53 protein-coding genes (1 of these 53 cut by a window edge) are annotated in these 57295 nt (G+C 65.2%); 16 read left to right on the top strand and 37 right to left on the bottom strand.

Translation table 11 applies throughout. From position 1 onward, the window contains the following. A protein-coding gene (locus QRN25_RS13085; protein ID WP_285019813.1) for a coiled-coil domain-containing protein crosses the window boundary here: on the top strand, positions 1–1245 show its 3' end. It extends 1398 nt beyond the left edge of the window; the window shows 1245 of its 2643 coding nt (coding positions 1399–2643); its start codon lies off the left edge, out of view; the stop codon is at positions 1243–1245. 57 nt (positions 1246–1302) lie between these two features. Here QRN25_RS13085 and trhO read toward each other — a convergent pair whose 3' ends face one another. The 21 genes from trhO to QRN25_RS12980 are packed head-to-tail and all read right to left on the bottom strand — an operon-like array spanning position 1303 to position 20828. Further along, positions 1303–2262, bottom strand: coding sequence for an oxygen-dependent tRNA uridine(34) hydroxylase TrhO (trhO, locus tag QRN25_RS13080; protein ID WP_285019812.1), 960 nt, complete (start codon positions 2260–2262; stop codon positions 1303–1305). A 38-nt stretch (positions 2263–2300) separates the two neighbouring features. Further along, positions 2301–2591, bottom strand: coding sequence for a DUF1467 family protein (locus QRN25_RS13075; protein ID WP_285019811.1), 291 nt, complete (start codon positions 2589–2591; stop codon positions 2301–2303). 10 nt (positions 2592–2601) lie between these two features. Continuing rightward, complete coding sequence (locus QRN25_RS13070) at positions 2602–4227, bottom strand: ribonuclease J (protein WP_285019810.1); 1626 nt, start codon at positions 4225–4227, stop codon at positions 2602–2604. Further along, positions 4224–5003 carry a type III pantothenate kinase gene (locus tag QRN25_RS13065; protein ID WP_008833047.1) on the bottom strand — a complete coding sequence of 260 codons (780 nt, stop codon included), beginning with the start codon at positions 5001–5003 and terminating at the stop codon, positions 4224–4226. The genes QRN25_RS13070 and QRN25_RS13065 overlap by 4 nt, the downstream gene beginning before the upstream one ends. 14 nt (positions 5004–5017) lie before the next feature. Next, positions 5018–5716: a biotin--[acetyl-CoA-carboxylase] ligase gene (locus tag QRN25_RS13060; protein WP_285019809.1), complete on the bottom strand. Its 699-nt coding sequence runs from the start codon at positions 5714–5716 to the stop codon at positions 5018–5020. Further along, entirely contained in the window at positions 5713–7176 is a 1464-nt protein-coding gene (nuoN, locus tag QRN25_RS13055) for an NADH-quinone oxidoreductase subunit NuoN (RefSeq protein ID WP_271183218.1), read from the bottom strand. The genes QRN25_RS13060 and nuoN overlap by 4 nt, the downstream gene beginning before the upstream one ends. Continuing rightward, a complete protein-coding gene (locus QRN25_RS13050; RefSeq protein WP_037521769.1) occupies positions 7176–8708 on the bottom strand; it encodes an NADH-quinone oxidoreductase subunit M in 1533 nt (510 codons plus the stop codon). The genes nuoN and QRN25_RS13050 overlap by 1 nt, the downstream gene beginning before the upstream one ends. A gap of 4 nt (positions 8709–8712) precedes the next feature. Beyond that, on the bottom strand, positions 8713–10824 hold the full coding sequence (nuoL, locus tag QRN25_RS13045) for an NADH-quinone oxidoreductase subunit L (protein WP_285019808.1): 2112 nt from the start codon (positions 10822–10824) through the stop codon (positions 8713–8715). Positions 10825–10828: 4 nt separating this feature from the next. Continuing rightward, positions 10829–11134, bottom strand: coding sequence for an NADH-quinone oxidoreductase subunit NuoK (nuoK, locus tag QRN25_RS13040; RefSeq protein WP_008833052.1), 306 nt, complete (start codon positions 11132–11134; stop codon positions 10829–10831). Next, positions 11131–11748 (bottom strand): NADH-quinone oxidoreductase subunit J, encoded by a 618-nt coding sequence (locus tag QRN25_RS13035; protein WP_036522922.1) that lies wholly within the window; start codon positions 11746–11748, stop codon positions 11131–11133. The genes nuoK and QRN25_RS13035 overlap by 4 nt, the downstream gene beginning before the upstream one ends. A 28-nt stretch (positions 11749–11776) precedes the next feature. Then, a complete protein-coding gene (nuoI, locus tag QRN25_RS13030; RefSeq protein ID WP_008833054.1) occupies positions 11777–12262 on the bottom strand; it encodes an NADH-quinone oxidoreductase subunit NuoI in 486 nt (161 codons plus the stop codon). Further along, positions 12259–13305 (bottom strand): NADH-quinone oxidoreductase subunit NuoH, encoded by a 1047-nt coding sequence (nuoH, locus tag QRN25_RS13025; RefSeq protein WP_285019807.1) that lies wholly within the window; start codon positions 13303–13305, stop codon positions 12259–12261. Before nuoH ends, nuoI begins: the two co-directional genes overlap by 4 nt. Beyond that, positions 13302–15320 carry an NADH-quinone oxidoreductase subunit NuoG gene (gene nuoG, locus QRN25_RS13020; RefSeq protein WP_285019806.1) on the bottom strand — a complete coding sequence of 673 codons (2019 nt, stop codon included), beginning with the start codon at positions 15318–15320 and terminating at the stop codon, positions 13302–13304. The genes nuoH and nuoG overlap by 4 nt, the downstream gene beginning before the upstream one ends. After that, complete coding sequence (gene nuoF, locus QRN25_RS13015) at positions 15320–16630, bottom strand: NADH-quinone oxidoreductase subunit NuoF (protein ID WP_036522913.1); 1311 nt, start codon at positions 16628–16630, stop codon at positions 15320–15322. Before nuoF ends, nuoG begins: the two co-directional genes overlap by 1 nt. Beyond that, positions 16630–17298 (bottom strand): complex I 24 kDa subunit family protein, encoded by a 669-nt coding sequence (locus QRN25_RS13010; protein ID WP_285019805.1) that lies wholly within the window; start codon positions 17296–17298, stop codon positions 16630–16632. Before QRN25_RS13010 ends, nuoF begins: the two co-directional genes overlap by 1 nt. Further along, a complete protein-coding gene (locus tag QRN25_RS13005) occupies positions 17291–17494 on the bottom strand; it encodes a hypothetical protein (RefSeq protein WP_008833059.1) in 204 nt (67 codons plus the stop codon). The genes QRN25_RS13010 and QRN25_RS13005 overlap by 8 nt, the downstream gene beginning before the upstream one ends. Before the next feature lie 22 nt (positions 17495–17516). Then, on the bottom strand, positions 17517–17867 hold the full coding sequence (locus QRN25_RS13000; RefSeq protein WP_285019804.1) for a nuclear transport factor 2 family protein: 351 nt from the start codon (positions 17865–17867) through the stop codon (positions 17517–17519). After that, complete coding sequence (locus QRN25_RS12995; protein WP_036522905.1) at positions 17864–19069, bottom strand: NADH-quinone oxidoreductase subunit D; 1206 nt, start codon at positions 19067–19069, stop codon at positions 17864–17866. Before QRN25_RS12995 ends, QRN25_RS13000 begins: the two co-directional genes overlap by 4 nt. Positions 19070–19071: 2 nt before the next feature. Then, positions 19072–19881 (bottom strand): NADH-quinone oxidoreductase subunit C, encoded by an 810-nt coding sequence (locus QRN25_RS12990; protein ID WP_285019803.1) that lies wholly within the window; start codon positions 19879–19881, stop codon positions 19072–19074. A 6-nt stretch (positions 19882–19887) separates the two neighbouring features. Continuing rightward, positions 19888–20415 carry a NuoB/complex I 20 kDa subunit family protein gene (locus QRN25_RS12985; RefSeq protein WP_197524448.1) on the bottom strand — a complete coding sequence of 176 codons (528 nt, stop codon included), beginning with the start codon at positions 20413–20415 and terminating at the stop codon, positions 19888–19890. Between the two features lie 38 nt (positions 20416–20453). Then, positions 20454–20828, bottom strand: a complete 375-nt coding sequence (locus QRN25_RS12980; RefSeq protein WP_008833064.1) for an NADH-quinone oxidoreductase subunit A — start codon at positions 20826–20828, stop codon at positions 20454–20456. A gap of 419 nt (positions 20829–21247) precedes the next feature. Between QRN25_RS12980 and QRN25_RS12975 the strand changes: the two genes are divergently transcribed. Both QRN25_RS12975 and QRN25_RS12970 read left to right on the top strand, forming a co-directional pair. Further along, a complete protein-coding gene (locus QRN25_RS12975; protein WP_271183212.1) occupies positions 21248–22441 on the top strand; it encodes an acetyl-CoA C-acyltransferase in 1194 nt (397 codons plus the stop codon). 255 nt (positions 22442–22696) lie between these two features. Continuing rightward, positions 22697–25492: a bifunctional diguanylate cyclase/phosphodiesterase gene (locus QRN25_RS12970; RefSeq protein ID WP_285019802.1), complete on the top strand. Its 2796-nt coding sequence runs from the start codon at positions 22697–22699 to the stop codon at positions 25490–25492. A 4-nt stretch (positions 25493–25496) separates the two neighbouring features. Here QRN25_RS12970 and QRN25_RS12965 read toward each other — a convergent pair whose 3' ends face one another. Further along, a complete protein-coding gene (locus tag QRN25_RS12965) occupies positions 25497–25988 on the bottom strand; it encodes an SH3 domain-containing protein (RefSeq protein WP_285019801.1) in 492 nt (163 codons plus the stop codon). Between the two features lie 83 nt (positions 25989–26071). Here QRN25_RS12965 and QRN25_RS12960 point away from each other — a divergent pair, with 83 nt between their 5' ends. From QRN25_RS12960 to QRN25_RS12950, 3 genes are all read left to right on the top strand, one after another. Further along, positions 26072–27070 (top strand): 2-hydroxyacid dehydrogenase, encoded by a 999-nt coding sequence (locus QRN25_RS12960; protein WP_285019800.1) that lies wholly within the window; start codon positions 26072–26074, stop codon positions 27068–27070. A gap of 172 nt (positions 27071–27242) precedes the next feature. Further along, complete coding sequence (locus tag QRN25_RS12955) at positions 27243–28553, top strand: ammonium transporter (RefSeq protein WP_285019799.1); 1311 nt, start codon at positions 27243–27245, stop codon at positions 28551–28553. Positions 28554–28584: 31 nt separating this feature from the next. Continuing rightward, complete coding sequence (locus QRN25_RS12950; RefSeq protein ID WP_285019798.1) at positions 28585–29061, top strand: DUF805 domain-containing protein; 477 nt, start codon at positions 28585–28587, stop codon at positions 29059–29061. 21 nt (positions 29062–29082) lie between these two features. On the opposite strand, the gene QRN25_RS12945 is transcribed toward QRN25_RS12950, so the two are convergent. From QRN25_RS12945 to QRN25_RS12915, 7 genes are all read right to left on the bottom strand, one after another. Continuing rightward, on the bottom strand, positions 29083–30489 hold the full coding sequence (locus QRN25_RS12945) for an NAD(P)H-dependent flavin oxidoreductase (protein WP_008830975.1): 1407 nt from the start codon (positions 30487–30489) through the stop codon (positions 29083–29085). 31 nt (positions 30490–30520) lie between these two features. Continuing rightward, positions 30521–31285: a class I SAM-dependent methyltransferase gene (locus tag QRN25_RS12940; RefSeq protein WP_285019797.1), complete on the bottom strand. Its 765-nt coding sequence runs from the start codon at positions 31283–31285 to the stop codon at positions 30521–30523. A gap of 110 nt (positions 31286–31395) precedes the next feature. Beyond that, positions 31396–32523, bottom strand: coding sequence for a peptide chain release factor 2 (prfB, locus tag QRN25_RS12935; RefSeq protein ID WP_036522883.1), 1128 nt, complete (start codon positions 32521–32523; stop codon positions 31396–31398). 119 nt (positions 32524–32642) lie between these two features. Continuing rightward, positions 32643–33194 carry a peroxiredoxin gene (locus QRN25_RS12930; RefSeq protein WP_008830978.1) on the bottom strand — a complete coding sequence of 184 codons (552 nt, stop codon included), beginning with the start codon at positions 33192–33194 and terminating at the stop codon, positions 32643–32645. Between the two features lie 41 nt (positions 33195–33235). Then, positions 33236–33466 (bottom strand): biotin/lipoyl-containing protein, encoded by a 231-nt coding sequence (locus QRN25_RS12925; RefSeq protein WP_008830979.1) that lies wholly within the window; start codon positions 33464–33466, stop codon positions 33236–33238. A 250-nt stretch (positions 33467–33716) separates the two neighbouring features. Next, positions 33717–35132 (bottom strand): acyl-CoA reductase, encoded by a 1416-nt coding sequence (locus QRN25_RS12920; protein WP_285019796.1) that lies wholly within the window; start codon positions 35130–35132, stop codon positions 33717–33719. Beyond that, positions 35129–36478 (bottom strand): hypothetical protein, encoded by a 1350-nt coding sequence (locus QRN25_RS12915; RefSeq protein ID WP_285019795.1) that lies wholly within the window; start codon positions 36476–36478, stop codon positions 35129–35131. The genes QRN25_RS12920 and QRN25_RS12915 overlap by 4 nt, the downstream gene beginning before the upstream one ends. Positions 36479–36609: 131 nt before the next feature. On the opposite strand from QRN25_RS12915, the gene QRN25_RS12910 reads away from it, so the two are divergent. From QRN25_RS12910 to QRN25_RS12900, 3 genes are all read left to right on the top strand, one after another. Next, positions 36610–37257, top strand: a complete 648-nt coding sequence (locus tag QRN25_RS12910; RefSeq protein ID WP_285019794.1) for a TetR/AcrR family transcriptional regulator — start codon at positions 36610–36612, stop codon at positions 37255–37257. Between the two features lie 50 nt (positions 37258–37307). Beyond that, on the top strand, positions 37308–38171 hold the full coding sequence (locus tag QRN25_RS12905) for an SDR family NAD(P)-dependent oxidoreductase (RefSeq protein WP_285019793.1): 864 nt from the start codon (positions 37308–37310) through the stop codon (positions 38169–38171). A 306-nt stretch (positions 38172–38477) separates the two neighbouring features. Next, positions 38478–39350 carry an HpcH/HpaI aldolase/citrate lyase family protein gene (locus QRN25_RS12900; RefSeq protein ID WP_285019792.1) on the top strand — a complete coding sequence of 291 codons (873 nt, stop codon included), beginning with the start codon at positions 38478–38480 and terminating at the stop codon, positions 39348–39350. A gap of 160 nt (positions 39351–39510) precedes the next feature. On the opposite strand, the gene QRN25_RS12895 is transcribed toward QRN25_RS12900, so the two are convergent. Next, a complete protein-coding gene (locus QRN25_RS12895; RefSeq protein WP_285019791.1) occupies positions 39511–40890 on the bottom strand; it encodes a M28 family peptidase in 1380 nt (459 codons plus the stop codon). Positions 40891–41090: 200 nt separating this feature from the next. On the opposite strand from QRN25_RS12895, the gene QRN25_RS12890 reads away from it, so the two are divergent. The 4 genes from QRN25_RS12890 to QRN25_RS12875 all read left to right on the top strand — a co-directional run bounded on the left by QRN25_RS12890 (position 41091) and on the right by QRN25_RS12875 (position 46095). Further along, on the top strand, positions 41091–42185 hold the full coding sequence (locus QRN25_RS12890; RefSeq protein WP_285019790.1) for a hypothetical protein: 1095 nt from the start codon (positions 41091–41093) through the stop codon (positions 42183–42185). Positions 42186–42383: 198 nt separating this feature from the next. Then, positions 42384–44063 carry an energy-dependent translational throttle protein EttA gene (ettA, locus tag QRN25_RS12885; RefSeq protein ID WP_008830987.1) on the top strand — a complete coding sequence of 560 codons (1680 nt, stop codon included), beginning with the start codon at positions 42384–42386 and terminating at the stop codon, positions 44061–44063. Between the two features lie 227 nt (positions 44064–44290). Continuing rightward, positions 44291–45295, top strand: a complete 1005-nt coding sequence (locus tag QRN25_RS12880) for an RcnB family protein (RefSeq protein WP_285019789.1) — start codon at positions 44291–44293, stop codon at positions 45293–45295. A 134-nt stretch (positions 45296–45429) separates the two neighbouring features. Then, a complete protein-coding gene (locus QRN25_RS12875; RefSeq protein WP_285019788.1) occupies positions 45430–46095 on the top strand; it encodes a 2OG-Fe(II) oxygenase in 666 nt (221 codons plus the stop codon). A gap of 593 nt (positions 46096–46688) precedes the next feature. On the opposite strand, the gene QRN25_RS12870 is transcribed toward QRN25_RS12875, so the two are convergent. From QRN25_RS12870 to QRN25_RS12855, 4 genes are all read right to left on the bottom strand, one after another. Further along, the gene (locus QRN25_RS12870; RefSeq protein ID WP_271183194.1) at positions 46689–47207 is read right to left on the bottom strand and encodes a DUF1003 domain-containing protein; all 519 of its coding nucleotides are present in this window, start codon (positions 47205–47207) and stop codon (positions 46689–46691) included. A 15-nt stretch (positions 47208–47222) separates the two neighbouring features. Continuing rightward, positions 47223–48818 carry a lysine--tRNA ligase gene (locus tag QRN25_RS12865; RefSeq protein WP_285019787.1) on the bottom strand — a complete coding sequence of 532 codons (1596 nt, stop codon included), beginning with the start codon at positions 48816–48818 and terminating at the stop codon, positions 47223–47225. Between the two features lie 251 nt (positions 48819–49069). Next, positions 49070–49360 carry a DUF2218 domain-containing protein gene (locus QRN25_RS12860; protein ID WP_285019786.1) on the bottom strand — a complete coding sequence of 97 codons (291 nt, stop codon included), beginning with the start codon at positions 49358–49360 and terminating at the stop codon, positions 49070–49072. After that, positions 49357–50022 carry a PadR family transcriptional regulator gene (locus QRN25_RS12855; protein WP_502910465.1) on the bottom strand — a complete coding sequence of 222 codons (666 nt, stop codon included), beginning with the start codon at positions 50020–50022 and terminating at the stop codon, positions 49357–49359. Before QRN25_RS12855 ends, QRN25_RS12860 begins: the two co-directional genes overlap by 4 nt. A 222-nt stretch (positions 50023–50244) precedes the next feature. On the opposite strand from QRN25_RS12855, the gene QRN25_RS12850 reads away from it, so the two are divergent. Both QRN25_RS12850 and QRN25_RS12845 read left to right on the top strand, forming a co-directional pair. Beyond that, positions 50245–52974, top strand: a complete 2730-nt coding sequence (locus QRN25_RS12850; RefSeq protein WP_285019784.1) for an ATP-dependent DNA helicase — start codon at positions 50245–50247, stop codon at positions 52972–52974. 23 nt (positions 52975–52997) lie between these two features. Then, a complete protein-coding gene (locus QRN25_RS12845) occupies positions 52998–53543 on the top strand; it encodes a SixA phosphatase family protein (RefSeq protein WP_285019783.1) in 546 nt (181 codons plus the stop codon). 129 nt (positions 53544–53672) lie between these two features. On the opposite strand, the gene trxB is transcribed toward QRN25_RS12845, so the two are convergent. Then, entirely contained in the window at positions 53673–54647 is a 975-nt protein-coding gene (gene trxB, locus QRN25_RS12840) for a thioredoxin-disulfide reductase (RefSeq protein WP_036522857.1), read from the bottom strand. A 146-nt stretch (positions 54648–54793) separates the two neighbouring features. Between trxB and QRN25_RS12835 the strand changes: the two genes are divergently transcribed. Further along, positions 54794–55669 (top strand): alpha/beta fold hydrolase, encoded by an 876-nt coding sequence (locus QRN25_RS12835; RefSeq protein WP_285019782.1) that lies wholly within the window; start codon positions 54794–54796, stop codon positions 55667–55669. Between the two features lie 16 nt (positions 55670–55685). Here QRN25_RS12835 and QRN25_RS12830 read toward each other — a convergent pair whose 3' ends face one another. Together QRN25_RS12830 and QRN25_RS12825 are read right to left on the bottom strand one after the other, a co-directional pair. Beyond that, entirely contained in the window at positions 55686–56474 is a 789-nt protein-coding gene (locus tag QRN25_RS12830; protein ID WP_285019781.1) for a tyrosine-protein phosphatase, read from the bottom strand. Positions 56475–56616: 142 nt separating this feature from the next. After that, entirely contained in the window at positions 56617–56820 is a 204-nt protein-coding gene (locus QRN25_RS12825) for a hypothetical protein (RefSeq protein WP_285019780.1), read from the bottom strand. Positions 56821–57295 lie beyond the last annotated feature (475 nt).

The following is a 57295-nucleotide window of genomic DNA, read 5'->3' as shown; positions in this document are numbered from 1 at the left end:
CGTCACCGCATTCAGGCCGCCGCCCTTGCCGAACGTGCGGCCGCAGTGACCGGGGAACTTGGCCGCTTTGAGGCTCGCATCGAAACCATCACCGCGCAGACCGGGGAAGTCGAAGATCGCCTTTCGACCAGCCTCTCGGTGCTGACCGACCGTCTGACGGCCGCGCGCGCGACACTGGCGGCGACCGACACCGAAGTGGAAAAACTTACCGAGGATAGCGTTCGCCTGCTGGAACTGATCCAGGCGAGCGCCCGCCAGACCGGCAGCACGCTCCCCGAGGCGCTCGCCGTATCGGAAGATCGCCTCCGCCGAATTCAGGACGGGCTCGGCGCGGTTCTGGCGCAACTGCGTGAAGCCGCGCAGGGTGGCGAGGACGTTGCCGCCGAAATCGGGGTATCGGGGCGCGATCTCGATGCGCTCATAGGCGGCCTCACTCAGGCGCAGGCTCAGATCTCGGCGCGTGGAGCGGATCATGCCGCGCTGCTCGGACGGCTTCAGGACACGCTCGGCGAGATCGACACGGCCACCCAGACCGCTGCGGACAAGGCAGGCGGCGCGCTGATCGGTGCACTCGCCGCCTTGGGTACGACCCTCGACGAGACGGTTTCCGCGATCGAGGAAGACAGCGCCGAACGCATCACGCGGATCGCCGAGACCTTGGCCGACGAGAGCGCCGCAGCCATTGAAAAGGCCATGCGTGGCAAGGTCGCGGAAATCTCGGGCCAGCTCGAACAAGCGGTAGCCCATGCCTCGGGCGTCACCCGTGAAGCGACGACCCAGCTGCGCGAGCAGATCACCAAGGTCGACGATCTCGTCGGCAATCTCGAGGGCCGCGTCACGCAGGCCCGCGAGAAGGCCGAAGAGCAAGTCGACAACGACTTCGCCCGCCGCGCCGCCTTCATCACGGAATCGCTCAATTCGAACGCGATCGACATCGCTACGGTGCTGTCGAGTGACATCGCCGACAGCGCCTGGGGCGCCTACTTGCGCGGTGATCGAGGCATTTTCACCCGTCGAGCCGTGAGCCTCCTCGATGCAGGAGAAATCAAGGCAATCCAGCAGATCTTCGAGCGCGACGATGCCTTCCGCGCCAACGTCAGCCGATACATCCACGACTTCGAGTCGATCCTGCGGCAGGTCCTCTCGACCCGCGACGGCAATGCGCTGGGCGTGACGCTCCTGTCCTCGGACATGGGCAAGCTCTACGTGGCACTTGCGCAAGGCATCGAGCGTCTGCGGGGCTAAGTTTGGCCCCGGAACGCGATTGAATGCAATCGCGTTCCGGCCGCTACGGCTGAATGATCAATTCGCATCCCGGTAGACCGCACCGACATGCGCCGCCCCCCGGGCTGAGGCAAGTTTCTCCTGCCTTTCCCGCTCGCGATAGGCAGCACGCTGTTCGTCAGTGCGCTCGCCATGGCAAGCGGGACAACTCACACCGATCTCGTAGAGTTCGGATTTGCTGTCCTCCGCACTGATCGGGCGGCGACAGGCGTGGCACAGTTCGTAGGTGCCCTGGACCAGTCCGTGCCCGATGGTCACGCGCTGATCGAAGACGAAGCATTCGCCCTCCCACAAGCTCTGCTCCTGCGGCACGGTTTCCAGATATTTCAGAATCCCGCCCTTGAGGTGATAGACCTCCTCGACGCCTTCTTGCTTGAGGAAAGCCGTCGACTTCTCGCAGCGGATGCCGCCGGTACAGAACATCGCCACCTTCGGCGGCTTCCCCTGCCCCAGCAACCTCTCGCGCTCGGCGCGGAACCATTCGGGAAACTCCCGAAATGTCTCGGTTTGAGGGTCGATCGCTCCGGCGAAAGTACCTACCGCCACTTCGTAGTCGTTGCGGGTGTCGATTACGATCGTGTCCGGATCAGAGATCAGTGCGTTCCAGTCCTGCGGCTCGACGTACGTGCCCACGGTCGCCAGCGGATCGATATCCGGCTGGCCCATCGTCACGATCTCGCGCTTGATCCGCACTTTCATACGATGGAACGGCATGTGCGGCGCGTCGGAGAACTTGACGTCCACCCCGGCGCAGCCCGGCAGTCCGCGCACATGCGCAACGATCGCGGCGATGCCCGCCTCGGTCCCGGCGATAGTCCCGTTGATCCCCTCACCCGCCAGCAGCAGCGTGCCGCGAATGCCGTGCGTGTGACACAGTGCCTCGAGCGGCATCTTCAGCTCGGCGGGGTCGTCGAAACGGGTGAAGCAGTAAAGCGCCGCCACGCACAGACGCCGCGCGTTGATATCCAGTGGTTCCATGGCGTGCCTCTAGCGCGGAACGACGCCAAAGCCAAAGCTCAGTAGCCGAGATCCTTGACCGGCGGCGTCCCGAACAGGTTCACGTCGTCCACGGTGATCCACCCTTTCGCATAATTGGCGTAGTAGAGCCCGAAAAGCACCACCGCCACGATGGTCGCCCGCCGGGCGACCAGCTTCGGGCGGAAGTTCACCGGCGCGCTGGTGGCGTGGCCCTTCTCGATGACATGGCCCTCCACCTCGTCCGGCGTGCGCAGCCCGACAGGGAGGACAACGAACGCACTCAGCACCCAGAACAACGCATAGATCGCGATCATGGAGGTCCAGTTCATCGCCATCGCATCAATCCTCCAGCAGCAGCACCTGCACTTGCGGCTTCTTGCCCGACCAGCGCGTCGCGGCACGGCGAGCCGCCAGGCGCGCGGCCTCGGAGCGCGTATCGCGATCGGCCTTGCCCGCGCGCTTCAGCGCCTCCGCAACATCGCGCTTGGCTTCCTCGACGAACCCGGCGTAGTCCTCGTCGAGCGGCAGGCCGAGCGCCGAGATTTCAACCCTGCCCTTGCGGTCCGCTGCCACCGAAATGACGCCGTTAAAGGCGATGCGGCGGCGCATGATGATCGCCTCGCCGTCAGCGGGCGCGATGATGTCGCCGTCGAGCACCAGACGGCCCGCGCGCACTTCGCCGAACTTGCCCGGGTGGCTGGGCGCGAGGCGCACGAGATCGCCGTTCTTCTGGAAAATCGCCTTGGGAATGCCGCTGGCGACGCCGAGGCGTGCCTGTTCCTTCATGTGGCGGATTTCGCCATGGACCGGCAGCAGGATCTGCGGCCTGATCCACGAATAAAGCGCTTCCAGTTCCGGGCGGCCGGGGTGGCCCGACACATGGATTTCGCTCTGGCGATCGGTGACGACGATGACGCCCTGCTCGGCCAGACGGTTCTGGATGCGGCCGATCTGGATTTCGTTGCCGGGGATCTGGCGGCTGGAGAACAGCACCACGTCGCCCTTGTCGAGCTTGATCGGATGGTTGCCCTCGGCCACGCGGGCGAGTGCCGCGCGCGGTTCCCCCTGCCCCCCGGTGGCAACGATCAGCACGTCGCCGCGCGGCAGGTCCATCGCGGTGTCGGGATCGATGAGGTCGGGCAAGTCCTTGAGGTAGCCGCAGGACTGGCCGGTCTGGATGATGCGGTCGAGCGAGCGGCCCGCGACGCACAGCTGGCGGCCGGTCTTCTTCGCCACATCGCCCAGCGTCTGCAGGCGCGCGACGTTGGAGGCGAAAGTCGTCACCAGCACGCGGCGGCCCTTGTGCTTCTTCACTTCGGCCAGCAGGCCCCGGTAGACGTCACCTTCCGAACCCGAAGCCTCGGGGTTGAACACGTTGGTGGAATCGCAGACGAGCGCCAGCACGCCCTCGTCACCGATGGCGGTCAGTTCAGCCTGCGTTGCCGGGGTGCCGACTTGCGGCTCGTCGTCTAGTTTCCAGTCGCCGGTGTGGAAGATGCGGCCATAAGGCGTCTCGATCAGCAGCGCGTTGCCTTCGGCGATCGAGTGCGCCAGCGGCACGTAGCGGATGCCGAACGGGCCGATCTGGAAGTTCTCCAGGTCATCGACCACGTTGAGTTCGACCCGGTCGAGGATGCCCGCTTCTTCCAGCTTGGCGGCGACCAGCTTGGCGGTAAACGGCGTCGCATAAAGCGGCACGCCCAGTTCCTCGGCGAAGTAGGGGACCGCGCCAATGTGATCTTCATGCGCATGGGTCAGGACGATGCCGAGCAGGTTCTCGCGCTCGTTCTCGATGAATTCGAGGTCGGCGAAGACCAGGTCGACGCCGGGGTATTCGTTACCGGAGAACGTCATCCCCAGATCGACCATCAGCCATTTGCCCTGACAGCCATAGAGATTGACGTTCATGCCGATTTCGCCCGAACCGCCGAGCGCACAAAATAGAAGTTCCTTACCGGGAATCACTTAGAAGCTGCCCTTTCGGCAATGATGGCGAGGCCGTCGATCGTGAGATCAGCATCGACCGCGTCGAAGATATTGGTGGCCTCGTCGAACAGGACGGCGAGGCCGCCCGTGGCGATGACCTTGGCGGGGCGGCCGATCTCGGCGCGGATGCGGGCGATCAGGCCCTCCATCATCGCGACGTAGCCCCAGAAGACGCCGATCAGCATCTGGTCCTCGGTGTTGCGGCCGACGACGCTGGTGCTCTTGGGCGCGGCGATGGCGATGCGCGGCAGCTTGGCCGTATTGCCAACCAGCGCGTCGAGCGAGAGGTTGATGCCCGGCGCGATAATGCCGCCCTTGTAGGCGCCGTTGAAGTCTATCACGTCGAAGGTGGTCGCGGTGCCGAAATCGACGACGATGAGGTCTCCCGCATGCTTGTCGTGCGCGGCAATGGCGTTCACCGCACGGTCGGCGCCGAGCGAACTGGGCTGCTCGACGTCGATGTCGATGCCGTACTCGGCCTTGCCCTGCCCGGCGATCAGCGGTTCGATCTCGAAGTAATGGCGGGCCAGTATCTCAAGATTGTGCAGCGCGCGGGGGACAACGGTAGAAATCACGATCTGCGTGACTTCCTGCGCCTTCACGCCGCGAATGGCGAGCAGTTGCATCAGCCAGACGGCGTATTCGTCGCCCGTGCGGCGCGGGTCGGTGGCGATGCGCCAGCGGCCCTTGATCGTGCGACCTTCCAGCAGCGCAAAGACGACATTGGTATTGCCGGCGTCGATAGCGAGCAGCATGCTCTTTCAGTTCCTCATACGAGCAGGACGTCACCCGCGTGGATCGTCCGGATCGATCCGTCAAGCAGGGCGAGGCGGAGGTTTCCGTCCTCCGCCAGTCCCGCGAACGCACCTTCGACCGCGTCTTCACCGGGTGGAAGCACCCGAAGCGGGGTTCCCTGCGGGTGCGCCGCACTCTGCCAGCGACGCAGCAGCGGGGCAAGGCCGACCGAGCGCCAGCGCTGCAGTTCGGTGTCGAAACTGGCGGCCAGAACCTCGGCGAAGGCATCGCGGTTCGGGGCGAGATCGCCCAGCGCAGCCGTCCGGCGGCCTGGCACTTCGGGGGCGTGCACAAGGTTCACGCCGATGCCGACGATGACCACGCCCTTCACCATTTCCAGCAGGATACCCGCGACCTTGGCATCATGAAGTAGCAGGTCGTTCGGCCACTTGAGCATCAAGCCGGAACTGACGAAGCGGGACAGCGCTTCATGAACCGCGAGGCCGGTCAGCAACGCGAGCGTGGCAGGCGAAGGGTCACCCGGCGCGATATGCACGACGGTCGAGCCCATGAAGTTACCGGCACCGTCACCCCAGACGCGCCCGAGGCGCCCCCTGCCCGCATTCTGCCGGTCCGCAACGAGCCAGCGGCCCTCTGGCAGGTATTCACCGCCGGAGAGCCGCTGCGCGAGGTCCGCGTTGGTGGACCCCGTTTCTGCTACGATTTCGATCAAAGCGTGTGGAACAGCGCGGTCGCGGCGGTGTCCGTCAGGCCCTGCAGCCATCCGCTCAGCAGATAGCCCAGCGGCGAGATGAACAGGCAGGTCACGCCGAGGATCGCCTTGTGCCACACGTCGCTCTTCCACTTGATGGCATCGACCGGCTCATCGAAGTAGATGACCTTGACGACCTTCAGGTAGTAGAACGCGCCGATCACCGAGGCCGCGAAACCGATCGCCGCAAGCGGCATCATGTTAGCATCGACGGCAGCCTTGAAGACCAGGAACTTGCCCCAGAAGCCGAACATCGGCGGGATACCGGCAAGGCTGAACATCACGAATGCCAGCGCGGCGGCAAGGCCCGGACGGGTGCGCGAGAGACCCGCGTACTGGCCGATTTCCTCGACGTTCTCGCCATTTTCGTCCCGCAGCATCAGCACGGTGACGAAGCCCGCGACGGTCATCGCGACGTAGATCACGAGGTAGAACAGCATCGCCGAAGCACCCTGCGGGTTCGCCGCAGCGAGGCCCACGAGGATGAAGCCGACGTTGTTGATCGACGAATAGGCCATCAGGCGCTTGATGTTCTTCTGGCCGATCGCACCCAGCGCACCAACCACGATCGAGGCAAGCGCCACGAAGACGATGATCTGGCGCCATGCGTCCGACTGGTCGCCGAACGCATCCAGCATCACGCGCATGGTCAGGCCGATGGCCGCGACCTTGCCCGAAGTGGCGAAGAACTTCGTCACCGGGGTCGGCGCGCCTTCGTAGACGTCCGGCGTCCACATGTGGAACGGCACGGCGCTGATCTTGAAGGCGAGGCCCGCCAGCATGAAGACGATGCCGAACAGTGCGCCGTTGGACAGACCACCGCTAAGCGCCGCATTGATGCCCGCGAACGAGGTGGTGCCGGTGAAGCCGTAAGTCAGGCTCATGCCGAACAGCAGGATGCCCGAGGCCAGCGCGCCCAGCACGAAGTACTTGAGGCCCGCTTCCGCCGAGCGTCCGTCGGTCCGCACGAAGGCGGCCAGCACGTAAGCGGCCAGCGAGTTCATTTCGAGGCCGATGTAGAGCGCCAGCAGATCGCCCGCCGACACCATCATGCCGCTGCCGACCGCCGCGAAGATCACGAGGATCGGGAACTCGGCCCGCATCGCGCCGAGGCGCTCGAAGAAGGCAGGCGCGACGACGAGCGTGGCGGCCGCCGAAAGGTAGATCAGGATCTTGCCGAAGGCCGAGAAGGCATCGGCGTGAACCTGGCCGAAGAAGGCGGAGTAGTCCGGGCCCATGTGGCCGCCGCACAGCGCGGGGGCGACGAGGAACGCGGCGCCGACCAGCGCCGTGACGGCGAGGATCGAGATCAGGCGGCTTGCCTTGTCACCACCCCAGGCGGCGATCAGAAGCAGGATCAGACCTGCAATGCTCAGCGTTTCTTCCGGCGCGATTAAGCGCAGGGAGTGCGACCAGTCCATCAGTGTGACCCCCCATGCGCAGCGGCTTCTTCGTGCGCAGGCTTAGCTTTTCCAGGTGTAGGCGCGCTGTCACCGGCCGGCTTGGCACGGGCGAGGCGCGCGTCGAGCGCGGCGATGTCGGCACGCATCGGAGCGATGAAGCTCTCGGGGTAGACGCCCATCCACAGCGCGGCGAGCGCAAGCGGGATGACCATCGCCAGTTCGCGGGCGTCGAGGTCGGGCATCGCGGCGGCATCGGCGTTCTTCTGCTCGCCGAACACGACCCGGCGGTAGAGGTACAGCATGTATGCCGCGCCGAGGATGATGCCGGTGGTGCAGATCAGCGCCGTCCAGGTCGAGACCTGATAGATGCCGCCGAGGCTGAGGAATTCACCGACGAACCCGCTGGTGCCCGGCAGGCCGATCGAGGCCATCGTGAACAGCAGGAAGAACACGGCGTAGCGCGGCATGTTGATCGCAAGGCCGCCGTAACGGCTGATCTCGCGGGTGTGCAGGCGGTCATAGATGACGCCGACGCACAGGAACAGCGCGCCTGCCACCAGACCGTGGCTGAGCATCACCAGCATCGAACCCTCGAGGCCCTGCACGTTGAAGGCGAACAGGCCGATGGTGACGATCGCCATATGCGCGACCGACGAATAGGCGATCAGCTTCTTCATGTCGCTCTGCACCAGCGCGATCAGCGAGGTGATGACGACGGCGGCCATCGACAGGCCCCACACCAGCGGTCCGAAATAGACCGAGGCTTCGGGGAACATCGGCAGCGAGAAGCGGATGAAGCCGTAGCCGCCCATCTTCAGCAGCACGCCCGCCAGGATGACCGAGCCGCCCGTCGGCGCCTGAACGTGCGCGGCGGGAAGCCAGGTGTGGACCGGCCACATCGGCATCTTCACCGCGAAGCTGGCGAAGAAGGCGAGCCACAGCCAGGTCTGGACATGCGGGTCGAAGTCGTAGGCCATCAGCGTCGGGATGTCGCTGGTCCCGGCGGTGTGGACCATCCACAGCATCGCGACGAGCATCAGCACCGAGCCGAGCAGCGTGTAGAGGAAGAACTTGTACGAAGCGTAGATGCGGTCCGCACCGCCCCAGATGCCGATGATAAGGTACATCGGGATCAGGCCGGCTTCGAAGAACATGTAGAACAGGTACATGTCCTGGGCCATGAACACGCCGAGCATGAACACTTCGACCAGCAGGAAGGCGGCCATGTATTCGCCCACGCGCTTCTCGATCGAGCGGCTCGCGCCGATGCAGATCGGCATGAGGAAGACCGAGAGCATGATGAGCAGCAGGGCGATGCCGTCGATGCCGAGGGCGTAAGTGAAGCCCGAGAAGATGTTCAGGCGCTCGGTGAACTGCCACTGGGCGCCGCCCACGTCGAAGTTCATCCACAGGGCGATGCCGAGGACGAGATCGACGAGGGTTGCTAGCAGCGCGACAGTGCGCGCCGCTTTCGCTTCGAGGAAGAGGCATGCCAGTGCGCCGAGGAGCGGCACCAGCAGCATCAGGCTGAGGATCGGAAAACCAGTCATCATCTTATCCCGCGATCACCCAGCTGATGGCGCCGACAAGGCCCAGCAGCATGACAAGAGCGTAGCTGTAGAGATAGCCCGATTGGACTTTCTGCGCGTAAGTCGAACCCTTGGCGACGACAGCCGCCGCACCGTCGGGACCGAAGCGATCGATCACGCCGATGTCGAGCACCTTCCAGAACACGCCGCCGAGCCAGAAGGCAGGCTTGACGAAGATCGTGTTGTATAGCTCGTCGAACATCCACTTGCGGTAGACGAAGGTGTGGACCGGGCCGAGCTGGTCGGCGACCGCCTTCGGGAACGCAGTGTTCTTGATGTAGCCGTACCAGGCGGTGACGAAGCCGATGGCCATGACCGTGAACGGCGCCCACTTCACCCACATCGGAACGCCGTGCATGGCGTGGATCAGGTGCTCGTGGAAGACCAGCGCGCCCTTCCAGAACTCGCCCTCGCCTTCGGAAACGAAGGCATGGTTGAAGACAAAACCGGCAGCGATAGCGCCGACCGACAGGATCAGCAGCGGCAGCAGCATCACCAGCGGGCTTTCGTGCGGGTGGTAGCCACCCGTGCCGTCGCCATGGTCGCCATAGTCCGGACCGCGCATGCCGAGATCGGCAGGTGCGTGGGCGTGGTCATCATGCGCCGCATCATGAGCGTGGTCATCGTGACCGTGCGCGTCGTGGGCATGATCGTCATGACCGTGGCCATGGGCGTCATGCACAGCGTGCTGGACGTGCTCCGACTGGTTCCAGCGCGGCTTGCCGAAGAAGGTCAGGAAGACCAGGCGCCACGAATAGAAGCTCGTCATGAGCGCGGCGAAAATGCCCATCCAGAAGGCGAAAGTGCCGACCTGGCTGCCCGAACCGAAGGCCGCTTCGAGGATCGCGTCCTTCGAGTAGAAGCCCGCGAAGCCGATCACGCCGGCAATGCCGACACCGGTGATGGCCAGCGTACCCGCCGTCATCGTCCAGAAGGTGATCGGGATCTTCTTACGCAGACCGCCGTAGAAACGCATGTCCTGCTCGTGGTGCATCGCGTGGATGACCGAACCGGCGCAGAGGAACAGCAGGGCCTTGAAGAAGGCGTGCGTGAACAGGTGGAACATCGCCGCGCCGAACGCGCCCGAACCGGCCGCGAAGAACATGTAACCCAGCTGCGAACAGGTCGAATAGGCGATGACGCGCTTGATGTCCCACTGCGTGCAGCCGATCGTGGCGGCGAAGAAGCAGGTGCAGGCACCGATCACGGCGACGACGTGCATCGCGGTCTCGCTCTGCTCGAACATCGGCGAGAGACGGCAGACCATGAAGACGCCCGCGGTGACCATGGTGGCCGCGTGGATCAGCGCCGACACCGGGGTCGGGCCTTCCATCGCGTCGGGAAGCCAGGTGTGCAGGCCAAGCTGCGCCGACTTGCCCATCGCGCCCACGAACAGCAGCAGGCACAGCACCGTCATGGTGTCGAACCGGTGGCCGAGGAAGCCGATGGTCGAACCGGCCATCGACGGCGCGGCATGCAGGATCTCGGGGATCGAGACAGTGCCGAACACCAGATACGTACCGAAGATGCCGAGCATGAAGCCGAGGTCGCCCACGCGGTTGACCACGAAGGCCTTGATCGCGGCGGCGCCGGCCGAAGGCTTGCGGAACCAGAAGCCGATCAGGAGGTACGAGGCCAGGCCCACGCCTTCCCAACCGAAGAACATCTGCACCAGGTTGTCCGCCGTCACCAGCATGAGCATGGCGAAAGTGAACAGCGAGAGGTACGCGAAGAAGCGCGGCTGATCCGGCTCCTCGCTCATGTAGCCCCACGAATAGAGGTGCACGAGCGCCGAGACCGAGGTGATGACCACGAGCATGACGGCGGTGAGCGTATCGACGCGCAGAGCCCAGTCGAAGGTCATCGTGCCCGATGCGACCCACTTCAGAACCGGGAAGACGCTGGCTTCAGCGCTGCCGGTCAGGAAAGAGATGAAGATCGGCCAGGACAGGCCGCAGGCGATGAACAGCGCGCCGGTCGTCAGCACCTTGGGCACGACGAAGCCGAGCGACTTGTTCGCGAACCCGGCAAGGATCGACGCCAGCAGCGGCAGAAAGACGATGAGGTAGATCGACACGGACTTACCCCTTCATCCGGTTGACGTCGTCGACGGCGATGGTGCCGCGGCCACGGAAGTAGATCACGAGGATAGCAAGCCCCACTGCGGCCTCGCCGGCCGCCACCGTCAGCACGAACATGGCGAAGATCTGGCCAGTCAGGTCGTGCAGGAAGGCGCTGAACGCGACGAGGTTGATGTTCACCGCAAGCAGGATCAGTTCGATCGACATCAGGATGACGATGATGTTCTTGCGGTTGATGAAGATACCGAGGACGCCGAGCACGAAGAGGATCGAGCTCACGACCACGTAATGTTCGACGCCGATCACAGCGAGACCCCCTTGCCCACTTCAGGCTTGACGTTGACCGTCGCGTCCTGCGGACGGCGCTGGTTCTGCTTGCTGATCTTCTGGCCGCGCGTGTCGTTACGCTGGCGGTGGGTCAGCACGATGGCACCGATCATGGCGACGAGCAGGATGACGCCCGCGGCCTCGAACAGGAACAGGTAGCGGCTGTAGAGCAGTCCGCCGATCGCCTCGATGTTCGAGAGACCCGCAGCGGTGGCGGCAGTACCGTCCGGCGTGCCCAGTTCCAGGTTGCCGGCGCGGTAGGCACCGATGCCCAACACGATCTCGGCCAGCAGCACGATCGCCACCAGCGCCCCGAACGGGAAGTAGCGGACGAAACCGGCGCGCAGTTCGGCGAAGTCGATGTCGAGCATCATGACGACGAACAGGAACAGCACCGCAACCGCACCAACGTAGACGATGACGAGCAGCGCCGCGATGAACTCGGCGCCGGTCAGCACCATCAGGCCGGCGGCGTTGAAGAACGCCAGGATCAGCCAGAGCACCGAATGCACCGGGTTGCGCGAGAGGATGGTGATGGCGCCGGAGGCCACCGTCATCACCGCGAAGAGGTAGAAGGCGATAATATGGATCATGGGAAGCCCGTTTCCTTGCGCGCGCCGGTTAACGGTACGGCGCGTCGGCTTCAAGGTTCGCGGCGATAGCACGCTCCCACTTGTCCCCGTTCGCCAGCAGCTTGGCCTTGTCGTAAAGCAGTTCTTCGCGCGTTTCGGTCGCGTATTCGAAGTTCGGCCCTTCGACGATGGCATCGACCGGGCAGGCTTCCTGACAGAAGCCGCAGTAGATGCACTTGGTCATGTCGATGTCGTAGCGCGTGGTGCGGCGCGAACCGTCGACGCGGGGCGCCGCCTCGATGGTGATCGCCTGCGCAGGACAGATCGCTTCGCACAGCTTGCAGGCGATGCAGCGTTCTTCGCCGTTGGGATAACGGCGCAGGGCGTGCTCGCCGCGGAAGCGGGGCGAAAGCGGGTTCTTCTCGAACGGGTAGTTGATCGTCGCCTTGGGCTTGAAGAAATACTTCAAGGTCAGCCAGTGCGCCTTCACGAACTCCCAGAGCGTGAAGCTCTTGATGAGGTATGCGACGGTCATGCGAAGTGTCCGGTAGCCATGAGGTAGCCGCTGACGATCACGACGAAAGCGAGCGAAACGGGGAGGAAGACCTTCCAGCCCAGGCGCATCAGCTGGTCGTAACGGTAACGGGGAACCGTCGCCTTGACCCAGCTGAACACGAAGAAGAAGAAGCCGATCTTGAGCAGGAACCACACGAAGCCCGGGATCAGGTACAGAACCGGGATATCGAGCGGCGGCAGCCAGCCACCCCAGAACAGCGTCGCGTTGAGCGCGCACATCAGGAGCACGTTGGCATATTCACCCAGCCAGTAGGCGGCGAAGGCCATCGACGAATATTCGGTCTGGTAACCGGCGACGAGTTCGGATTCCGCTTCGGTAAGATCGAACGGCGCGCGCTGCGTTTCCGCAAGGCTCGACACCAGGAACATCACCCACATCGGGAACAGCAGCGGGTTCGCGACGAAGCCGTTGATGATGCCGAAAACGTGGCCCTTCTGCGCCAGGACGATGCCGTTCATGTTGAACGTACCGGCCCACAGGACGACGCAGATCAGGATGAAACCGATCGAGACTTCGTAGGAGATCATCTGCGCCGAAGCGCGCATCGCCGAGAAGAACGGGTACTTCGAGTTCGAAGCCCAGCCCGCCATGATCGTGCCGTAGACGCCCAGTGAACTGATCGCGAGAACGTAGAGCAGGCCGATGTTGATGTTGGCCAGGATCGCGTTCGAATTGAACGGGATCACCGCCCAGGCCATCAGCGCCACGGTGAAGGTGACCACCGGCGCGATCAGGAAGATGCCCTTGTTCGCGGCCGAAGGAATGATGGTTTCCTGCAGGAAGACCTTGAGGCCGTCCGCGAAGGACTGCAGCAGACCGAACGGGCCGACGACGTTGGGACCACGGCGCAGAGCCATGGCGGCCCAGATCTTGCGGTCAACGTAGATGATCATCGCGACGGCGAGCATCAGCGGCAGCGCGATCAGCAGAATTCCGCAGATCGTCGAGAGCAGCCATGCCCCTTCGAAGGGCATGCCGAGGGATTGGAAGAACGAAGTCATTCCGCGGCCTCCGCGAACTCTTCACCGTGCAGCAGCTCGGCCGAGCAACGCTGCATCGTCGCGCTGGCGCGCGCGATCGGGTTGGTCATGTAGAAGTCCTTGATCGGATAGGCGATCGCGCCCGAAGCCGAACCGCCGCCCGCCGGGAGCGCAGCGCCGTAGTCGGCCAGACCCTCGACGCCGAGCGCCGGGACTGCCGAAACCATGGCGGCGCGAAGCTGGTCGAAGCTGTCGAAGCCGACCGAGACGCCGAAGGCGTCGGCCAGCGCGCGCAGGATCGTCCAGTCCTCACGCGCGTCGCCGGGCGCGAAGACGGCCTTGTCGGCGAACTGCACGCGGCCTTCGGTGTTCACGTAAGTGCCGGCCTTTTCGGTGTAGGCCGAAGCGGGCAGGATCACGTCGGCAGCATGCGCCGCCTTGTCACCGTGGTGGCCGATGTAGACAATCATCGAGTCCGCGAACTTGGTATAGTCCACTTCATCGGCACCGAGCGAGATCAGGACCTTGGGCTTGGCGGCGGCGAGGTCGGCGATGCCGCCCTTCTGCGCGTAGCCCAGCATCAGCCCGCCCATGCGCGACGCCGCCATGTGCAGGACGTTAAAGCCGTTCCAGGCAGTGCCGTCTTCCAGGGTGCGGACGAGGTTGAACTGGTCTGCCAGCGCAAGACCGGCTTCCAGACCGCCACGGCCGAGAGCCGCGCCGCCCAGGATCACCGCCGGACGCTTGGCGCCCGAAAGGGTGTCCGCGACGTGGCCCGGCAGGTTGCCGATCAGCGAGAGGTCTTCGCCGAGGAACTCGCCGCCGAAGGTGGTTTCCCACTCCGGACCGATGAGGAACACCTTGGCGCCGCGCTTCACGGCCTTGCGCAGACGGACGTTGACCGTCGGCGCTTCCCAGCGGACCATCGAGCCGACGATCAGGATCGCGTCAGCCGTCTCGATGTCGTTGAAGGTGGTGTTGAAGTTGACCGCGGCCAGGCTCGACGTGTCGTAGTCCATGCCGGTCTGGCGACCTTCGAGGAGGGTCGAGCCGAGCGCACCGACGAGCGCCTTGGCGGCGAACATCGTCTCGCAATCGACCATGTCGCCCGCGACAGCCGCGATCGAGGCGCCGGGGTTCAGGGTCGACAGAGCGGCGAAAGCCTCGTTCCAGGTGGCCTGGACCAGCTTGCCGTCACGGCGCAGGAACGGCTTGTCGAGGCGGCGCTTGGTCAGGCCATCGACCTGGAAGCGCGCCTTGTCGCTCAGCCATTCCTCGTTGACGTCGTCGTTGTTGCGCGGAAGGGCGCGAAGCACTTCGCGGCCGCGCGCGTCGATGCGGATGTTGGCGCCGGTCGCGTCGGAGACGTCGATCGAGAGCGTCTTCTTCAGCTCCCAGGGACGCGCTTCGAACGCATAGGGACGGCTGGTGAGCGCGCCGACCGGGCACAGGTCGATCACGTTGGCCGACATCTCGTGATGCGCGGCCTTTTCCAGATACGTGGTGATCTGCATCGTCTCGCCGCGATAGAGCGCGCCGATCTCGTCCACGCCGGCGATCTCTTCCGAGAAGCGCACGCAGCGGGTGCAGTGGATGCAGCGCGTCATCGTGGTCTTGATGAGCGGGCCCATGTACTTCTCGGTCACCGCACGCTTGTGCTCGTGATACCGCGAACCGCCGCGACCATAGGCGACCGACTGGTCCTGCAGGTCGCACTCGCCGCCCTGATCGCAGATCGGGCAATCGAGCGGGTGGTTGATGAGAAGGAATTCCATGACCCCTTCCCGCGCCTTCTTGACCATCTCGGAGTCCGTGCGGATTTCCTGGCCTTCGGTGGCGGGAAGTGCGCAGCTTGCCTGCGGCTTGGGCGGTCCGGGCTTCACTTCGACCAGGCACATGCGGCAGTTGCCGGCGATGCTCAGGCGCTCGTGATAGCAGAAGCGCGGGATTTCCTTGCCGGCGAGTTCGGCGGCCTGCAGCACGGTGGCGCCTGCAGGGACCTCGATCTCGACGCCGTCTACTTTTACCTTAGGCATTATTCTGCAGCCTCTTGCAGCGAGCCGTGGCGCGCTTCGATGCGGCGCTCGATCTCGGGACGGAAGTGCTTGATGAGGCCCTGGATCGGCCACGCGGCTGCGTCGCCAAGCGCGCAGATGGTGTGGCCTTCGACCTGCTTGGTGACCTGCTGGAGCATGTCGATTTCCTCGACATGCGCATCACCGGTGCGCAGGCGTTCCATCACGCGCCACATCCAGCCGGTGCCTTCGCGGCACGGGGTGCACTGGCCGCAGCTCTCATGCTTGTAGAAGTACGAGAGGCGCGAAATAGCGCGGACGATGTCGGTGGACTTGTCCATGACGATGACGGCGGCGGTACCGAGGCCCGAGCCGACCGCCTTGAGGCCGTCGAAGTCCATCGGCGCGTCCCAGATGTCGGCGGACGGAACCAGCGGCACCGACGAACCGCCGGGGATCACCGCCAGCAGGTTGTCACGGCCGCCGCGAATGCCGCCGCAGTGACGCTCGATCAGCTCGCTGAACGGGATCGACATCTCTTCCTCGACCACGCAGGGACGGTTCACGTGCCCGCTGATCTGGAAGAGCTTGGTGCCCTTGTTGTTCTCGCGCCCGAAGGAAGAGAACCACGAGGCGCCGCGACGCAGGATGGTGGGCGCAACCGCGATCGATTCCACGTTGTTCACCGTGGTCGGGCAGCCGTAGAGGCCCGCGCCGGCCGGGAACGGCGGCTTCAGGCGGGGCTGGCCCTTCTTGCCTTCGAGGCTCTCGATCATCGCGGTTTCTTCGCCGCAGATGTAGGCGCCGGCACCGCGATGGACGAAGACGTCGAAGTCGTAGCCCGAACCCGCCGCGTTCTTGCCCAGCAGGCCCGCCGCATAGGCTTCCTCACGCGCGGCGAAGAGCACTTCGGCCTCGCGGATGTATTCGCCGCGGATGTAGATGTAGGCCGCGCGCGCACCCATCGCGAAACCGGCCACCAGCGCGCCTTCGAACAGAAGGTGCGGATCGTGGCGCATGATCTCGCGGTCCTTGCACGAACCCGGTTCGGATTCGTCCGCGTTGATGACCAGGAAGCTGGGCTTGGGGTTGCCGTTCTGGTCGAGCGGCGGCTGCTTGGGCATGAAGGACCACTTCATGCCGGTGGGGAAGCCCGCACCGCCGCGCCCGCGCAGACCCGAAGCCTTCATCTCGTCGATGATGGCGTCACGGCCGCGCGCGATCAGATCCTTGGTGTTGTCCCAGGCGCCGCGCGCCTGCGCTTCCTTCAGGTTCCACGGCTGGAAGCCGTAGAGGTTGGTGAAGATGCGATCCTTATCGAGGAGAGCCATTACCACTCGCTCCGATAGTCATGGTTTTCGGTCATCATGGCGACGAGGTTGGTCGGCTCGCCCACCGGTTCCACGGTGTGACGGGCCGGGTCCTGCGTGCCCGCCTTCGGCGTCTCGCCGCGCGCCAGTGCGTCGAGCACGGCGTTCAGGCGGTCCGAGGTCAGGTCCTCGTAGTTGTCGTCGTTGATCTGGACCATCGGGGCCGAGGCGCAGTTGCCCATGCACTCGACCTCGGTGAACGACCAGAGGCCGTCTTCCGAGATGTGGCCCTTCTTCATGCCGCGCGACTTGCAGGTCGCCAGCAGATCGTCCGAACCGCGCAGCATGCACGGCGTGGTGCCGCAGACCTGCACATGGAAGCGGCCGATCGGCGCGATGTTGTACATCGTGTAGAACGAGGCGACCTCGACCACGCGGATCACCGGCATGGCGAGGTATTCGGCGATGTATTCCATCACCGGGATCGGCAGCCAGCCCTGCGTGTTCTCTTCGGCACCGACCTGACGCTGGGCAAGGTCGAGCAGCGGCATCACCGCAGAGCGCTGGCGCCCTTCGGGATAGCGCGCGACGACTTCCTTGGCCTTGGCGGCATTCGCCTCGGTCCAGGCAAAATTACCCCAACGGGCCCGCAGTTCGGGCGTATCGGGTTCGATATAGCGGTCAGCCATGCTTACCTCTGCGCTTCAGCCACTGATCCTGGCCGAAAAAGAAAATCTCGAAGCCGCCGATGGCAGTCGCCAGCATGGCGATCATCGGCGAGGGAGCGATCCCGAGCCAAAGAACCACGAAGTAGAGGCCGACGAGGAACAGACCCGTGAGGGTCGCCCAGATGCGGATCATTTCTACAGTGTTGAACTTCGTCACAGGTCCCACCCCTTTGCGATCATCAACGAATGAATTCGACGCGCGAACACTTGTCGCCTTCGAAGCTGTAGACCGCGATCACGTCGAACGGGTCCACGAGTTCCGAACCGTCGCTCGCAGGGCCGCGCGTCACGTGCTCGCGCATCAGCACGTAAGCGCCGATCTGCGAGGCTTCGACGATCTCGGCCTTGTTCTGCGGCCACTTGGCGAAAGTGGCGGCGAGGCCAGAGCGGGTGCCTTCCTTGCCTTCGCGCACTACGGCGCCGCGATAGTTCGCTTCGCAGGCCTCGTCGGTCATGTACGAAACGTACGTATCGACGTCCTGCGCGTTATAGGCCGCGATCATGGCCTTGGCGGTGTCCAGAAGGCTCAACGGTCGCACTCCCCGAACACGATGTCCATCGCGCCCAGGATCGCCGTGGCGTCAGGCAGCATGTGGCCCTTGGACATGAAGTCCATCGCCTGCAGGTGGCTGAACGCGGTCGGGCGGATCTTGCAGCGGTACGGCTTGTTAGAGCCGTCCGAAACGAGATAGACGCCGAATTCGCCCTTGGGGCTTTCGGTCGCGACGTAGACTTCGCCCGCCGGGACGTGGAAGCCTTCGGTGTAGAGCTTGAAGTGATGGATCAGCGATTCCATCGAGGACTTCATCTCGGCGCGCTTGGGCGGAACCACCTTGCGGTCGGTGGAAGCCACCGGACCTTCGGGCATCTCACGCAGGCACTGCTTCATGATCCGGGCAGACTGGCGCACTTCCTCGGCGCGGCACATGAAGCGGTCGTAGCAGTCGCCGCTGGTGCCGACGGGAACCTCGAAGTCCATGCGGTCATAGACGTCGTAGGGCTGCGCCTTGCGGATATCCCAGGCGATGCCCGAACCGCGGATCATCGGGCCGGAGAAGCCCCATGCCAGCGCGTCTTCCTTCGATACCGTGGCGATATCGACGTTGCGCTGCTTGAAGATGCGGTTGTCGGCGACGAGGCTCAGCGCGTCCTCGAACAGTTCCGGCAGGCGCGTGTCGAGCCAGTCGGCGATGTCGGTCAGCAGCTTGAGCGGCACGTCCTGATGCACGCCGCCGGGACGGAACCAGGCCGAGTGCATGCGGGCGCCCGAGGCGCGCTCGAAGAAGTTGAGGCAATCCTCGCGGATTTCGAACAGCCACAGGTTCGGCGTCATCGCGCCGATGTCCATGATGTGCGAACCCATGTTCATCATGTGGTTGCAGATGCGGGTCAGCTCGGCGAACAGCACGCGAAGGTACTGGGCGCGCAGCGGAACCTCGAGGTTCAGCAGCTTCTCGATCGCGAGCACGTAGGAGTGCTCCATCCCGAGCGGCGAGCAGTAATCCAGACGGTCGAAGTACGGCAGCGCCTGAAGATACGTCTTGTGCTCGATCAGCTTTTCGGTGCCGCGATGGAGCAGGCCGACGTGCGGATCGATCCGCTCGATGATCTCGCCGTCCAGTTCCATGACCATGCGCAGAACGCCGTGGGCCGCTGGATGCTGGGGACCGAAGTTGATCGTGTAGTTGGTGATGACCTCGTCGCCGGTGGTGGGCGACTGTTCAAGCAGCATGCTCACTTGGCGTCTCCCTTGTCCGGACGGCTTTCGGTTTCCTTGGGCGCCTCAGGGGCCTTCCCGTCTTCGGTCTTGGCCGGAGCGGGTGCGGATTCCTTTTCGACAGCCTTTTCGTTCGCCTTTTCACCGGCGCCGGTGTCGGCCTTGCTCTCGGTCGCCTTGGGCGTCGGAGCCGCAGCCGGAGCGGCAGGCGCAGGCGCCTTCTCGTCACCCGGAAGGATGTAGTCGGCGCCTTCCCACGGGCTCATGAAGTCGAACTGGCGCAGATCCTGCGCGAGGCTGACCGGCTCGTACACAACGCGCTTGTCCTCTTCGGAATAGCGCAGTTCCTGGTAGCCGGTGAGCGGGAAGTCCTTGCGGAACGGGTGCCCCTCGAAACCGTAGTCGGTGAGGATGCGGCGCAGGTCCTTGTTGCCGGCGAAGATCACGCCGTACATGTCGAACACTTCGCGTTCCAGCCAGCCGGCATTCGGCCACAGCGTGGTGATCGTCGGGACCGGGGTGTGCTCGGCCGCCGTCACCTTCGCCATGATGCGATGGTTCTTCGTGACCGAGAGCAGCATGTAGACGACTTCGAAACGCTCAGGGCGCGACGGATAGTCGACGCCGGCGATTTCCATCATCTGCTGGTATTCGTGATCGTCGCGCAAGATGCGCAGCGCGTTCTCGATCTCGTCTCGCGCGATAGTGAGCACGATTTCGCCATGCTCCTCCTTCGCGGAGACGACCTTGGGGCCCAGCGCGGCGACGAGAGCGTCGAGGACGCCCTCGTTCGAGGCGATCTTCGGAGCGGAATGCAGAACGGGCATCTGGCCTTACCTCTCGACGGTGCCCACGCGGCGGATCTTCCGCTGCAACTGCATCACGCCATAAAGCAGCGCTTCGGCAGTCGGCGGGCAACCCGGCACGTAGATGTCGACGGGCACGATGCGGTCGCAGCCGCGCACCACCGAGTAGCTGTAGTGATAGTAGCCGCCGCCGTTGGCGCAGCTGCCCATCGAGATGACGTACTTCGGCTCCGACATCTGGTCGTAGACCTTGCGGAGCGCGGGGGCCATCTTGTTGCAGAGCGTGCCTGCCACGATCATCACGTCCGACTGGCGCGGGGAAGCGCGCGGCGCGGCGCCGAAGCGCTCCATGTCGTAGCGGGGCATGTTGACGTGAATCATCTCGACCGCGCAGCACGCGAGGCCGAAAGTCATCCACCACAGCGAACCCGTACGGGCCCACTGGAACAGTTCCTCGGTCGAGGTGACCAAGAAGCCCTTGTCGGACACTTCCTGATTGAGATCCTTGAAAAACGACTGGTCGGGCGCGGTGATCGCGCCGCCGACCGGCGACATCGGGGCCAGAGGCTGGCCCGCCGAGTTAACGAGCGTGCTCATTCCCAGTCCAAAGCTCCCTTTTTCCAGGCATAGGCGAGGCCGATGGCCAGTTCGCCCAGGAATACCATCATCGTCGTCCAACCGGCCCAGCCCGTCAGCTTGAGCGACACGGCCCAGGGGAACAGGAAGGCAGCTTCGAGGTCGAAGATGATGAAGAGGATCGCCACCAGGTAGAATCGCACGTCGAACTGGCTGCGCGGATCTTCGAAGGCGGGGAAGCCGCACTCATATTCGCTGTTCTTGTCTGCGCTGGGCTGGTGCGTGCCGGTCAGCCGGGCAACGCCCAGCGGAAGGAACACGATCACGGACGAAAGCCCAAGCGCGATCACCAGGAAGATGAGGATCGGCAGGTATTGCGACAGATCGGTCAATGTTCTTGCCTCTTACCGCGAATGCGACGTTGGCGGACTCGAATATGTCATGGTGAGCCCGTCAAGTTGGCGCGTCCTTAGGCCAGCCCACCGCGCCTCGCAAGGGTATCCCGGCACAATAATCCGCCATTCGCATTGCATTGCAACACGACAAAGTGTCCAATCCCGCAGTTTCCCGGCGCTTGCCCACCCCGAGGCGCCTGACGCAATCGTCAAGTCGCTTCGTGCAACCGGTTTATTGCGAATTGTTCGCGAAACGCGGCGGACATATCTTGGCAATCGGGCGGAGCTTCCCATCTCCGGAGGAAACCGGCGGGACGGTGTAGAGGCGCCTCGTACTGTCGCATCATTGCAATTGACGCAGCGCAACATTATCCCGTTCGTCAACTAGAACAGTCATCAGTGTGAAAGGTATGCCAATGGCCCAGATTTCGGCTTCCGACCCGATCGTCATCCTCTCTTATGCGCGCACCCCCATGGGCGGCCTGCAGGGCGTGCTGGCGGACGTATCGGCGACCGACCTCGGCGCGACCGCGGTGAAGGCCGCCGTCGAGCGCGCAGGCGTCGCGGGCGAGGACATCGAGCGAATCTACATGGGCTGCGTGCTGCCCGCCGGTCTCGGCCAGGCCCCTGCCCGCCAGGCCGCGCTGAAGGCCGGCCTGCCCAAGTCGGTGCAGGCTACCACCGTCAACAAGGTCTGCGGCTCGGGCATGCAGACCGTCATCATGGGTGCCGAGGCGCTGGCCGCCGGTTCGCTCGACGTGGTGATCGCGGGCGGCATGGAGTCGATGACCAACGCGCCGTACCTGTCGAAGAAGCACCGTTCGGGCGCACGCGCCGGTCATGACACGATCTACGACCACATGTTCCTCGACGGTCTGGAAGACGCCTACGAAGGCGGCTCGATGGGCTCGTTCGCACAGGTCACCGCCGACGAATACCAGCTGACGCGTGAGAACCAGGACGATTACTCGATCGAGTCGCTGCGCCGCGCGCAGGAAGCGATCACCTCGGGCGCCTTCGCCGCGGAGATCGTCCCCGTCACCGTGAAGACGCGCAAGGGTGAAGTCATCGTCGACACCGACGAGCAGCCGCCCAAGGGCAATCCGGACAAGATCCGCACCCTGCGCGCCGCCTTCGCCAAGGACGGCACCATCACTGCCGCCAGCTCCAGCTCGATCTCGGACGGTGCCGCCGCCGTGGTGCTGACGCGCAAGAGCGTGGCCGATGCCAAGGGCCTGACGCCGGTGGCCACCGTCGTCGGCGTCGAGGCCCACGCACAGGAGCCGGCCAAGTTCACCACCGCCCCGGTAGGCGCGATCACCAAGCTGGTCGAGAAGGTGGGCTGGAACCTCGCCGACGTCGACCTGTTCGAAGTCAACGAAGCCTTCGCATGCGTCGCCATGTTCGCGATGCACGACCTCGGCATCCCGCACGACAAGGTCAACATCCACGGCGGCGCGACCGCACTCGGCCATCCGATCGGTGCCTCGGGCACGCGCATCATCGTGACGCTCATCAACGCGCTCAAGGAAAAGGGCCTCAAGAAGGGCGTGGCCAGCCTCTGCATCGGTGGCGGCGAAGCCACGGCGATCGCGGTCGAACTGGCCTGATGACAAGGAAATTCCCCCTGCCCGCAACCCGGGCGGGGGAATTTCCTGGGCCACGGTCCATCATCGTCATTCCCGCGGAAGCGGGAACCCACCTCCTGACGGCGCCTCTTGCGGGGACATCAGATGGGTCCCCGCCTTCGCGGGGATGACGAACAGTGTTTCAGTCAAACATGACCTCACTCCGGGCACAGAGTTAGATCCGTGTTAACCAATTAACCCTAACAGCCATCAGGTTTCTGATGACTAGGGTTGCCGATGTTCGACGTTCTGCTGTGCATTCACGATCAGCATGACAGATGGTTTGTCCTGCTGGCAGCCGCGATCTGCGTCGTCTCCACCCTGTGCGCGGTGCAACTGCTGCGTCATGCCCGTCACTTGTCGGGATCGGCTGCTCGCCATTGGATCGTGGGTGCGGGCAGCGCCATCGGCTTCGGCGTCTGGGCAACGCACTTCGTCGCGATGCTCGGCTACGGCCCAGGACTGGTCGTGGGATATCATGTTCCCGCCACCGTGATCTCGCTGCTCATCGCGGTGGTCATGACCTCGCTGTCGTTCGCGGTCTCCCTCGCCCTGCCGCATCGCAAGGGTTTCGCGCTTGCCGGCCTGCTCGCGGGCTCGGGCGTCATCGCGATGCACTACATCGGCATGTCCGCGATCGAGTTTCCGGCCGACATCCGCTGGCGCCTCGGCTTCGTCGCGGTGTCGCTCGCCTTCGCTGTGCTGCCTGCCTGTCCTGCCCTTGCCCTTTCGGTAAACGGACGTTCGATTGCCAGCGCGCTGGCGGCGGCGGGGCTGCTCGCTTTCTCGATCGTGTCGCTGCATTTTACCGGCATGGCCGCAATGCAGCTTACGCCCGCGCCGCTCGACCTGCACGGCGGCACCCTGCTCTCCCCCGACAGCATGGCAGCCGCTATCAGCGCCGGATCGCTCGCCCTGCTCGCCATCAGCATCGCGGTCCTGAGCATCGCCCGCCGAGCCCGCCTCGTGCTTCATGCGACCGAGCGCGACATGAGCATCCTTGTCAAGGGCATCAGCGACTGCGCGATCTACATGCTCGACCGCGACGGCCAGGTGGTCAACTGGAACGCGGGCGCACAGCGCCTGAAGGGCTACACTTCCGATGAAGCCGTAGGCATGCCGCTCGCCGCGTTCTACACGCCCGAAGATCAGGCCGACGACCTGCCCCGCCGCGCCGTCGCCCATGCCGCCAAGACAGGCAAGTTCAGTGGCGAGGGCTGGCGCGTGCGGCGCGACGGCACCCGCTTCTGGGCTCACGTCACCATCGAGAAGGTCGCCAACGAACTCGGCGAGCACATCGGCTTCGCCAAGATCACCCGGGACATGACCCGGTTCAAGGAGGACGAGGACCGGGTTCGCGAAATGACGGGCCACCTCGACGCGGCGCTGGCCAACATGCACCAAGGCCTGTGCCTGTTCGACATGGACGGCCGCCTGCGCATTGCCAATCCGCGCTTCAACGCGATCTGGGGAATCGCCCCGGACACCTCCCTGTCAGGCATGAAGGCCGAAGCCGTCGCGGGCGCCGTTCTCGCCGCGCCCGCCGGGCGCTCGGCCTCGCGCGGGCGCCGCGATGACCTGCATCGCCATTTCACGCGCCCCGTCGCCGACATGGCCGCCGCGTCGGTCACCCTCGACCTCGGCGAAACCCTCGTCGTATCGATGACGAGCCGCGCGATGCCCGGCGGTGGGCGCGTCGTGACGTTCGACGACATCACCGAACGCCGCCGCTCCGAGGCGAAGATCGCGCACATGGCGATGCACGACAACCTGACCGGCCTGCCCAACCGGAACAGCTTCGCCCACTGGATCGACGCCGAACTGGAAGAGGCGCGCCACTTCGGGCACCAGCTTGCCGTAGTCATGATCGACCTCGACCGCTTCAAGGAAATCAACGACACCCGCGGGCATTCCGCAGGCGACGCCGCTCTGCAACATCTCGCCCAGCGCATGGTCGATGTGCTCGACGACGGCGAGATCGTCGCACGCCTTGGTGGCGACGAATTCGCCGCCGCCAAGCGCTTCCGCGACCGGAACGAACTCGACGTCTTCCTCCAGCGCGTCGAAGGGTGCTTCTCGACGCCGTTCGGCTCGGACGACAACGCCTTCCATCTCGGCGGCAGCATCGGCCTCGCGGTGTTTCCCGAGGACGGCGCCCGACGCGAGCAGTTGCTCAACAACGCCGACCTTGCCATGTACCGCGCCAAGGGCAGCGTCACCGAACGCATCGCCTTTTACGAGCCGGAAATGGACGAGACGGCGCGTGCCCGCCGCCAGATCGCCAATGACCTGCGCCATGCGGTCGATCGCGGCGAACTCACGGTGCTGTATCAGCCCCAGCATGAACTCGCGACCGGCAGGCTGTCCGGCTACGAGGCCCTGCTGCGCTGGAACCACCCGACGCGTGGCCTTGTCTCACCGGTCGAATTCATCCCGATCGCGGAGGAGACCGGCGAGATTTTCCGCATCGGCGAATGGGTCATGCGCGAAGCCTGCCGCGAGGCGCGGTCCTGGCCGGATCACCTTAAGGTCGCCGTGAACCTCTCGCCCATCCAGTTGCTGCAGAACGACTTCGTGGCGATCGTGCAGAACATCCTGATCGAGACCGGCCTGTCGCCGCGGCGCCTCGAACTGGAGATCACCGAAACCGCGATCATCGCCGACAAGCTGCGCGCCCTGCATTTCCTGCGCCAGATCAAGACGCTGGGGGTCAGCATCGCGATCGACGATTTCGGGACCGGCTATTCCTCGCTCGACACGCTGCACTCGTTCCCGTTCGACAAGATCAAGATCGACAAGTCGTTCGTGCTGCGATCACAGCAGAGCGTGGAGGCCTGCGCGATCATCAAGGCCGTCCTCGCGCTCGGCCACAGCCTCAACGTGCCGGTTCTGGCGGAAGGCGTGGAGACGATCGAGCAACTGGACTTGCTTCGGGCACAGGGCTGCGACGAGGCGCAGGGCTTCTACTTCGGCAGGCCGGGCCTTTCGCCAAGCAGACTTGCCGCAGAAGCCGACTTCATGCAGCTCAGTTGAGCAATCAGGGCGCCCCGGTACCCCAGAGCTGGTCCTCGCGCACGAAACCCTTGTGCCCGTCGGTGTCGAACGGGCACCAGCCCTCTTTGCATTCACCGAGCAGGCCGACGACGCCGGGCTCGACGCGCCAAAGCATGGCGGACGCACCGTTGCCTTGGGCGCGCATTTCGATCAGGCTGCCGTCTTTGACCATTGCGGCTCTCTGGCGGGACAGCAGCAGGTCGCGCATCCAGCCTTTAGAGCCATCCGGATCCTCCACCAGTCGCCACGGCCCCTCGCGACGCAGAACCTTCACCGGCAGGTGCGGGCGTCGATAGACCCAGTCGATGCGATACGAATCGCCCGGCCCCACACGCAAATTCGCAATTTCGGCGTCGATCGAGGCCCAGTAGGGCACCTTATCGTCATTGGTGGCACGCGCCGGCTGCGCGGCAAGAAGGCCGAGCACGGCCGTCGCAAGCAGCAAGGGCGACGAAAAAAAAGCGGGACGGTTCATCGCGGCGATCTTACCGCGCGGCGAGGAGGCCCATCAAGGGCGCTTGACCACGCCCCTGTGGAAGGCCTAGCTCATGACCCGAAATGGACACCGCGCGCCCGCTCCCGCCCCGTCCCCGCGTGATCGTCACGCGACGGCTGCTGCCGGAGGTCGAAGCGCGCATGGCCGAGCTTTTCGACCTTGTCCCCAACCTCGACGACCGGCCGATGACGCGGGTGCAGTTGGAGACGGCTATGCACGATTGCGACGTGCTGGTGCCGACCGTCACCGACATGATAGACGCTGCAATGATCGCCGGTGCCGGTGAGCGCATCGCCATGATCGCAAGCTTCGGTGCGGGCACCGACCATATCGACCTCGCCGCAGCGCGGGCCCACCGCATTCTCGTGACCAATACGCCCGGCGTGTTCACCGACGACACCGCCGACCTGACGCTCGCGCTGATCATACTCGTCTCCCGCCGCTTCAGCGAGAACGCGCGGACGCTTCGCGAAGGGCGGTGGGAAGGATGGGCACCGTCTTCGATGCTGGGCCATTCCCTCAGCGGCAAGACACTAGGCATAGTCGGCATGGGACGGATCGGGCAGGCCGTGGCATACCGTGCACGGGCGTTCGGGCTGGAAATCCGTTACCATAACCGGCATCGGCTGCCCCCGGCGGTCGAGAACATGGTCTCTGCCCGCTACGAGCCCAATCTCGACCGGCTCGTCGCCGAGGCCGACATCCTGACGCTGCATTGCCCTGCCGGACCCGAAACCAGACACCTCATCGATGCCCGCCGCCTTGGCCTGATGAAGCCGGGCGCATGTCTCGTGAACACGAGCCGGGGACGTCTCGTCGACGAGGATGCGCTCGTCAAAGTACTGTCCCAGGAGCGCATCGCGGCGGCGCTCGACGTTTTCGAACGCGAACCGCAAGTCGATCCGCGACTGCTGGCTATGCCCAACCTCGTCGCCCTGCCCCACCTCGGCAGCGCCACTTACGAGGGACGCGGCGCGGCAGGTCACAAGATCGTAACCAACATCCGTTCCTGGGTCGATGGTCACCGCCCGCCCGACATGGTGCTGCCCGCCCCGGCCTGAAGCCTCGATTCCTGAAGTACCAATGCTTCAAACCCCGGGCATCAATCCACTTCGGGATTGCAATCGCTTGTGCCGAATTAGTTTCCTGATCTAACCCCCCGTAAAGGGTTCGCCCGCTATCGCTGCGGCGAATCTCATGGGGAATGACGGCGCGATGATCAGGCGTTCGACAATGGCTGCCAGCTTGCCACTATCGATGGCCTTCGCGGTCTTGGGCACCGCATTTACACCAACGGTCAGCTTCGCGCAGGATGGACGACTCGACGTCGCGGACGGGGGCGACACTTCGTGGATGCTCGCCGCCTCGGTGCTTGCCCTGCTGGCATTGCCGGGCCTTGCACTCTTCTACGCGGGACAAGTGCGCGCAAAGAACGCGCTTTCCATCCTGGTCCAGTGCGGGGCAATTTTCGCTGCGGCTTCGATGGTCTGGATCATCGTCGGCTATACTATCGCGTTCGGCGACGTGGCGGGCGGCTGGCTGGGCAAGGGCAATGCCTGGATGCTGATCTCATTGGGCAACGTGCGTACGGGAACCAACGTTCCGGAAAGCGCCTATGCCCTGTATCAGATGGTCTTAGCTACCCTCGCTCCGGCCCTGTTCGTCGGCGCCGGAGCGGAACGCGCGCGGTTCGGATGGATCGTCACCTTCGCCGCACTGTGGGGCCTCGTCGTCTATGCCCCCGTCGCACACTGGTTGTGGGGTGGAGGCTGGCTTGCCGTCGGCGTGGGGACGCTCGACTGGGCGGGCGGCATCGTCGTCAACGTGACTGCGGGCGTATCGGCGCTGGTCGTCGCAGTGATGCTAGGGCGGCGCAAGGGCGTCACGCAAGGGGTTGTCGCACCCCAGAGCCCGGCATTGTCCATTGCGGGCATGGCGCTGCTGTGGATCGGCTGGCTGGCGCTGAGTGGCGGCTCCGCCATCGCCGCCAACGACGATGCCGCCGCAGCCATCATCGCGATGCACGTGGGCTCCGCCGCCGCCGCCATGACATGGTTGCTGGTCGAGCGGCTGACTGCCGGCAAGTCCACCGCGACCGGCTTTGCGACCGGCGCTATGGCAGGTTTGGCGACACTCGCTCCGGCAGCCGGCTTCGTATCGCCGGGCTCTGCCCTGCTGCTGGGAGCGCTGGGGGGCATCATCTGCCACTTCGCGGCGCTGCTCGTCCGACGTAAACTGCTCATCGACGATGCGCTCGGCGTCTTTGCGATACAGGGCATAGGCGGCATCTTAGGATCGCTGCTGCTCGCCGTGTTTCTGTCCGAAAGCTTGGGCGGCGTGGGATATGGCGACGACATGAACCCGGTCGCGCAACTTGCGGCGCAGGGGATAGGCGTGCTGGTGGTCGCGGTATGGTCGCTCGTCGGCACGGTGATCCTCGCGCTCATGGCCTCACTGGCGTTCCCCATGCGCGTGTCGGAGGATGCCGAGCGCGAAGGGCTGGACGGCGCCACCCACGGCGAACGGGCATGGAATTTCGATTGACTCTCACCCCCGCAAAACCGGAAATGCGGCGATGATCACCTATTTCCGGCAGGCTGGCCGCAGTGTCGCCCGCTCCCTGGACTTTCGCGGCAAGGCCGACCGCCGCGAGTTCGTCACCTACATCCTGATTTCGCAGATCCCGGTCGCAGTGCTGGCCCTGGCGACGAGTTGGCTCGATCCCAGCCCTGTCCTGCGCGCCGTCATGCTGGGCGTACAGGTGAAGGTCGCCCTGCCCCTGTTCGCCCTGTCGATCCGCCGCTTCCACGACCTCGGCCGGAGCGGCTGGTGGAGCGCCCCTCTGCTGATCCTCGTCGCCCGCATGCTGCTGCTGGAACTCGTCGGCATCCTTGCCGGATGGAGCGTGCGCAGCGCGATCGAGGCCGTGCTCAGCTATATCGACTGGTTGCTGACCTTGCCCGCCGTCGCCAGCTTCCTTGCAATGGTCGCCTGGCCGTCCCGCTCCGAAACGACAACGGCCGGCACGGATCGCTCCGTACCGGCCGCTTGAAAGCCGCGTTGCCCTGTCCGATCAGTCGCCGGTCAGGATACGATCCACCAGTTCCTTGACGGTCGGCGTGAAGCCATTCGAATAGAACGGGTCCTGCTTGAACTTATAGGCCGCGTGACCCGCGAACATCAGGTTCTCGTCGATCGGACCGCCGTGGGCGATGTCCTGCAGGGTCTTCTGGATGCAGAAGCTGCGCGGGTCGGCGAGGCGGCCGGTGGTGTAGTCGTCGTGGTCCTTCCACGAAGAGAAACCGCAGTGCGACAGGCAGCCCATGCAGTCGGCCTGATCCTTGCGGATTTCGTCGCGCTCTGCCGGGTTCACGAAGATGATCGTGTCGTCCGGCGTACGCAGGCCATCGGTGAAGCCCTGCGCCGACCAGGTGCGTGCGCGCTCCAGATCCTTGGGGGCGACCCAGAAGTTCTTGCCCTTGACGCCAACGTCGAGACGTACGGTGTGCACGCCCGCCTCGACCTTCGAATAGGGGATCTGACGCTCCGAGCGCGCTTCCAGATTGCGCAGGAACGGGTTGCGCACGGCCGAGGAATAGAAGCCGGTGGGCGAGAAGCGGTGGAGCAGCACGTCGCCGGGCTCCAGCGTGCGCAGGTGATCCTTCCACGCCTGCGGGATCGGGCTCTCGTGGGTCAGCAGCGGACGGGTGCCGTACTGGAACGCGATCGAGCCGAGTTCCGGGTTGTCGATCCATTCGTTCCAGTCACGCAGGAACCAGACGCCGCCCGCCATCACGATCGGCACGCTGTCCGGAACCCCTTCCGCGCGCATGGTGTCGCGCAGGGCCTTGACGCGGGGATACGGATCCTCGGGCTTGAGCGGGTCTTCGGCGTTGGACAGGCCGTTGTGACCGCCCGCCAGCCACGGATCCTCGTAGACCACCGCGCCCATCAGGTCGGCGACCTTGTGGTAGGCACGCTTCCACAGCGCACGGAACGCACGCGCGGAGCTGACGATCGGCAGGTAGTTCACGTTGAAGCGCGCCGCGATCTCGGACAGCTTGTAGGGCATCCCTGCGCCGCAAGTGACGCCGGTGACCATGCCGCGGGTCTTTTCCAGAACACCTTCGAGGATCTGCTGCGCGCCGCCCATTTCCCACAGGACGTTGATGTTGATCGCGCCCTTGCCGCCCGAAATGTCGAAAGCCCGCCGGACCTGCTCGACCGCGCCGTCGATGGCGTAGTCGATCAGTTCCTGGTGGCGTTCCTTGCGGGTCAGTGCATTGTAGATCTGCGGGATGATCTTGCCTTCGGCGTCGTAGCTGTCGGCATTCACCGCGCTGACCGTGCCGATACCGCCCGCAGCCGCCCACGCGCCCGAACTCATGTGGTTCGTCGCGGCGACGCCCTTGCCGCCTTCGACCAGCGGCCAGACTTCACGGCCACCATAGATGATCGGCTTGAGACCCTTGAAACTCATTTTCTCTCGTCTTTCCCCAGGCTTTCGCGGCTCAGCCCTGCGATCCATTGGTTTTCGGCGGCGCTACCCCCGAAATTCGGCACGGCTTGATATCTGCCGGCGCAGGCCTTGCCCCTGCGACTTCAAACTGCGCATAATAGCCCTGTAATTCGGGCTTGCGAACAAATTCCGTCAACCGATAGCCCACCGACGCAAATTCGCAGAAAAGCAGCGAAGGCGGCAGGCCATGGGTTCCCGCCGGACGATCGACATCGACCACCACGATCTTGCCCCCGGGGCGCAGCGCCGGGCGCAGCCTCCAGAGGAAACCGTAAGGGTCGCCGACTTCGTGGTACATGTGGACCAGGAAGATGCGGTCGAAACTCTTGCCCGGCAGGCTAGGATCGCTCGGGCGGCCCAGCTTGATCGAGACGTTCTCCAGTTCCTCGCGCATGACGCGCGTGGCGAGGCGTTCGTTGGCACCGCGATCGATATCCTCGCCCAGAACCCGGCCCTTCTTGCCGACGCGGTGCGAGAGGCGGACGGTGTAGTACCCCTCGCCCGCGCCGAGATCGGCCACGCTCATGCCGGGCGCCACGCCTGCAAGGTCCATTACCGTGTTGGCCTCGCCCGCGCTGTCGCGCTGGGCTTCGGTGGAGAACGTGCTGGAGGTTCTTTGCGCAACGGGGCGATCGGGCTTGGGGAACTTGGGGGCGCCCTTTTCCCGGCCGTCATCGACAGCAGGCTGCTGGCAGGCGGCCAGACTCAACAGAGCAGGCACCAGCATGGCCGGAAAGAGGGTATGCGCGCGAAACATGCGGCCCCTTAGCGCCTGTGCGCGCGATTGGCAAAACGGTTGAAAGAGATCCGTCGCATTCATGCCCCCTCGCCCCGGCCACTGTCCCGGGACGAGACGGCCGCCACGTTTCAGTCGGCGTCTTCGACTTCGACCTTCTCGCCGGTCACGCGCTGCGACAGGGCCGCAGCCATGAACGGATCGAGCGCACCGTCGAGCACGTCGTCAGGCGCGGTCGAGACCACACCCGTGCGCAGATCCTTCACCTGCTGGTACGGCTGCAGCACGTAGGAGCGGATCTGGTGCCCCCAGCCGATGTCGCTCTTGCTCGCGTGTTCGGCGCTGGCGGCTTCCTCGCGGCGGCGCATCTCGGCCTCGAACATGCGCGCTTTAAGCATGCCCATGGCGATTTCGCGGTTCTTGTGCTGCGAACGGTCGATCTGGCTGGCGACGATGATCCCCGAGGGCTGGTGCGTGATGCGCACCGCCGAATCGGTGGTGTTGACGTGCTGGCCACCCGCGCCCGAAGCGCGATAGGTGTCGATCTTCAGGTCGGACGGGTTGATCTCAATCTCGAAGGTATCGTCGATCACCGGATAGACCCACACCGACGAGAAGCTGGTGTGCCGCCGCGCCGCGCTGTCATAGGGGCTGATACGGACCAGGCGGTGGACGCCGCTTTCGGTCTTCGCATAGCCGTAGGCGTTCTCGCCCTTGATGAGCAGGGTGCAGCTCTTGATGCCCGCCGCTTCGCCCGCGTGATAGTCGACCAGCTCGACCTTGTAGCCGTGGCGCTCCGCCCAGCGCGTGTACATGCGCTGGAGGATTTCGGCCCAGTCCTGGCTTTCGGTGCCGCCGGCCCCGGCGTGGACTTCGAGGTAGGTGTCGTTGCCGTCCGCCTCGCCCGAAAGCAGCGCGGTGACCTTGTCCTGATCGGCGCGCTCGGCCAGCGCGGCGAGCGCCGACAGGCCCTCGGCGATGGTTTCCTCATCGCCTTCCATCTCGCCCAGTTCGACGAACTCGACGGCATCGGCCATCTCGGCGCTGATCGAGTTCACCGCGCCGATCGCGGCCTCGAGACGGCGACGTTCCTTCATGACCGCCTCGGCCTCCTTGGGCTTTTCCCAAAGGGTCGGGTCCTCGACGCGCGCGTTCAGTTCGTCGAACCGGCGCAGCGCGCGGTCCCAGTCGAGGAACTTGCGGACCAGCGCGAGGGCCTTCTCGATACGGACAATGTGGGCCTGCCCCTCGGCACGCATGGCGAAAATCTCCGATGAGCCGGGATCACGACCGGCCTGAAACAAACGAGCCGCACCGCTTAGCGCAGTACGGCTGTTTGTAAAGTGGCGCTCAGGCGGTTCGGCGCAAGGGGCCGGGTTCAACCCGGGCGCTTGGCCTTCATCGCCTTGACCGCCGCCAGCGTCATCGTGACGTGTTCGCGGTAGTCCATGTCGGAGTGGACGAAGGCGACGTGGCCACTCTGGTCGATGACGTAGCTGACGCGCTGGGTCATGCCTGCCGGGACGCCCGGCCGGGTGAGTGCGACGTCGTAATCCTTGGTCACCTTGGGGCTGGCAGTGGCGACCGCGAATTTGTCGCGGCATTCCTCGGTCGAGAATTTCTTGAGCGTCGGCAGGTCGTCCGCCGACATCCCCACCACGGTTGCGCCAAGCTGTGCGAACTCGGGCGTGGCTTCGGCGAAAGCGTGGGCCTCGAGCGTGCAGCCCTGCGTGAATGCCTTGGGGTAGAAGTAGAGCACGACCGGCCCCTTCTTCAACGCCTTGGCGAGATCGAAGTCGACTTCCTTGCCGGCCTTGGCGCCCTTGGCCGCGAACTGCGGCGCCTTCGCACCGACCGCGAGACTGGCATGCGCGGTGCCCGAAACGGCGAGGAGCCCGAAGGCGGCGACAGCGGTAAGAAGGCGGTTCATGGCGCGGATAGTGACCCGACGATCCGCGCCTGTCCAGCCGGTTACTCGATCCAGCCGAGAACGGTGCCGACTTCGTAAGTCTCGCCCGTCTGCGTGACGATCTTGAGCGTGCCGGTGGCGGGGGATTCGACCTCGTTGGTGGACTTGTCAGCCTCCAGCGAGAACAGAGGCTGGCCTTCGGTCACTTGCGCCCCATCGGCGGCGAGCCATTCGGCGACCTGGCCCTCCTGCATGGAGAAACCGATCTTCGGGAGCAGGATTTCGACGGCCATGGTGGTTATGATCCCCTTCGCGTGCCCGGCATGGCGGGCTGTTTGTTCGATGGGTAGCGCACTCGCGGCGGCAGGCAAGCGAGGGGCAGACATATCCGTCTCGGCGATGTTGCGGGTGATCGGAAGACGTCGTCCCGGACTTGATCCGGGACCGCTGCCCGTGAACAGCCGTCCCTCCGTGACGCGCCCTGAGAATAGGATGCATCTAAAGACAGCCACCGGTCCCGGATCAAGTCCGGGACGACGATCGCTACCCCCGCCCGTCCTCGTGCGCCATCCAATGCACGAAGCGGTGGAGCGGGTACATCGCGTCGTGTGGATTGCCGATGGTCGAAGGCCCCGCTTCTCCCAGATGCACGATGCGCTGCGCGCCCCCGGCGGCGAGGCGGTCACGGTAGGCGGCCATGCGGTCGAACGGGTAGAAGCCGACCGTCTGCGTCGCCACGTTGATCCACTTCACCGCATCGTCGAGGCTGTCCACGCGCACGACGTTGGCGGTCTTGTTGATCGGGTGGAAGTCGACCGGCTCATCCGAGCGGATCACCAGGCCCCGCCCGTCGGTGCGGCCCCAGACGCCGTACTCGTCATCCATCAGCGTCATCGATTCGACCGCCTCGCGCATGTCCATGTCGAGCGGGCGTACGTCGCCGCTTTCCGCCGCACGGCGAGCCACGTGATGGTGCAGGCGCGCGCAGAAACGGTCTACCGCCGCCTCGTCCCCCTCGACGAACTGGAAGCGGCTGGCGACGCAGGCCTCCTGGTTGAGTGTCATCACGTCCGCCGAGCACAAGTCCGCCACCCGGTCGATCGTCTCCTCGTCCGCCAGCGCCTCACGCCCGACCATCGAGATCGAGGTCTTGGGATCGAAGGATACCAGCTGGAAGCCGGGGCCGAGGTACTTGATGACGTTGTTGATCGCGTCCCCGCCGCCCCAGGCGACGATCTTGTCGAAGTACTGCGGGCGATAGAGCACCCGCTCGGTCGCATCGTCGCCGCCGCGCCAGTAGACCGCGGACATCGAGCGCACGATCGGATGCGCCGGATCAAGGTCCGCCATCGTGCGCAGGATCGCGACCATGGTGAAGGGATCGGCGCTGCTCATCTTGAACAGGTTGATGCCCTTCACAATCGCCCCCTGCGCCACCGACTTCACCGCGACGCCGGGAGAATTGCCCGGCAGCACATGGATCAGGCGCGGTGCGAAGGCGCGCACGAAGCTCTTGCGGCCGGTGAAGTCCTCCTTCGGCACCCATTCGTCGAGCGCGCGCGGATCGGGGAAGTTCTGCTCGACTTCGGCCATCAGCACCCGCTTGTCGAGATAGGCCGCCGCGTGGCGCGCGGTATTCTCGACGACGGCACGAGGCAGGATATGCGTGCGGCACATGCGCTCGATGCATTCCTGCATGTGCGGGTTGTCGCTGGCGAGCAGGCGCTGACCGGTCTCGACGAGGAAGTCGATGATCTCGGCCAGCGGCACATTGAGGAGCGGCGGCACTTCGGTGCGCGGCGGCACCGCGCGATCGAAGGGAATGCGCGGCGTGGCGAACGTGACGCCGAGATCGCGCGACGTCTGGATCACGTCGGTCCCGTGCAGCACTTCGCCACGCAGGAAGAACGGGGCGGAGACGAGGTCTTCGCTGACCTCAGGCTGTGCGATCTCGTTCATGCCACACCTCGCACATAAGCGTCGACCGTGCCTGCGCAGCCGATCTTGTCGTCGCCTTCCAGATCCGCATAACGGGCGATGTCGTCGCGGATCGACGGGCCGTGGTTCCCGCAGGCGCAAGGGGAATGGTCCAGCGAAATCCTGTCGCCGGTGATGACGCCGCCCCAGCGTCCGTCGAGCGAGACGTCGAAGAACGCCGCGCGCCCTTCCTGTTCGCCGCTCGCATGGGGAAGCGCCTCGTCGCCCGATTTGTCGAGCAGCACCGGCACGATCCAAGGTGGTACGTGATAGCGCCCGCCCTCGCGGCACTTGGGCATGCCGGAGTTCAGTTCCTGCATCGAATAGTTCTGGAAATGCCGGTCGGCCGGGATGTTGAACGTCTCGAACACATAATCCTGATAGTCCGCCGGAAGCTGCGCGCGCTTGAGCCCCCCGCCGACATAGATCGAGTTGTCCGGATTGAAGTCCTCACGCCCGAAGCCCGCGTCTCGCACGGCCTTGGCAACCTGCCACAGCCCGTTCCACAGCCCCGAAAGCTGGAGCTTGCGGTGGCGGTTCTCGATGATGAACTGCGCCGTCGCGGGCACCGCATCGGCGACCAGCCGCGCGCGCTCGGCCGATGTTTCCTCGAAGGCGGCGATCTCGTCCGGACGGGCGGTGCCCTCGGCGATCTTCTTGCGCATGACCACCATCGCCGTCAGCGAACCGACCGTGATCGGCGGCACCGGATAGGCCCAGCGCGGCCACTCGGGATTGGCGAAAGCCTCGTACTGCGCCTGGGCGATCGCCGCGTTCTTGGGCACCGTCGCCACGGGAGCACAGCCGATGATCAGCCGGTCCTGCGCCGGAACCACGCCCGAGCCCCAGGCGAAGACGTTGACCGTGTCGATCCGCGACCAGTCCATGTCCTTCTGCGAGGCGATCAGCATCGCCGACTTGCCGGTGGTTCCGCTGGAGCAGGAGATGAAGTGCCCCTGCTCCGCCAGCCGCGCGATCCAGTCGTCGATCCCGGCGATCCCGTCCGTCGCGATGCCCTCGAGCGGATGGGCCGAGACCGTGCCGAGCCACTTGGTCAGCCGATCCCAGCGCTCGTCCATCAGGTAGCTTTCCGGGTAGGACTTGTAGGCGGTGTGCGGAAACAGCACCGGCACCACGTCCTCGATCCGCGCAATGCCCTCGATCCCGGCATCGCGGGCGCGCAGGCCGAGCAGCCTGATCCGGTCCCGGCGCTCCTGAAACCGCTCGTCCAGCGCGGCAACCTGGGTTTCGCGCAGTTCGCCCGCCGAGAACGCAAAGCGCTCCGGGTCGGCGACCAGCGCAGTGAGTTTGTCCGCAGCAATGCCCATGCTTCCCTTCTCCTCTCCCTCGCCGCCGCGACGGACTGGACAGTCCATCGCGACTCGATTAATAACACCTTATGCGTTTCATTATTCACGAACCTCTTGGCGACGCAAGCCAAATCGGGTCCATGGGGATCATGCTCGAAGACACGCACCCTGCGCTCCCCAAGGCTGGACGCCCCACGCGCGAACAGGCCCAGGCCCGGCAGGTCGCCCTGCTCGACACCGCGCTCGAACACTTCCTCGACAAAGGATACGAAAGCGCCACGATCGAGGGGATCGCCGCCGACGTGAACATGACCAAGCGCACGGTCTATGCGAAGTACCCGGACAAGGCCGCACTATTCCGCGCCGCCGTCCGCCACGGCACCGAGGCCCGTGCGGTCGGTGCCGAGGTCATCGCCGCCATGCGCAGGCACACGCTGGAGGATACGCTCATTGCCATCGCGATGCTGCGGATCGGACTGGTGGGAGAACCTGCCGGTGCGAAGCTGCAACGGCTCATCAATACCGAGAGCTACCGCTTCCCGGACATCTTCCAGACTTATTACGACATCGCCGCGCTGCCGACCGTGCGCTTCCTCGCGCAGATCCTCGAGGAAGAGACCGCCGCGGGCCGTCTCGCCATCGGCGACGCGATGCTTGCGGCCAACGTGTTCATGAGCATGGTCGTCAGCGGTCCGGTGCGCTTCATTCTGTCGGGCAATATGCTGACCGCACAGGACATCGACCGGCGGGTGCGCTTCGCGATCGACTTGTTCCTCAAGGGGGCCGAGCCACGATAGACAAGACACCGCGACCCGCAAAGGCCGGGCGCGCGAGGGAGAATGCCGAAATGTTCGATAATTCCGCGAAGCCGCACCCCGTCGTCGTGATCACCGGCGCCAGTTCCGGCATCGGCAAGGCCAGCGCCGAAACTTTCGCCCGCATGGGCTGGCACGTCATCGCCACGGGGCGCGATCCGGCGCGCTGCGACGCGGCCGAGGCGCAGCTGCGCGCCTTCGGCAAGGTCGATTTCCTGCGCGGAGACTTCGCCGAAATGGCCGACGTGCGCCGCGTCGCACGCGAGATCGCGGCGCTGACCGATAAAGTCCAGGTCCTCGTCAACAACGCAGGCGGCATCCGCGACGGGCTCTACGTGTCCTCCGAGGGACTGGAAGCGACTTTCGCCGCCAACCACCTCGCCCCTTTCCTGCTGACCCGCGAACTGCTTCCCCTGCTGGAGCGCGCGGCGCAGGAGAGCCCGCCCGGCACGGTGCGGGTGATCGCCGTCTCCTCGCTCGCGCATGAGCAGGCAAAAGCGATGCGCTGGGACGACCTGATGATGCTCGACGACTTCGCCACCGGTCCCGCCTATTGCCAGGCCAAGCTCGCCAACCTGCTGTTCACGCGGGAACTGGACCGCCGCCTCACCGACAAGGGCATTACCGCGCAGGCCATGCATCCGGGCAAGGTCGGCTCGAATTTCTGGAGCCACGGCGAAGCCTCGTTGCAGGCTTATGGCCAAGGACAGGATCTCGTCTCGCCCGAGCAATCCGCGCGCACAATCGTCTGGCTCGCCACCGCGCCCAAGGCGGGCGTGAACGGCGGGCGCTACTTCCATGACCTGACCGAGATTCCGGCGGCCCCGCAGGCGCTCGACGACGCGGCGGCCGCGCGGTTGTGGCAGGAGAGCGAGCGCATTCTCGCCGATCTCTGAGGAAGTGCCCCGTGCCCGATCCTTGATGGAGCAGGTCACGGGGCGACGTCTGCGACCCGCATGGGCTACCGCTCAGGGCGCGGAGGAAGGGAGAGGACTCCGCGCCCCTGGCCGCGATGCGCGGGCGACCATTTGCGGCTGATAAAGGGTATATAGCAGGCAAACGATTGCAAATTGTTCTTTAGGCCTAGAGGAATTTGCGTAGCGGTTGGTCGATACCCTAAAAACCACGGCGCCCGCGCTTGACCCCGTGGCGCCGCGCGCCGAAAGGAGGCGGCGACATACTCGACACGGGAACCTGCCCTGATGACTTCGATCGACCGCCCCCGCCGCAGCGCGCTCTACCTGCCCGCCTCGAATGCCAAGGCTCTCGCCAAGGCGCGCACCCTGCCCTGCGACGTGGTGATCGTCGACCTCGAGGATGCGGTCGCACCCGAAGCCAAGCAAGAGGCACGCACTGCCGCCGTCGCCGCGATCGCGGAAGGCGGCTTCGGTCACCGGGAAGTCGCGATCCGCGTCAACGGCCTCGATACCGAATGGGGCGCGGCGGACCTTGCCGCCGTCGCCGGGTCGAAGGCCGACGCGGTGCTGGTGCCCAAGGTCAACGGCCCGCAGGACATCGACCGGCTGCAGGATGCGCTGAGCGGCGCTCCCGAAACCCTGCAGCTCTGGGCGATGATAGAGACTTGCGCGAGCGTCTTCGCACTGGAGCCGATCGCGGCGAAGGCCCGTTCGACGCGGCTGTCGCTGTGGATCATGGGCCTCAACGATCTCGCCAAGGAGATGCGCGCGCATTCGGTGCCCGAGCGCACGCCGTTCCTGCCGTTCCTGTCGATGGCGGTCGCGGCCGCGCGGGCGCACGGCGTCACCGTGCTCGACGGCGTCTGCAACGAATTCCGCGATTTAGGTGTGTTCGAGGAGGAGGCGCGGCAGGGGCTGCTGTTCGGCTTCGACGGCAAGAGCCTGATCCATCCCGCGCAGATCGAGCCCTGCAATACGGTGTTCTCACCGAGCGAAGCGGACCTCGGCTGGGCGGCCTCGGTGATCGCGGCGTTCGCGTTGCCAGAGAACCAGGGCAAGGGCGCGATCAAGGTCGATGGCAAGATGACCGAACTGCTGCATCTGGAGCAGGCCCGGCGGCTGGTCGCGGTGGCGGAGCGAATTGCGGCTTCGGTTTGAGGCCACGATCATTCTCATTGGGTCGTCATTCCCGCGCAGGCGGGAACCCATCTCCTGACGGCGCCTGTTGCAGTTCCATCAGATGGGTCCCCGCTTTCGCGGGGATGACGAAGAATGTTTAAGGCTGGCACGTCGAAAGAACCGAAGTGGAGACCGACTGCTACTCGCTCTTGGCCCCGGCTTTCCCGATCACCCCAGGCTCATTCGCGATCACCCTCAACACCGCCGCCCAGGCATCGACATTCTGCTGCAACGCCGCAGGATCGACCTTGTCGAGCGTATCGTCCGGCGTGTGATGCAGGTCGAAATAATGCATCCCGTCCTGCCCGAGATCGATCACGGCAAGGTTTTGCGCCTTGATGATCGCCTCGACGTCGGCGCCGCCCTCAGTCGCGCCGTCATGCGGCACGATACCCATCGGCCAGAGCGCCGCCTTCACCTTGTCCACCATCGGCTTGTTGTCGGCGGCGGTGTTGAACTTCGCCGCCCACACCTTGTCAGCGCCGAAGTCGCTCTCCATCGCGACGGCGTGGGGCTCCGACCCGTGCATGCGCGCATAGGCCGCACCGCCGCCGCCTCCGACGCCCATCTCCTCGTTACCCGACCACAGCACGCGGATGGTGCGCAAAGCCTGCCCGCCCTGCTGCGCCGCGAGTGCCGCCGCCGTCACGATGGCGCAACCTGAGGCGTCGTCGATCGCGCCGGTGCCGAGGTCCCAACTGTCGAGGTGACAGGCGATAACGATGATCGGCAACGAGGGATCGCGCCCCGGCAGGTCGGCGATGACGTTGCCCGAAGGCGCATCGGGGAACGGCTTGCCCTCCAGCGTGAGGTCGATGGCCATCGGCTTGCCGCCCGCGGCAGTCCTCGCGGCGGTGCGGGCGATCAGGTCGGCATCGGGGTTCGACACCGCGCCCGCCGGGATCGGCGCCACGTCCTTGGCGAAGATGGTGACGCCGGTATGCGGGTTGCGGTGGCTGTCGGTGCCCGCCGAGCGGATCACCACGCCCGCCGCGCCCTTGCGCGAGGCGATCGTCGGCCCCTGACGGCGCACATTGCCATAAGGGCCATAGCCCGAACCATCCTGCGCCGCGCGCATCGCGTGGTCGATGAAGGCCACCTTGCCCTTGAGCGAACCGTCAGGCGCCGCCTCCAGTGCGGCGAGCGTCGGGAAGTAGACCAGCGGAGCCTTCAGCCCGCCCTTGGGCGTCGGCACCGAGAAACCGAGCGCGGTGATCGCCAGCGGCTGCGCGTAAGGCGCGGTCAGCTTCGCGCTTTCGGGACCGCGCTTCCAGGCGAGGGTCTTGAACTCCTCCACCCGCACGTTCTGGAAGCCGAGCGCCTTGAGCTTCTCGGAGCCCCAGTCGCGTGCGCGCGCCTCGGCCTCGGAGCCGGCCATGCGCGGGCCGATCTCGGTGGTCAGGCCCTCGACGATGTCCCAGGCGACGCCTGAACCCTGCTGGGGAGTTGCGAAAGCCGGGACGGCAGCGGACAGCGCGGCGGCAAGAAGCCCCGCGCGAAGGACTGGGAGGGTGCTCATGTGCGCAAGTGCTAACCGAGCGATCCGTCGCTGCCAAGCGTCGTCCCGGCTGCCAATTTGCGGCGGCCCCATGATGATCTCCCCCCAGTCTCGTCATTGCGAGCGCAGCGAAGCAATCCAGCGCAGTATTATGCCGCCCTGGGTTGCTTCGCTGCGCTCGCAATGACGAAGATTTGGGGATCAAGGCGTGTGGATAAGCAGTGCCGCGTCTTGCCGCCGCCGGGACGAGCGAACACAACCGCGCCATGCTCGCCGCCCTCACCCGTCTTCAGGCCCTCGCCGTGATCGCCCTCTTCGTGGTGCTCGCACTGGCGACGCTGACGATCGGCGCCTCGCAGTCCGGTGAGGCGATCAGCGGCGACGGGCGCTATTCCGACGTGCAGCTTTATCACGACATCGGCAACGCAGTGGCCGGGCGCGAGGGCTACTACCATGCCGCCACCCGCCTCCAGCGCGCACACGGCTTTCCGACCAGCCCCTTCGTGACGGTGCGCCTGCCGACGCTGGCGTGGATCGAGGCGGCGCTGGGCTGGCGCACGGTGCATGTCCTCCTCTGCGTGCTGCTTGCCGTCACCGCCGCCGCATGGTTCGCGATGCTGCGGCCGCTGGTGAGTGGACGCGAGCGGATGCTGGCCATGCTGCTCGTTCTGGTCGGCGGCGCGATGGTCGCCAGCCCCGGACTTTCGGTGTCGCATGAATTATGGGCGGGCGTGCTCGTGGCGCTGGCCATGGCACTGCGGGTGAAGGGCCTGACCGCCCCCGCCTTCCCAACCGCCGCCTTCCTCGCCGCCGCATCGGCGCTGGCGATCCGCGAACTGGCGCTGCCCTTCGTGCTGCTCGCGGCATTCTGGGCCTGGCGGAGCGGCCGATACCGGGAACTGGCCGCGTGGGCCGCGCTGATTGCAGGCTATGCCTTAGTCTTGCTTCTGCACCGGCAGGCGGTCGTGCCGCTCTCGCTTCCCGGCGATGCCCTATCGCAAGGCTGGGACGGTCTGCGCGGCCCCGGAGCCGTATTGCAGGACATCGCCGATGTGACGCTGCTGCACCTGATCCCGGCTCCGTTCAGCTATCTCGCCGTGCTGCTCTGCCTGCTCGGGTTCCTGGGAGCGCCACCGCCGCTGGCCCGCTTCGCGCTGCCGTGGCTCGCGACGATCGCGCTGCTGCTGGCGGTCTTCGCAAGGCCGGTGAACTTCTACTGGGCGATCCTGAGCGTGCCGACCGTCATGGCCGGACTGGCCTTCCTGCCGCGGACGCTGCGTGACTTGATCAGAGCGGCATCGTCATCCCGGACGTGATCCGGGACCGCTGGCCCTGACCAGCCCACGTTGCTCCACGCGCCTTGCGCAATGGTTCGTGCCTGAAGACCGCCACCGGTCCCGGATCAAGTCCGGGACGACGCGGGTACTTTGCCTCACCCTTGGCAATGTGCCCTCACCCCTGTAGTAGCGGCCCCAACTGTTTTCCAGACTTCGAATTCCATCCAGAGGAACCGCATGGCCGCCCAATACGCCTATGTCATGAAGGGCATGACCAAGACCTTCCCCGGTGCCCAGAAGCCGGTGCTCAGCGACATCTCGCTGCAGTTCTACCAGGGCGCCAAGATCGGCATCGTCGGCCCGAACGGTGCCGGTAAGTCCACCCTGATCAAGATCATGGCCGGTATCGACACCGATTTCACCGGCGAAGCCTGGCCCGGTGAGAACATCACCGTCGGCTATCTCGAGCAGGAGCCGGAACTCGATCCGACCAAGACCGTCCTCGAAAACGTCAAGGACGGCGCGCGCGAGACCGCCGATCTGGTCGACCGCTTCAACGAGATTTCCAACATCATGGGCGATCCGCCGGAGGACGTCGATTTCGACGCGCTCATGGAGGAAATGGGCGACCTGCAGGGCAAGATCGACGCGGTCGACGGCTGGACGCTCGACAACCAGCTCGAAATCGCGATGGAGGCCCTCCGCTGCCCGCCGAGCGACTGGCCGGTGAACAGCCTGTCGGGCGGTGAAAAGCGCCGCGTCGCGCTGACCCGCCTGCTGATCCAGAAGCCCTCGATCCTGCTGCTCGACGAACCGACCAACCACCTCGACGCCGAATCCGTCGAATGGCTGGAAAACCACCTCAAGGAATACGCGGGCGCGGTCTTGATGATCACCCACGATCGCTACTTCCTCGACAACGTGGTGAACTGGATCCTCGAACTCGATCGCGGCAAGTACTTCCCGTATGAGGGCAACTACTCGACCTACCTCGAGAAGAAGTCCAAGCGCATGGAGCAGGAGGACCGCGAGGAATCCGGCCGCGCCAAGGCGCTCAAGGAAGAACTCGAGTGGATCCGGCAGACTCCGGCCGCGCGCCAGACCAAGTCCAAGGCGCGTATCCGCAAGTTCGAGCAGCTGCAGGAAGCGCAGTCGGGCCGCCGTCCCGGCAAGGCCCAGATCGTCATCCAGGTGCCCGAGCGCCTCGGCGGCAAGGTCATCGAGGTCAACAACATCTCGAAGGCCTATGGCGACAAGCTGCTGTTCGAGAACCTCTCGTTCATCCTGCCGCCGGGCGGCATCGTCGGCGTCATCGGCCCGAACGGCGCGGGCAAGTCGACGCTGTTCAAGCTCATCACCGGCAAGGAAACGCCTGACGAGGGCACCATCGAGATGGGCTCGACCGTCCACCTCGGCTTCGTCGACCAGAGCCGCGACCACCTCGACCCCAAGAAGAACGTCTGGGAGGAAATCTCCGACGGGCTCGACTACATGAAGGTCAACGGTCACGACACCTCGACCCGCGCCTATGTGGGTGCGTTCAACTTCAAGGGCGCCGACCAGCAGAAGAACGTCGGCAAGCTGTCGGGCGGTGAGCGCAACCGCGTCCACATGGCCAAGATGCTCAAGGAGGGTGGCAACGTCCTCCTGCTCGACGAACCGACCAACGACCTCGACGTGGAAACGCTGGGCGCGCTGGAAGAGGCGATCGAGAACTTCGCGGGCTGCGCCGTGGTCATCAGCCACGATCGCTTCTTCCTCGACCGTCTCGCAACTCACATCCTCGCATTCGAGGGCAACAGCCACGTCGAATGGTTCGAGGGCAACTTCGCCGCCTACGAAGAAGACAAGCGCCGCCGTCTGGGTGACGCCGCCGACCGTCCGACCGCGCTGGCCTACAAGAAGCTGACGCGCTGATTTGCGCTGTTTCGAAAGCCGCCATCCGGCGGCTTTCGGTACGGCACCGGCCCAGACAAAGCCGTTGCTCGGGAAACCGGGCGGCGGCTTTTTTGTCGCTGCAACATTACGAAACTTAACGGTGAGCAACGCCGCCATTCACCATTGCGACAGCGCTGATCCGCTACACCCGGTTCAACGATGAGCCGCGCTTCGCCGTCCGGCACTTCGGTTTGGAGACCGGAACAATGGCAACGAAAAACAGAAAAGCAGGTGTACTGATCGCCGTCGCCACCATGGCGATTGCGATCACGGGGATGTCCAGCCCCGGCTTCGCCCAGGATCAGGGCCGTGAGCGCGGCAACAATGCCCGTGCCGAGCGTCCACAGTCCCGGCCGCAACCTCAGCCCCAGCAGCAGCGCCTCAACGGCCGCAGCGAGATCGGCCCGCAGCTTCGCCAGATGCGCGAGCAGCAGCGCCAGCCCCAGGCTCAACCCCAGCCTCAGGCGCGCCCTGCCCAGCAGCAGGGACGTGGAGACGACCGCCCCAACTGGCAAGGTTCGCGTCCCTCGTCCGGCCAGCAGCAGGGCCGCCCGTCGTGGCAGGGCAACAACCAGCGCCCTGACAACGATCGCGGCGCCGGTCAGGCGGTCCGCCGGGACGACAACCGCGACCGCGACAACGCGTGGCGGAATGGTAATGGCCGACCCGGTGATGGCAGGCCCGGTGATGGAAGGCCCGGCAATGGGCAGGCAGGTAACGACCGCCGCCCGGACAACGATCGCAACCCGTCGTGGCGCGCGGACAACGACCGTCGCGGCGACAACGACCGCTGGCGTGACAACGACCGCCGGAACAACAACGATCGTTGGCGCAACAACAACAACAACAACAACAACAACAACGGCTGGCGCGACAACGGCCGCGGCGATCGCTACCAGTCCTGGAATCGCAACGACTGGCGCCGCGACAACCGCTACGACTGGCAGCGCTATCGCGACCGCAATCGCAACACCTATCGCATCGGCCGCTATTACGCGCCGTACAACGGCTACTCCTACCGCCGCCTGAGCATCGGCTTCTCGCTGGGCTCGATGTTCTACGGCAACCGCTACTGGATCAACGATCCCTGGGCTTACCGCCTGCCACCGGTCTACGGCCCCTACCGCTGGGTCCGTTACTACGACGACGTGATGCTGGTCGATATCTATAGCGGCGAAGTGGTAGACGTGATCTACGATTTCTTCTGGTAAGCTGCCAGACAAGAGATACGGAAAACTCCCGGAGGTAAAACTCCGGGAGTTTTCTTATCACCCCTGGAAATCCGGCAATCCGATACTTCACGAGGGCAATTGAACTATCTGCGGATACGGATAGTCTAGCTGCCATGACGGAGCCCGCACATCCCGACCGCAAGGCTCTCGCCCGCATGGGCGCGGTGGTACGCGAACGACTGGCCGGAGAACCCGCGGCGCGCCGTTTTCCGGAGGATCGCGCGGAAATCTACGCCATCGACGGTTTCCTGACCCCGCCTGCCTGTGCGCGCCTGATGACGCTGATCGATGCCGTCGCCTGCCCTTCCAGCCTTGTCGAAGAAGGCCTCTGGCCCGGCTACCGCACCAGCTACTCGGGCGACCTTGACGAAGCCGACGAATGCGTGCGCAATCTCGATGCGCGCCTTTCCGCCATGACTGGTATTGCGCCCACATGTGCAGAAGCCGCGCAAGGGCAACGCTACCTTTGCGGCCAGTACTTCAACGAACATTGCGACTGGTTCGACACCGCTGCCGGGTACTGGCGAACCGAGCGACGCTGCGGAGGGCAACGCAGCTGGACCGCCATGATCTATCTCAACAGCGTCGATGAAGGCGGCATGACCGACTTCACCCGGGTCGCGCTCAGCATCCCGCCTTGCGCCGGCACGCTGCTGCTATGGAACAATGCCCTGCCCGACGGCACGCCGAACCCCTGGACCATGCATGCGGCGCGCCCGGTGGTACGCGGGGTGAAGTATGTCGTCACCAAGTGGTTCCGCACGCGGACCTGGCAGTGACGCCTTGACATTTATTACCAAATAGGTTATATGACCTAGCATCCGGAGCAGTGCAGATCACATTGCTCCGGTGTATCGGGTCGGCGTCGTGGGCCGGGATGCGGTTTCAAGCCGTGATCACGCAAACCACGCGTCCGTTCGAAGACCCGGACTGTCCCTGAGCTACCGGAAAAGCCGTCCATACGTTCCTGCGACACACGGCAGGACTTGGGATGACCATCCCGGATAGCCATCGGCCGATAACGATGCGAACCCTAACGACGGCCACATGGGACTTTCCGATGGAATACAGGTCGAGCCGGGCTGCCCGCTGCTACCCGGCCGTTCGCCCGAGCTTGCGGAACACAAAACCCCGCGTCCCAGCTTGGACGCTCCCGACGCCGACCCGATGTTCACTCTCGGATGCGTTGATTTCCCCGGCGTAATGGCCCGCACTCGCCAGCGGGTGTTTTTGCATGTCCGGTGCACATCCTGGTACGCGCAAACCAAAACCCGTCATTCCCGCGAAGGCGGGAACCCATCTCCAGTGATCTCGTGTTGCACAAGCATCAGTTGGGTCCCCGCCTTCGCGGGGATGACGGCTCTTATGTGTTTCAGGTTTCCGCGCCTGCCCGGCGCTCAAGATTCTCGAACAGCTGATCCATTCGCTTGTGCAGCCGGATGATCTCCAGCTGCGTGCGCAGGTTCACCTCGTAGTCGTGACGCGCGGCGATGCGGTCCTTATCGGAGGCGCGGTTCTGGCTCATCATGATGACCGGCGCCTGGATCGCCGCCAGCATCGAGAGCATCAGGTTCAGGAAGATATAGGGGTAGGCATCGAAGGGGTGCAGCCCGAAGTCCTCAAGGATGCGGCTGTTCACCAGCATCCATCCCAGCAGCACCACGCCGAAGGCGATGATGAAGCCCCAAGAACCGCCGATCGCCGCGACGCGGTCGGCCAGCCGGTCGCCGAAGCCGGCATGCAGCGATGCCTCTTCCTGCGCGTCCGGTCCCATGACCTGGCCCGAGGCGATGCGCTGCAATACGCGCCGTTCCTCAGCGTCCACGTCGGTCAGCTTGCGCCCGAGCAGTTCCTCGCAGAGTTGCTCGGGCGTGAGGTCGGTCCGGTGCATCGCGTCTCCGTCAGGTCAGGCCGAAAGAGCCTCGGCGATCAGCAGCCGCGTTTCGGGAATGCCGTAAAGCGCGATGAAGCTCCCCATGCGCGGCCCCTGCGACGAACCGAGCAGCGTTTCGTAGAGCGCCTTGAACCAGTCGCGCAGGTTTTCGAAACCGTAAGCCTCGTTCTTGCCGATCTCGTAGACGATGTTCTGCAGGTCTTCGGCGGTAGCCTCGCCCAGCGCCGCAAGCTGCGTATCGAGGTCCTTCAGTGCGGCGGCCTCATTGGCCGTGGGCGCCCGACGCTGAAGCGTCGGCGCAATGAAGTCGCGGTTGGTGGCGAGCGCGGCGCGGACCATCTCTGCAAGGTCCGGATGCGCTTCGGGGCTGGCATCGGCCACGTAGTTGCCGAGGTAGGACCACACCTGCTCCGCCGTCGCATCCGCGCCGAGCACGCCGACGAGATTGAGCAGCAGCGAGAACGTCACCGGCACCGTGTCGCCCGCGCCGCCCTTGTCACCATTCGCCCGCAGCAGGTGCCAGGTCGGGTTGCCCAACTGCTTGTCGAGCGCCTGCTCGGCCAGGTTGCCGCGGAACTGCCAGTATTCGTCGACCGCCTTGGGGATCACGCCGGCGTGGAGCTGCTTGGCGCTCTTGGGCTCGCGGAACAGGTAGAAACCGAGCGACTCCTCGGTGCCGTAAGTCAGCCACTGGTCGATGGTCAGGCCGTTGCCCTTGGACTTGGAAATCTTCTCGCCGTTCTCGTCGAGGAACAGTTCGTAGATCAGCCCCTCGGGCTTGCGACCGCCGAGAACCTGCACGATCTTGCCCGACTGGGTGACCGAGTCGGTCAGATCCTTGCCGCACATCTCGTAGTCGACGCCCAGCGCAAACCAGCGCATCGCCCAATCGACCTTCCACTGCAGCTTGGCCTTGCCGCCGAACGCCGACTGCTCGACGACGGTGCCGTCCTCGTCGGTGAAGCGGATCAGGCCGGTCTTAGCGTCGATCACCTCGACCGGCACCTGCAGCACCACGCCCGTCGTGGGCGAGACCGGCAGCACGGGTGAATAAGTCCGGCGGCGCTCCTCGCGCAGCGTGGGGAGCATGACGTCGAGGATCGCCTGATTGCACTCCAGCACGCGCGCCAGAGCGGCGTCGAACGCGCCCGAATTGTAGCGGTCGCTGGCCGAGACGAATTCGTAGTCGAAGCCGAAGCGGTCGAGGAATTCGCGCAGCATCGCATTGTTGTGATGCGCGAAGCTCTCGTGCGTGCCGAACGGATCGGGAATGCGGCTGAGCGGCTTGCCGAGGTTGGCGGCGAGTACGTCGGCGTTGGGAATGTTGTCCGGAACCTTGCGCAGCCCGTCCATATCGTCGGAGAACGCGACAAGCCGCGTCGGCGCGCCGCCGGTCAGCGCCTCGTAAGCGCGGCGGACGAGCGTGGTGCGCAGGACTTCCTGGAAGGTGCCGATATGCGGCAGGCCCGAGGGACCATAGCCGGTCTCGAACAGCACCGGTGCGCCGTCCGGTTTGCCCTGCGGAAACCGCTTGAGCAGCTTCTGGGCCTCCTGGAAGGGCCAGGCCTTGGACACACGTGCGGCTTCGATCAGGGCATTTTCGGTCATGGCCCGCGCTCTAAGGCGAAATGCGCGATTTTCGCAAGGGTTCAGTCGGGGTCGCGCGCTACTTCAGCACCATATCCCCCGTCACCCTGAACTTGTTTCAGGGCCCATCATGCCGACAGCCCGGTGGCTTAGACGGCAAATCGAGAGGGCAGCCTAGCCAGCTACCTTCCGGCACCAACCGCCCGATGGATCCTGAAACAAGTTCAGGATGACGGCATGTGAGGAGGAACCTAAGGCCCCTCCTTCTCCGCTCAATCCCGCCACGCCCAATCATAGACCAGCGCGTCCTCGCGGAACGCGAACCGGTCGATGTGGCGCGCAACCACGTCGGTCAGGCCCTGCACCGCATCGCGATCCTCGCCGGTGATGGTGATGGCGATGCCCTCGGCATCGGCGTCCATCACGGTGACGGCGTTGGGGAACGTCACCGTTCCCTTGTCACCCTCGACTTCGGTTTCCAGCTTGTGACTCCAGTGCTTGCAGAGCTGGCGGACGTACTTGCCGCCATTTGGTGTCTTCACGGTCGCGGCGATGGTGCTCACTTCTCGATCCTTTCGATCTTGCGGGTGGCCTCGTCGATGACATCCGCGATCTGCAGGATGAAGTCACGATCGGCCCCTTCGGTCGAGAGCCGGTCGAACACCGCCGTCTTGAGCGCGTGGAACGCCCGGCGCACCGGTGCGGGATCGACCCGGTCGCGCTGCGCGGCCAGAGCCCCGAGGCGGCCCTTGAGTTCGGCGAACTTCTCCGCATCGGCCCCAGCCTTGGCGCGGCCTTCGGCGGTGGCCTCGAAAGCCTTGCGGGCGCTGTCGCCGGAGACGGGGGCGATCAGGCCAGTCTCTTCCATGTAGATCAGCGCGGGGTAGACCACACCCGGGCTCGGCGCATAGTCGCCGCCCGAAAGCGCCTCGATCTCGCGGATCAGCTCGTAGCCGTGGCGCGGTGCCTCGACGATCAGGGCGAGCAGCAGGGTCTGCAGTTCGGCCTGGTCGAACAGCCGCTTGCGACGACCGCCGCGACCTTCGCCGCGCGGACCGTCAGGGCCGCCGCGCCCGCCCATGCCGCCGCCGAAGCCGCCGGGAAAGCCCTTCCCGAACCCGCCGCCGAGCGGTCCACGCGCCAAGCCGTGCAGGCCGCGCCTGCCGCCGTGGCGGCCAAGCATGGCGCGCAAGTCTTCGGCGCCTTCGGCCATCGCTGCCATCATGTCCTCGCGCCCGAAGCGGCGCTCTCCACCGTGACGGCCGCGTCCGCGACCGTGGTTGCAATCTGAGTTTCTCATCATTCGTTCCATATGCTTCATGATGGTCTTAAGATATATCTTGAGTGAAATTCAACAAGAGGGAAATTTGTATCTATCCGTAATTTTTTCCGTGGAGCGCGAGAGCCCGGCGTTTCCAATTCCGCCCCCCGTGCTTAATGAGAGGCCATGGCCGCCCTGCCCCTTCCTGCCCTCCACGCCAGTCATGGCGGCTGCTGGCTGCGCGAGAAGGATCTGACGGGCCTCGGCACCCGCCCTCTTTCCAAGGGCGAGGCGGTGATGGCCGCCGCCGACACCCCGCTGCTGATCCTCAACGCGCCCCTGCTGGCGACACGGCTGGGCTATCCGGACCTGTCGGGGCTGGACCTTCTGGAACTCTACGCCTTCGTCCATCCGGCGCGCTTCGTGGTGCCGACGCCCAAGGGCCTTGCCCATGCCCTCGGCCTCGCCGAGCCGGAGGGCGATTCCGATGTGCCGCGCCTGCTGCAGGAAGCGGCCGGCGCCCTGCTCGACATGTGCGAGAACGGCGCCTGGTCCGAACGCGAGGGCGCGTGGACCTCGCTGCAGTCGCTGGTGCGCATGCGCTGGCCCTGGGCCACGCTGCTGACGGGGCGCATCCGCAAGCCCGAGCGTGCCGAACGCTGGCTGTTCACCCGCCTGCCCGAATGGGAGGAAACCCCCGAAGTCCCCCAGCCCCGGCAGGTCGTGCTGGAGGACGAGGAAGTCCTGCAGCGCCTCGCCAGCCTCACCGGCAGCACCGCCGAGCAGCGCCCCGGCCAGCGCGCCTATGCGGTGGAGACCGCCCACGCCTTCGCACCGCGCAAGCGGTCGGGCCGCCCGCATGTGCTGCTGGCACAGGCGGGCACCGGCATCGGCAAGACGCTGGGCTACCTCGCGCCCACATCGCTATGGACCGAGAAGGCCGGCGGCACCGTCTGGGTCTCCACCTATACCAAGGCGCTGCAACGTCAGCTCCGCGCCGAAAGCCGCCGCGCTTGGCCCGAGCGCCGCGCTGACGGCACCCGCCCCGTGGTGGTGCGCAAGGGCCGCGAGAACTACTTGTGCCTGCTGAACCTCGAAGATGCGCTGCAGGGCGGCTTCAACGGGCGCGCGGCGATCCTCGCGCAACTGGTGGCGCGCTGGGCGGCCTACTCGCAGGACGGCGACATGATCGGCGGCGACCTGCCCGGCTGGCTCGGCACCCTGTTCCGCCAGCGCGGCATCGCGGCGCTGACCGACCGGCGCGGCGAATGCGTCTATGCCGGGTGCCCGCATTATCGGAAGTGCTTCATCGAGCGCGCCACCCGCGCCAGCGTCGGCGCAGATCTGGTGATCGGCAACCATGCGCTGGTGATGGTCAACGCCGCGCGCGGACGCGATCCGGCTTCGCGCCCGACCCGGGTGGTATTCGACGAAGGCCACCACGTCTTCGACGCCGCCGATTCCACGTTCGCCGCCGCACTCACCGGCGCCGAGGCGATCGAGTTGCGCCGCTGGGTGATCGGCCCGGAGAAAGCCTCCAAGGGCCGCCGCCGTGGCCTCTCAGCCCGCCTTGCCGACGTCGCCAGCTACGACGAGGCTGGCGCCAAGGCCATCACCGCCGCGCGCGAGGCCGCAGAGGCGCTCCCCGGCGATGGCTGGATGGGGCGCATCGCCGAGAACGCCGCGAGCGGCCCGCTGGAGGAACTGCTCGCGGCGGTGCGCGCCACCGTCTACGCCCGCGACGAAAGCGGCGGGCAGGAAGCGGGCTATGGCCTCGAAACCGAAGCGGCCAGCCTCGAAGGCTCGTTCGTCGAGATCGCGCAAGGCGCCCGCGCGGCGCTGGCGGAACTGCGCCAACCGCTGATCCGCCTCGGCATGCGCCTCGAAGCGCTGCTGGAGGAACCGCCCGACTGGCTCGACGGCCCCGGGCGCGCCCGCATCGAAGGTGCGCGCCATTCGCTGACATGGCGCGTCGATACGCTGGGAGCGTGGGAATCGCTGCTCGACCGCATGGGCGGCCCGGCTGACCCCGAATACGTCGACTGGCTCGCCGTCGACCGCTCCGAGGCGCGCGAGTTCGACATCGGCATCCATCGCCGCTGGCTCGACCCGATGAAGCCCTTTGCGCAGGTCGTGCTCGAACCGGCGCACGGCGTCGTCATGACTTCGGCCACGCTGCGCGACGGCGAGGACTGGGCCAAGGCCATCGCCCGCTCCGGCGCGACGAACATCGAGGTGATGCCGCGCCTGTCGATCCACCAGAGCCCGTTCGACTACGCGACGCAGGCCGAAGTGCTGATCGTCACCGACGTCCCCAAGGGCGACATTCCCGCCCTCTCCGCCGCCTTCGGCCGCCTGATCGAAACCTCGCGCGGCGGCGTGCTCGGCCTGTTTACCGCGATCCGGCGGCTGCGCGCGGTCTATGGCCGCATCGCCGACCGGCTCGCACGGGGGGGCTTGCCGCTCTACGCGCAGCACGTCGATCCGATCGACACCGGCACGCTGGTCGACATCTTCCGCGACGATCCGGCCGCCTCGCTGCTGGGCACCGATGCCTTGCGCGACGGGGTGGACGTGCAGGGCGATTCCCTGCGCCTCGTCGTGATGGAGCAGGTGCCCTGGCCGCGGCCCACGATCCTGCACCGCGCCCGGCGCCTGGCGGGCGGGGGCAGCGCCTACGACGACACGCTGATCCGCGCCAAGCTGGCGCAGGCTTTCGGCCGCCTCATCCGCAGCCGCGAGGACCGGGGGCACTTCGTCGTGCTCTCGCCCGCGTTCCCCTCGCGCCTGCTCTCCGCCTTCCCGGCGGGGACGCCGATCCGGCGGGTTACGCTGGAGGAGGCTTTACAGCGCGTGGCCGGTCATGCTCAAGGAGCCGCAGCGGACCGGGCGGAAGACTCGCAGTCGCTATCCTGATCCGCCCGTACTAGAGAGTGCCCATGAAAATCCTCGGCATCTTCCGCCACGCCAAATCGGACTGGACCGACGCCCGGCTGCGCGACTTCGACCGTCCGCTCAACAAGCGCGGGCGGGTCGGCGCAGGTGTCATGGGCAAGCACATCCTCGAACATGGTGTGGGCTGGCGCTACATCCTTGCCTCGCCCGCCGTGCGCGTCACGCAGACGATCGAGCTTGCCGGAGAAGCGGCCGGAGAGACGCCGCCCGTCACCTGGGACCGGCGCATCTACCTTGCCAGTTCGGCGGCGCTGATCGACGTGCTGAAGGATCAAGAGAGCGACCCGCGCTCGATCCTGCTGGTCGGGCATAATCCGGGACTTGAGGATCTGATCTTCGACCTCGTGCCGGATGACGGATCCAGCCCCTTGCGCGATGTGGTGGAGGACAAGTTCCCGACCGCAGCCTATGCGGTGGTGGAACTCGACATCGAGCACTGGTCGCAGCTTCGCGAAGGCTGCGGGAAGCTGACGCATCTGGTGCGCCCGCGCGACCTCGATCCCTCGCTGGGTCCGAGCCTGACGGAATAACCCTCCGTCATCGCATAACGCTCCGTCATTGCGAGCGAAGCGAAGCAACCCAGGGCAGCATTAGGCCGCCCTGGGTTGCTTCGCTTCGCTCGCAATGACGAATGGAGGAGCGAAAACGCTCCCTCGAAATCACCCCTGCACCGTCTCCGTAATCCCCGCCAAGTGCAGCTTGTGCGCCAGATACCGCTCGGCATCGAGCGCGGCCATGCAGCCCACGCCCGCAGCGGTGATCGCCTGACGATAGACATGGTCCGACACGTCGCCCGCCGCGAAGACGCCGGGGATGGCGGTCTTGGGGGTGCCCGGCTCGACGATCAGGTAGCCGGTGTCGTCCATCGCCAGCTTGCCCTTGAACAACTCGGTCGCGGGCGCGTGGCCGATCGCAACGAAGGCGCCGTCGGCCAGCAGTTCGCTCTGCTCGCCGGTCTCGGTGTCGATCAGCGCGAGGGCGCGCAGGGCGCCGTTCTCGCCCGCGAGGAAGCGGTCGACCTTCTTGTTCCAGACCGTCGTGATCTTGGGATGCGCGAAGAGGCGGTCCTGCAGGATCTTCTCCGAACGCAGCGAATCGCGGCGGTGCACCAGCACCACCTCGGTCGCATGATTGGTGAGGTAGAGCGCTTCCTCGACCGCAGTGTTGCCGCCGCCGATCACCACCACCTTCTTGCCGCGGTAGAAGAACCCGTCGCAGGTCGCACAGGCCGAGACGCCCTTGCCCGAAAGTTCCTGCTCGCCGGGGACGCCCAGCCACTTGGCCTGCGCGCCGGTGGCGATGACGAGGGTGTCGCCCTCGTAGATGTCGCCGCCGTCGCCGGTGGCGACGAAAGTGTCGCCGGTCAGATCGACGTTGGTGATAGTGTCCCACATCATGCGGGTGCCGACGTGGACCGCCTGCGCTTCCATCTCCTGCATCAGCCAGGGGCCCTGGATGACCTCGCGGAAGCCGGGGTAGTTCTCGACGTCGGTGGTGATGGTCAGCTGGCCGCCGGGCTGCAGGCCCTGCACGACGATCGGCTCCATGCCCGCGCGCGCGCCGTAGATGGCGGCGGAAAGTCCGGCCGGGCCGGAACCGATGATGAGCATGCGGGTCTTGTGCGTGGTCGCCATTTCGTAACTCTCGCGTGAAATCCTTGGCGGCGGAGATAGGGGCTCGCGCCCGGATCGCCAAGCTGTACGGCGCGCAAGCTTTACTTTCATCCCCGCAATTTCGGCAGCGGATTGACCTCGGCGCGCGCCGTCCCCATCCATCGGGGATGAAGAACCAGCTTGCCCCCACCTCGAACCGTTTCGTCTCGCAGCGCCTGCGTCTGCACTATGTCGACTGGGGCAATTCCGAAGCCCCGCCGCTGATCCTGCAGCATGGCGGGCGCGACCACTGCCGCAGCTGGGACTGGGTGGCCGAGGAACTGCGCCGCGACTGGCACGTCATCTGCCCGGATTTGCGCGGTCACGGCGACAGCGAGTGGAGCCCGGAGGGGCACTACGGCATGGACGCCTTCGTCTACGACTTCGCGCAGCTGGTCCACACGCTGGGGCACGAGCAGGTGACGATCGTGGCGCACTCGCTGGGCGGCAACATCGCGACACGCTTCACCGGGCTCTATCCGGAGAAGGTGACGAAGTTCGTCAACATCGAGGGTCTCGGCCCGCCCCCGGGCCTGCGCCGCCAGCAGGAGGAGGAAGGCGCCGGCGACCGGCTGCGCAAGTGGATCGAGGACAAGCGCAAGGCCTCGGGCCGCACGGTGCGCAAGTACGCCTCCCTGCGCGACGCCTACCAGCGCATGAAGGAGGAGAACGGCTTCCTGACGGACGAACAGGCCCGCCACCTCACCATCCACGGCGCCACCCGCAACGAGGACGGGACGTGGAGCTGGAAGTTCGACAATTACCTGAACGTCTGGACCGCCTCGGACCTGCCGACCGATCATGTCACCGCGCTGTGGCAGGCGATCACCTGCCCCACGCTGATGCTGTGGGGCAAGGACAGCTTCGCCAGCAGTCCGGCGGGCGACGGGCGCATGGACTATTTCCCCAGCGCGCAGCTGATCGAGTACGAGAACGCCGGACACTGGCTGCACCACGACCAGTTCGACCGGTTCATGGGCGACGTGAAGGCATTCCTCGACTGAACCGGAGCCGTCGGCTTCAATTTTCCCCCAGCACCTCCCGCAGGCGGTCGCGTTTGGTTGGCGTAAGGGTAAGTGCCTCTTCAAGATAGGCTTCGAGGCTGCCGCAACGGTCTTCTATCGCCGTCCAGGCCGCGTGCAGATACTCCGCATCCGCACCCATCAGGACGCGTAGGACGGTATCGTCGAGTTGACCGGTGATGGCCCTGATCGTCTCCGCTCCGGAAGCGATCCGTGCCTCGACATCGCCAGCGCTGTTGGTCAGCAAGTAGTCCGCCATGATATCGTCGCGATGCACGCCAAGTGCAGCATGGAGCATGGCGACCGCGATCCCGGTACGATCCTTGCCTGCCATGCAGTTGACGAGACTCGGGCCCCTTGCGCGAGCCAGTTCGTCGAACCATTGGCGGATCATGACCTGCAATTCCGGTCGGAAGCAGATACCCTCATAATTGCGCTTCAGGCTGTCATGCGTCGATTGTACGGTCCGCTGACGGGTCGTCCGGGCGGCCGCCAGATGCGGGGCATGCCGCAATACAGGGTCGACCGCGACTACGATTCTGGCGGCAAAGCCGGCCGGTCGGCGGCATGGGTGTACCGTGCGCTCCTTCGAGGTCCGCAGATCGAACACACTCGCCAGTTCCAGAGCCGAGATGCGTTCCAGATCCGCATCACTGGCGCCATAATGCTGGCCAGAGCGCCAGATCGTCCTGCACCTGATCCGTCCACCCGACTGCAGGGGGTAGCCGCCCGCATCGCGGAAATTATGAACGCCCTCAAAGCGCATGACACGGTCGCTAACGTTCACGCTATCTCACGTACTGCCGATACCATATTCCAGACGTATCTTGCAGAAGAGATTCGGAACAGGGGACCTGTACGCAAGGGTAGCGGATGATCGCCGAAGTGATGCGACAGAAAGGCACACCATGCCTCGGTACGCTACGAAATCAGGCGAGCAGGAAGTATCCGAGTGCCGCCCAGCAGGCCATGCAAAGCAGGATCGCGATCGTCAAACCGCGCCCGTCATGCTCTTCACCGCGGTCCATGCGCTCTGCGGCATAGACCATCCCCGCAGACAGTCGTGCAGGAAAATCCCGACCACCATCATGGATACGCTCGAAACGGATGATATTCTCGTCAGCGACCTTCATAACGCATCCTCAATTGCCGAGGCGGTTCTCAGACGGCTTCCGCGCGTCCTGCTCGCCCAGATCAATCCCGAAAGGGTGCGCCTTTTGACGTCACTCCCATTTGCTTCCTGAGACAATTCTTACCAGAATCCGCCGCTTTGTTCCAGAATATCCCGAATGCATCACATCATTTTAATCCCCAATGCGGCAGCGATATTATACTCATTCAGAAGGTAATTTTCGTGCCGATTGGTGAAATATCGGCACCATCAAGGCAGTGGGCATTATTGCGGTGCAAAACGCGCCCAAGCCTAGGAAATGGGGCCTAACTGCAATCGTTGCGCAAGGTAGGTTCGCAGTTTTCGCCGCAAGGCAACACCAATCGACAGCTAGTGCAGCGACGCATTCAGAGATGCGTAAAACGTTCGAACAGATGAAGGACCGGGTCGTGTCCCGCGGGGTGGTGTAGGAAGGTTTCCCTGAGAGGGTGGCCACC

The organism is Novosphingobium sp. fls2-241-R2A-195, from assembly GCF_030209485.1.
In the GTDB taxonomy this organism is placed as follows: Bacteria; Pseudomonadota; Alphaproteobacteria; order Sphingomonadales; family Sphingomonadaceae; genus Novosphingobium; species Novosphingobium resinovorum.
Note: the sequence above shows the minus strand (reverse complement) of the source record. Positions and strands in the feature narration are given on the sequence as shown.

Coding starts and splice junctions, on each gene's coding strand:
- trhO (WP_285019812.1), bottom strand. CDS start 2,262: ATGGAACCACTGGATATCAACGCGCGGCGTCTGTGCGTGGCGGCGCTT.
- QRN25_RS13075 (WP_285019811.1), bottom strand. CDS start 2,591: ATGAACTGGACCTCCATGATCGCGATCTATGCGTTGTTCTGGGTGCTG.
- QRN25_RS13065 (WP_008833047.1), bottom strand. CDS start 5,003: ATGCTGCTCGCTATCGACGCCGGCAATACCAATGTCGTCTTTGCGCTG.
- nuoN (WP_271183218.1), bottom strand. CDS start 7,176: ATGGACTGGTCGCACTCCCTGCGCTTAATCGCGCCGGAAGAAACGCTG.
- QRN25_RS13050 (WP_037521769.1), bottom strand. CDS start 8,708: ATGACTGGTTTTCCGATCCTCAGCCTGATGCTGCTGGTGCCGCTCCTC.
- QRN25_RS13035 (WP_036522922.1), bottom strand. CDS start 11,748: ATGATCCATATTATCGCCTTCTACCTCTTCGCGGTGATGACGGTGGCC.
- nuoI (WP_008833054.1), bottom strand. CDS start 12,262: ATGACCGTCGCATACCTCATCAAGAGCTTCACGCTCTGGGAGTTCGTG.
- nuoH (WP_285019807.1), bottom strand. CDS start 13,305: ATGACTTCGTTCTTCCAATCCCTCGGCATGCCCTTCGAAGGGGCATGG.
- nuoG (WP_285019806.1), bottom strand. CDS start 15,320: ATGCCTAAGGTAAAAGTAGACGGCGTCGAGATCGAGGTCCCTGCAGGC.
- nuoF (WP_036522913.1), bottom strand. CDS start 16,630: ATGGCTCTCCTCGATAAGGATCGCATCTTCACCAACCTCTACGGCTTC.
- QRN25_RS13010 (WP_285019805.1), bottom strand. CDS start 17,298: ATGGCTGACCGCTATATCGAACCCGATACGCCCGAACTGCGGGCCCGT.
- QRN25_RS12995 (WP_036522905.1), bottom strand. CDS start 19,069: ATGCTGCTTGAACAGTCGCCCACCACCGGCGACGAGGTCATCACCAAC.
- QRN25_RS12990 (WP_285019803.1), bottom strand. CDS start 19,881: ATGCCCGTTCTGCATTCCGCTCCGAAGATCGCCTCGAACGAGGGCGTC.
- QRN25_RS12985 (WP_197524448.1), bottom strand. CDS start 20,415: ATGTCGCCGGTCGGCGGCGCGATCACCGCGCCCGACCAGTCGTTTTTC.
- QRN25_RS12975 (WP_271183212.1), top strand. CDS start 21,248: ATGGCCCAGATTTCGGCTTCCGACCCGATCGTCATCCTCTCTTATGCG.
- QRN25_RS12970 (WP_285019802.1), top strand. CDS start 22,697: ATGTTCGACGTTCTGCTGTGCATTCACGATCAGCATGACAGATGGTTT.
- QRN25_RS12965 (WP_285019801.1), bottom strand. CDS start 25,988: ATGAACCGTCCCGCTTTTTTTTCGTCGCCCTTGCTGCTTGCGACGGCC.
- QRN25_RS12960 (WP_285019800.1), top strand. CDS start 26,072: ATGGACACCGCGCGCCCGCTCCCGCCCCGTCCCCGCGTGATCGTCACG.
- QRN25_RS12955 (WP_285019799.1), top strand. CDS start 27,243: ATGGCTGCCAGCTTGCCACTATCGATGGCCTTCGCGGTCTTGGGCACC.
- QRN25_RS12950 (WP_285019798.1), top strand. CDS start 28,585: ATGATCACCTATTTCCGGCAGGCTGGCCGCAGTGTCGCCCGCTCCCTG.
- QRN25_RS12945 (WP_008830975.1), bottom strand. CDS start 30,489: ATGAGTTTCAAGGGTCTCAAGCCGATCATCTATGGTGGCCGTGAAGTC.
- QRN25_RS12940 (WP_285019797.1), bottom strand. CDS start 31,285: ATGTTTCGCGCGCATACCCTCTTTCCGGCCATGCTGGTGCCTGCTCTG.
- prfB (WP_036522883.1), bottom strand. CDS start 32,523: ATGCGTGCCGAGGGGCAGGCCCACATTGTCCGTATCGAGAAGGCCCTC.
- QRN25_RS12930 (WP_008830978.1), bottom strand. CDS start 33,194: ATGAACCGCCTTCTTACCGCTGTCGCCGCCTTCGGGCTCCTCGCCGTT.
- QRN25_RS12925 (WP_008830979.1), bottom strand. CDS start 33,466: ATGGCCGTCGAAATCCTGCTCCCGAAGATCGGTTTCTCCATGCAGGAG.
- QRN25_RS12920 (WP_285019796.1), bottom strand. CDS start 35,132: ATGAACGAGATCGCACAGCCTGAGGTCAGCGAAGACCTCGTCTCCGCC.
- QRN25_RS12915 (WP_285019795.1), bottom strand. CDS start 36,478: ATGGGCATTGCTGCGGACAAACTCACTGCGCTGGTCGCCGACCCGGAG.
- QRN25_RS12910 (WP_285019794.1), top strand. CDS start 36,610: ATGCTCGAAGACACGCACCCTGCGCTCCCCAAGGCTGGACGCCCCACG.
- QRN25_RS12905 (WP_285019793.1), top strand. CDS start 37,308: ATGTTCGATAATTCCGCGAAGCCGCACCCCGTCGTCGTGATCACCGGC.
- QRN25_RS12900 (WP_285019792.1), top strand. CDS start 38,478: ATGACTTCGATCGACCGCCCCCGCCGCAGCGCGCTCTACCTGCCCGCC.
- QRN25_RS12895 (WP_285019791.1), bottom strand. CDS start 40,890: ATGAGCACCCTCCCAGTCCTTCGCGCGGGGCTTCTTGCCGCCGCGCTG.
- ettA (WP_008830987.1), top strand. CDS start 42,384: ATGGCCGCCCAATACGCCTATGTCATGAAGGGCATGACCAAGACCTTC.
- QRN25_RS12880 (WP_285019789.1), top strand. CDS start 44,291: ATGGCAACGAAAAACAGAAAAGCAGGTGTACTGATCGCCGTCGCCACC.
- QRN25_RS12875 (WP_285019788.1), top strand. CDS start 45,430: ATGACGGAGCCCGCACATCCCGACCGCAAGGCTCTCGCCCGCATGGGC.
- QRN25_RS12870 (WP_271183194.1), bottom strand. CDS start 47,207: ATGCACCGGACCGACCTCACGCCCGAGCAACTCTGCGAGGAACTGCTC.
- QRN25_RS12865 (WP_285019787.1), bottom strand. CDS start 48,818: ATGACCGAAAATGCCCTGATCGAAGCCGCACGTGTGTCCAAGGCCTGG.
- QRN25_RS12855 (WP_502910465.1), bottom strand. CDS start 50,022: ATGATGGCAGCGATGGCCGAAGGCGCCGAAGACTTGCGCGCCATGCTT.
- QRN25_RS12850 (WP_285019784.1), top strand. CDS start 50,245: ATGGCCGCCCTGCCCCTTCCTGCCCTCCACGCCAGTCATGGCGGCTGC.
- QRN25_RS12845 (WP_285019783.1), top strand. CDS start 52,998: ATGAAAATCCTCGGCATCTTCCGCCACGCCAAATCGGACTGGACCGAC.
- trxB (WP_036522857.1), bottom strand. CDS start 54,647: ATGGCGACCACGCACAAGACCCGCATGCTCATCATCGGTTCCGGCCCG.
- QRN25_RS12835 (WP_285019782.1), top strand. CDS start 54,794: ATGAAGAACCAGCTTGCCCCCACCTCGAACCGTTTCGTCTCGCAGCGC.
- QRN25_RS12825 (WP_285019780.1), bottom strand. CDS start 56,820: ATGAAGGTCGCTGACGAGAATATCATCCGTTTCGAGCGTATCCATGAT.